This is a genomic window from Planctomycetaceae bacterium (assembly GCA_039680605.1).
GTDB lineage: Bacteria > Planctomycetota > Phycisphaerae > SM23-33 > SM23-33 > JAJFUU01.
The window spans coordinates 55,534-111,697 of the sequence record JBDKTA010000054.1; the positions used below are offsets into that span (position 1 = coordinate 55,534).

Consider the following 56,164-nt stretch of genomic DNA (forward strand, 5'->3'; position numbering starts at 1 on the left):
GTCCTGGACGAGCAGGGCAACGTGATCGCCGATCCGGCCGGTGCGGCGGGCCAGTCGATCAGCATCGATCAGTTCGTCGAGCAGTGGGCCGCAAGCCCCGAGGGGCAGATGTTCCTGCCGGCCTCGGGAGACACGGGCTCTGGAGCCCACGGCGGCGGGGCAGGCGCAGGCCAGGAAGGCGCGGCGCTGCTGGCCCGACTGGACGGCGACGCCCAGGCCAAGGCCGCGTTCATTCGAGAGAAGGGTCAGGATGCGTATCTTGACCTGGTACGAATTCACGGAACCAACCGGTACAAGAAATGACCGGTGCAGACGAAGGAGTCTGAGCAATGGCACGAAGCACCAACATGGTGATCCCGGAACTGTACGAGAGCGAGTCGCTGCGGGCGACCGCCGAAATCATGGACGTCTTCAACAGCGCCAGCGGCGGCTGCCTGGTGCTCGACAGCGAGCCGGCCAAGCGCGCCCAGCGAGGCGGCGACTTCACGCAGAACGTCCGCATCAAGCGGCCCAGCGGGCTCGACACCCGCAACGACACCACCAACCCCGGCAACGACGCCGCGACGGTCTCGGTCGAGCAGGCCAAGGGCAAGAGCGTCATCCAGCAGCGCCGCCTGGGTCCGGCCAAGGTCACGCGCGACGAGGTCATGTCGGGCTTCAAGACCCCGGCCGATTACACCGAAGCGCTGGCCCGGATGTTCGCCGAGGAGCGCGTCGTGTCCATCCGCAACCAGGTGATCGCGGCCCTGGTGGCGGCGGTCGACTCGGCCGACACCACCGACGGCAGCACGGCCTCGGCCGACATCCACGTGCTGGATGTGGCCCGCGGAAAGACCGCCGGTGCCAAGGTCGCCGCGACGATGTCGTACATCAACCAGCTGCTGGCCAAGATGGGCGACGCCCGCGAGCGCATCCGCCTGCTGGTCATGCCCAGCGAGATCTTCACCGATCTCGTCGGCGACACCATCAGCAACTACAAGCTCGAGAACGTCGCCGGCGTCACGATCTACCGTGACGTGGTGCAGGCCTTCGGCCGCTCGGTGATGGTCATGGACGTCGCGGCCCTGTCCAGCGTCCAGACCTCCAGCTACTACACCGAGCACTGCATCCTGGGCCTGGGGCAGGCGGCCGCCAAGGCGACCATCGTCTCCGAGACCGGCACGGTGATCACGGACTACACCGACAAGGAAGTCCTCTACCACACCGTGCGGCAGGATTACGACGTCGAGTACCGCATCCACGGGATGAAATGGAACTCGGCGACGGCCAACCCCACCGACGTGCAGCTGGCCACGGCCGGCAACTGGGACGAGGACTACGAAGACCACCGCGACCTGCTGGTCGTCAAGGGCATCTTCAACGCCACCGTCTAAGCGACTGGCTGGCGAGTCATAAGGCAGATCCATGAAGCGTCCAACGTCATGCCTCCGAGCGGTCGTCATCGGCAACGGATCCTCCGTCGATGCTCTGCCGCCGGAGGCATGGCGTGTTCTTGACGTGCGCGGGCCGCTGTGGCGGATCGGCACCAACCGCGCCTTGGTGTTTTCGGCCCTGGCAAACGTTCGGCTGGACGTCCTGGTGCTGCGCGACCGCCCGCGGCGATTCTGGCTCGACCAGCGATGGGGCAGCCTCTACGAGCAGCAGTTCGTCATCCCCTTCAGCCGCTCAGGCGGATGGGTCGTGGGGCACGACCGCACGGCGTACGCCGATGAACACGTGTGCTTTGCCAAGGACTGGCAGAGCAGTTGCCCTGAGAGCCCGGACGGTCTGTGGGTGATGCACAACTCGTCGGCGGTTCTGATGGCCGTCAACTGGGCCTGGCTGTGCGGCTGCCGCGACATCGCCATGATCGGGGTTGACTATTGCGGCCCTCACGCCGCCATGATCGAGCGATGGAGCGGTGCGGAGATGGCCTATCAGGGGCTCTACGACAAGCCGGTTCCGCCCCACATCGAAAAAGACTTTGCGTTTGCCGCCAACGCGATCACCGATGAAGGCGGCCGACTGGTGAACCTTTCCGCCAAGTCGGCGCTGAAGGCGGTCGAGCCGATGGATTGGCAGGCATGGTCCCGATAGGACTGATCGCATCGGCCCGCCAGTGGCGCGACGGCGGGCGCACTATTGGCTACCCCCATACGCACGTGGCCGAAGGCCTCCGCGCCGCCGGCTACGAGCCGCTGGTCGTTTGCGACGGACGTCTGCCCCTGTGGGACCGCAATGTCTCGGCGGCGGTCCTGTGGAACGGCGGCCACGGACGATGGGGCGAATATGCCCGCACGCTGCGGCGGCAGGGATGCCCCGTGCTGGTGATGGAACACGGATGGTTCGACCGTCGCCGGCATGTGCAGATGGACTGGGACGGCTTCAACGCCCGCGCCTCCTGGGCGCCGGACCTGATGAGCGGCGTCTGGGAGCAGATCCGCCCCAGGCTCTCAAGCGCAGAGCGTTTCGAGACGGCCTTTGGCCGCTACGCTCATCCGGTCTGCCACCGCAACAGCGGCTACGTGCTGGTGCTGCTGCAGGTGCCCGGCGATTACCAGCTCCAGGGCGAGATCATCACCACCCCCGGCCCGCTCGTCCGTGCCGTGGAGGCGGCCTGCCCCAAGGGCATCGAGATCCGCGTGCGGGCCCACCCGCTGCATGACTGGCAGTGCGGCACCCAAGGCCGCAGCCGCATGATCGGCGGCACGCTCGAGCAGGCTGTTGCGGGCGCGCGGTTCTGCGTGACGGTCAATTCCTCATCGGCCAACGAGGCGATGGCGTGGGGCTGTCCGGTGCTGGCCCTGGGCGCTGCGGTCTACACCGTCTGCGGCCTGGTGCCGCAGGTGGATCCGTCAGACTTGCCGTGGGCCATGGAAAAGTACATCGACGGCGGCTTGGCGCGGGGCGAATTGTCGGTGGAGTATCTCCACCGCCTGGCCCATCGCCAGTGGAGCTTCGACGAGATCGCCCGCGGAGACGTTCTGGGCGAAATGATGGAAGGCCTGTCCAAACATGCTCCCCTTTGAAGACGTCTGTGCATTCGTGATCGGCAGCGGCAGGACCGCCCCGGCGGCCATCGAGACCTGCATGGCCCGCCGTCAGGGCCGACTGGTCGTCACGGTCAACCGCTCCCACCGGGTCCACGACGTCACCGGCGATGTCCACGTGTTCATCGACGGCGACATTGACGACGGGTCGAGCTACTTTGACGAAGTCCCCTGCATCTGCGACGCGTCGGTCTGGAGCAACGCCGACCACATCGCCTTGCCGGGCGTCGGCGGGCCGCTTGGGCGGTACCTCAACCCCGGGCGTCTGATCCTGAGGCCCAACACGGCCGTCACCGCGGCGCTGTGGGCGCTGTCGGTGGGGTGCAGGCCGGTGATCATGCTCGGCTGCCGCTGCCTCGACGAGGGACGTCACGCGACGCATCAGCTCGAGGCCATGCGCAACGCCCGGGTCGAACTGATGGAACATTCTTCCGACGTCTTCGACGGCGACGACGCGCGATCGCTGAGAGCCGCCCTGACGGCAGAGACCATCGAGCACGCCCGCTGCCGCGCGTGGGCTCATGCCGACGACGCGGGGCAGCGGCTGCGGGAGTTCTACCGATGAGCTTCGACTACCCCATCGTGTACGAAGACCGAAACGCCTTGCGCACCAGCCGCTGGAGCCTGACCGGGCTCAACAGCAAGGACGCGGGGAACACCGCCGCAGGCTGGCTGTGGGTGCGGTTCGTTACCGTTGGGGCGACGATGACGGTGAGTCTGTACAAGGACGCGGCCCTGGCCTCGAAGGTGGCCGAGGGTTCGGCCTCGATCGCATCGGTCGACGGCGCGGCGGTCAAGATCGCCCTGGCGGCCTCCAACTCCAGCGGCATAGGCGGCGAACTGTGGCTGGAGGAATATATCCAGGACCCCGCGGCGGCCGCGCCCATGCTGGCCTCGCTGTGCGTCGACGCCGATCTGGCCGAGGAGTTCCAGGACCTCACGTCGTTGCCTGCGACAATCTACGACGCTACCGGCGGCATGGCGCGCTTCTGCTGGGCGGCCAGCCGAAAGGTGCTGCTGCTGGTGGGTCAGATGTTCACGGGCCAACTGGGCGGCTCCGGAGCGCCGGAGCATCGTCACCAGGCCGGGGCCGACCGCAGCCTGCCGGACTTTCGCCGCCTGGCCGCGCCCGACCAGCTCAAGGACGCGGCCGTGCACTGGGCGCTGATGCTGGCCTTTGCCTCGTGCGTCGAGCGGGCAACGGAAACTCTCTACAGCGCCAGGCGGGACTATCACGACGCGATGCGCCGCGAGTGCATCTCGGCGTGGAACCTGGCCTTCAACTCCGACCCCGACGACGACTCCGACGCCGATCGGCGGCAAGGGGTGGGCTCGGTAACCCCCACGCGGATGTAGGCGGGCGATTTGGGGGCGATTTTCGACCCCCTGAGACGGTTGAAACCCGCCCTTTCAGGCACGATCAGGCTTGCCGGCGGTATCTGGACGTCCGGAGCGCCTGCAGCCTTCCAGGAGCGAATATGCCCGGCGGCTGTCGCTGGCCCCGGCGTCGACGAGGCGATGGGCCATGAGGGGCCTGAGCTTTTCGTCCGACCAGCCCGCCAGCATCGGCTCGCCGCAGATCTCGCAGGGCGATGTCGCCGCGCCTGCGGCCGCACCGTTCATCACGACGCCGCGCAGCACCAGGTTATCGGTGATCAGGCAGCCGTGGGCCTCGAAGCGGCCGGCCGAGTAGACCAGCCGATGGACGCAGAGAATCGTTCCGTCGTCGGCGGACCATTCGAACTGAAATCCCATGCGGCAGACCGGGCATAATGGCGGCATGGTGGAATTGTAGCGTGGAGCTGAGCCCATGGCCACAACTCTGGGCCCGAACTACCGCCGCGACGTCGACCGCCTGACCGCCAAGCTCAAGGCGATGCTCGACAGCGGCGCCGTCCTGGAGGAGTTTGTCAAAGGCTCTGGTGAGACCGTCACTAAGGTCGTCATCGGTTCGGCCAAGGCGGGCATCGGCCCCGACAACCAGCCGTACGCCCCGTACTCCCAGAGCTACCAGAAGAAGCTCCAGCTATCCTCCTCCGGCGGCGACTTCAAGCGCTACAGCCGCCGCGCAAAATCCGGCCCGGCATACCCGGCGGCCCTGGCCAAGCTGTGGCTGACCCTCAGCGGGGACATGCTCTCGCCCAAACGCTTCACCTGGCAGGTCCAGGACAAGCATTTGTTTCTGGTGTGGAAGGGTCCGCTGTGGGGGCCGGTCCACCAGGGCAGCGCCCATGGCGGCGCCAGCGACACCCGCGGCCGGATCCCGCCGCGTCCGTGGCTGCACTTTGCCAACAGCCGAAACGCCAACGCCGTCATCACGGGCCTTCGCAAGGCATTTAAGGCCGTGGCCGCCAAAGCGGTCGCGGGTTGACCATGCCCACCACCATCACCGTCACCAACCCAGACGCGACGATTCTCGACAGCCTTGTCGCCGCGTTGCTTGCAGCCCGGATCTCCGGGGCGGCAGCGTTTCAATCGGCCGAGGCCTGCATCAGCGAGCAGCAAGCCGTCGAGAGCGCCTGCACCGGGTCGGCCCCCCGCGCGGCGATGTGGTACATGGGCACCGAAGAGACCACCGGCGTCGACAACCAGCGCAACTGCGTCCTGTCGGCGCGGCTGTACCTCTACGGCCGCGGCACCGCCGCCCTGGACAAGACCTCCGCTGTGCGCGAGGCCTTGCGTCTGGTCAACGCCGCCAAGAACGCCATCGAGGCCGCCCCGCCGGCTCTGGCCGTTGGCTGCGGCGACAACGAGGTCTATCACGAACCGTTGCGCTGGGGCAAGCCAGTCCTGTCCAATGCCGACGACAACGGCGCTCACTGGGTCAGCGCCCAGGTGGACCTGTCCGTCGGCTACGTCCTGGCCTCGCCGACCTCACACTGAACAGCGCTTCAGGCCTCAGGCTTCAGACTACAGGAGTTCGAAGCCCGGGACTGAAGCCTGAAGCCTGACATTAACCGCAAAGGAGCCCACACATGGGAACGTACAAGAATCCGCAGTCTGTGGCCATTGGAAGCGTCGCGTTTACCGACGTGCTGGAGATCTCGAGCAGTTGCCAGCGGCCGGAGGTCGTCGACCCTATCGCCGACGCCGAGACGTACGTCAAGGGCGCCAGCTATGGCGGCGGCCTGCGGCGCGGCACCATCACGTTCCGCAACCCCGCGGCGGCCAAGGCGGCTGCTGGCCTGATCGGCACGCTGACGGCCACCCTCAAGGGCAATGGAGGGGCGGCCGACAAGACGCTGACGATCGCCAACATTCGTCTCGGAGGCGACGACTGGAACGCAGGCCACGACCGCACCAGCACCGCCACCGTGCCGTGGATGGCCCAGAGTGCCGACGGCACGACGGACCCTGAGACGATCGCGTAATCATGGCCGGCGACCTGCACCATTGGAAAGAGGTCGAGGCCACGTGCCGGCGGGCCGGCGCGCGGCCCCATCCCGACCAGTGCCCCAAGATCAAAATCAAAGGGGTGCTGTGGGCCGTGCCGCCCCGGTCGCCGTCCCTGCGGCCGGTATTCGACCCCTCGGGCGCGGCCGTCCTGGAATGCCGCAGCGGCGAACCGTGGCCTCAGGCGGCAACGTGGGCCTCGTCGCGCCCCCGCGGCCACGACCACGTCTGCCCGGCCTGCAGGCGGCCTATCGGCCAGCAGATTGAGATCGACCTGCGCGACGCGCAGGCGCTATCCTGGCTGTCGGAGGGCATCGCCCTGATGGGCCGGATGCTCGACGAGCAGTACACCCTCGACGCGGCGGCCAAGGGGGACCTTCTGGCCTTCGAGGCCGGGATGTTCCCGGAGTACCTCATGCCGTTGCTGCGATGGTGCGTCGGCCTGGAACCCTACGGCCAGTTCGACGACATCGACTGGACCGCCCTTGCGGCATCCGACCAGGACGCCCTGGCCGCCGAGTTGTCTTCCCCAGCGCCGGTCAGGCGCGGCGGCGTCATTGCTCGAATCCTGAGAGGGCTGGTCTATGGCCGATGAAGTCATTCGAGCGCGGGTGGACCTTGAGACGCTGGAGGCTGAGCGCAACGCCAGCCGGCTCGGCCAGGCGATGAACAAGGCCGGCCAGAGCGGCGCCGCCGGCATCAAGCCCACGCAAGGGGCGGTGGAAGCTTTAACCGGTTCGTTGAAGAACGCATTTCATGGCGTGGTAGCACTGGGAGCTTCGTACCTGTCCCTGCAGGCGTTGATGGCCGCAATTCAGAAGATCAACGCTTCCTACGAGCGGTCGATCAAGCTTCGAGACGAGGCTACGCGCGGCGTGTCGGGCGCATGGAAGCAAGTCGCTCCTGCGGCCGCTCAATTCGGTGTCAGCGAGGACGCCATGCGCCAGTACGTGATGGCCCTTGCCAAGCGGGCCGGCGCGGCTCCATCCGATATCGGCTCGATCGCGAACCTGATCACGCAGGCCAGTTCCTCTGGCATCATCGGCAACATCACCGAGAACGCCCAGGGTCAAGTGGTGGCCAGCGCCACCGACACGAACAAGCTGTCGATGATGGCCACCTTTGCCCAGTTCACCGCAGAGCCCGAGGTCGGCCCGGATCTGGCCAAGCTGCTCAGAAAGGGCATGGGTACAGACAACTCAACCGAGGGGCTGGCCAAATCGATAGGCCAGACCATGCAGGCCTTCCGGGGCAGCCAGATGAGCAGGTGGAGCGAGTTCATCTCCGGTGCGGTCTCCGGCGGCTCAACCCTTCTCGAACAAGGCGTCAGTTACCAAACGGTGCTTTCAGCCTATTCCGGCGCTGCCAAGATGACTCGAAGCGGCAATGCCGCCGGCGAACTGCTGCGAATCATCGGAGGTCGTTTCTTCGCCTCTGACGATCCGAAAGTCCGCGAGTTTATCGACCAGAAATACGGCCAGGGCGCTTACTGGCGGATGAAGGAGAAGGAGCCGGATAAGCTCTTCCGCTCCGTTCTGGACACGCTGACAACCGGTACGCCCGAGCAGCGGGCCGAACTCTACGATGCCCTCGAGATTCCGACCGAGCAGCGTGAGCAGCTGGCCCGCATGGCCGGCGGCCGAGCAGAAATGGCCAAGGTCGAAGCGATGGTGGGTCAGGGCACCGGCGAGGCGGCCCAGGCTGAATTGGCCCGGTGGCGCCGTGGCGGCCGGGCCGTCCTTCAGGCGGGCGAACTGGAGGGAGCCAACATCTCGCAGACCGCCGGAGCCGATCCAGGCGAAACGCTGTCGGCCTCTCTAAGGTCGATTTCCCAGGAGGAAATGAAGCTCTGGAATATGCAAGAGCCCGGCACCTTTGCGGCCGAGGACATGGTCACGCTCGACCGTGACATGGTCAACAAAGCCATGACGCGATACGTCAAGCGTAAGCTTAAGGGCAAGGTGGCCGGCTCAGAAAATATAGCCGTCGACGTCACCGGAAGCGGCGTGACGCTCAGTTATGAAACTCCGTTGGAAGACCGTGGGTATCCAAGCGAGGACAAGAGCCGTAAGGAAGAGGGGATAGTCCGCTCTTACGGCCCGGCCGTCGGGGAGGTCCTGGGCGAGGCCCTGGGCGTTCCGGTCGAGTCGCAGTTTAAAGCGGGCGACACATGGAACAAGCCTTCGGTGGTCGTTAACGTGGGGGTGGTATATCCCGTCACTCCCACCGACGCCGCCAACACCGACCAGACCCGCGCCAGCGGAGCGAAATAGCCCATGGCAATCCCCAAGTTCAATAACGTCGAGCTGGTGACTCACGGGGCGCAGGAACTGCTGGGCGCGGCAGAGCCCCGCTTGGTGCTCGAGCACATGCCAGGCCTCGACGGGCAGTTCGTCCAGCCCCACGGCCGCAGCGGGCGCGACATCATCGTCACCGGCGTGGTCGCCGGAGGGGTCAACATCGATGTCGATATTGCCATGGCGATGTTCCGCACCAGCATGGAGACCCTCAACGATCTGGCCGACGGCAGGACAGTGGCCGGGTACCACTCTGCCAATAACACGCCGTTCACAAACTGCGTCGTCAAGCGGGTCGAGCCTATCAGTCGCCTGATCATGGACAGGACCGCCGAAAGGGCCTACAGCTTCCGCCAGCACGTCCGATGGACCATACGGCAACTGTCGATCTAATCGCAGTGGCGGGAGTATTGTCATGGGCTACGACCTGACCGGCCTGACCGTCGTCGAGTGCCGCCGCTACGACCAGGGAAGGCTCTTGCGCGTGGCGTCGGCCCACGGCGACGGCAGCGCCGTCCAGTTGTACGTCAGCGGCCGACTGGCGGCCTGGCAGCATCCCGTGGCCGGCGTGGTCGAGTTCGTGCTGTCAGACTCGGGCGAGGCTGACGTGTTCTTTCTACTGGCCGTCGACGCCGATAGCGCGGCGACCGATTACTGGGAGCAGGCCTTTCCCGAGGCCGCCGCCCACGGCAACCGCATCCGCGTCCGGGTGCCGCTGTACTTCACGTACGCCCCGGGCGACGTGCTGGAGATCTACCGCGGCGCCGCCGGAGAGGCCCTGGCCGACATCCTGGAGTACCGCACCGAGATCTTCCCCGGCGGCCGCGGCGCGTGTGGGCGGGGCATGGGCCGTCGAGGCTACGGCGGGAGGGGCTGGCATGTCGACAGCGCCGCCGGCCGGGGCATGGGCGGCCGCGGCTACGGCCCGCGCGGCTTCTACGCCTCGCTGCTGACGTGGCGCTCCGAGCCGCTGCCTCCGGGCACCTATAAGATTGCCGTACAGGTCACAGACGCCGCCGGCAACGTCTCGACGCAGTTCAGCGGCCTGGTGGTCCTGGACACGTACGCCCGGCCGGCCTCGGGCCTGACGGTCGAGTCTTACGACAAGGCTACCGACACGCTGAGCCTGTCCTGGACCCACAGCCCCGACGTCTATTGAGCCATCACAGAGAAGGTGAGCCATGACCATCCCGACAGAACTGTTCCCAGACGACAGCGAGCTCAATGCCCTGGCCCAGACCCAGGACGCCGACACGGGCTTTACGTTCCTGGAGATCGCCGAAGCGCCAAGCTACACCAGCGAGCTTCGCGAGCAGTGGCACCTGCAGCGGATGGTCGCCCTGTCCAACTCCCTCCGCGTGGTCAAGGACGGGGCGCTGACCTTCGGAGTGATGCCCGGGGCCTTCATGTACCGCGGCGCTTCCGTCGCGTACGCCGGTTCGCGGCTGCAGGCCCTTGTCGACGACAACACCAATTACATCTACCTCACCAGCGCCGGTGCGCTGACGGTCAACCAGACGGGATTCCCGGCCGCCGCCCACGTGCCATTGGCGACGATCGTCACCGCCTCCGGCGACTACGACAACGACGACATCACCGACCAGCGCGGAGGGGCAGTCTTTGCCGCCGTCGGCCAGCAGGAACTGACGAGCCTGCAGGTGGACCTGGTCTCCGGCGTGATCGACCCCGACGGCACGGTGATGGACGCCACCGGCGGGGCCGGCCTGTTCAAGCGCGTCCTGGGCGGCTGGGGATCGGGCACCTTTGTGCTCCAGGGCGAGGACGCCCAGGGCAACACCAAGACCGACACGCTGGCCGCCGTGGTGCAGCTTCCGGCGGATTATATCGCCGACGCCGACGTGAAGATCAACGTGCGGGCCAAGTACGCCGGGGCCGGCACAGCCGGGGCGAGCAAGACGATTGACGCGGAGGTCTACGAGCTGTCCGTCGACGGGGCGGTCGGGGCGGATCTGTGCGCCACCGCCGCGATCACGCTGACGGGCAGTTTCGCCGACTGCACGTTCACGATCACCGACGCGGGCCTGGTCGCCGGCGACCGCCTGATGGTGCTGATCCGCACCGTCCTGCAGGAGACCGGCGGGGCATCCGCGCTGGCCGCCCAGATCGGCAGCATTGCCCTGCAGTACGACCGGGCGGTAGGGGCATAGGCAATTTCCAATTTGCAATTTCCAATTGGGAATTAAAAAACAATGGCCAAGAAGAAACAACCTGTGATCGCGGTGGTCGCCCTGGAGGGCGACGACAAGGGGCGCAGGCCCGGCGACGTGATCCGCACTTTTGACGGCGGCGTCCCTGCAGGGACGCTCCTGCCGGCGGGCAATTCCCTGCTGGTCGATCCCGACGCTACGGACACTCCCGCCAAGCGGCGGGACCTGGTGCTGGCCGTGCTGACCAGGCGGGCCGACGCCGCCCGGGCGCAGGCCCAAGGCATGAAGCGACTGACCAGCAAACTCACGGTCGAAGCCATGAGCTCCGACCCGCTGGACCCGGCGACGGCTGGCAAACACGCCAAGGCCCGCGCGCAGGTGAAAGAGTCGCTGGCGGCGGAAGATTTTGCGACAGCCGCCCAGGCCCGTCTTGACGCCGCGCGAGGTGCCAAATGACCCGCGTATATTACGTCGTCGACGCCCGCCCGGTCGAAAAGCAGCACGGTCTGCGGTTCCGTGGCAACATCGTCGCGGCCTGTCTGCTGCCGGTCGATCTGGGCTGCAAGGCGTTTCAATCCCACGCCCTGACCGTGACGGAACTGGCCGACGATGATCCGCTGGTGCTGAAGCTCCAGGCCGTCGCCGCCACGGGCGAGCAGCCCATCGTGCCCTGGCCGTATCAGACCTTTAAAACCGTTGCCGGCCCGGATGGCCCGATGGAAGTCACCGACGAACTCTGCCCTGTAGGCAGGAGGGTGGACCTTGGCAACTAGCATTGTTGGAACAGGCGGCGACTACGCCACGCTGGCACTGTGGGAGAGTGCGGGCGAAATCGAAACAGGCACCTGGATTGCCTCTTGCCTCTCTGGCAGCGACCTACAGTGGTTCACTATTATCGGGGCGGGCTGGGCTGGCCGGCCGCCCATTTTCGAGAACGCCATTGGACATCGGCATGATGGGCAGACTGGGGGGGCATATTGTACGGCTGGCGCTTCCGCCCATTGCATCTGGAACAACATTACTGGACCAGTGATAGTCAGCGGCATTCATTTTTCAATCGCTGGGACCAAGGTTGGATACCGGTTAGATGACAATTCGGGAGGGCATACTGGAGTAGTGATTGAGGACTGCCTGTTTGTTGTCACTTCATCTGGAACCAATACCCAAAGCATCTTTCTTCAGGAGAGCGGAAACAAGGCGCTAGGGGATGTCACCGTACGAAATTGCCTGTTCTACGGGGTGAACTCTCCGTCGGTGAACTACGGTATCCGGGTGAGCGTGTACCTGGCTTCATCAACGATAACCCTGAACGTCTATAACTGCTCGCTCTCCCGGATCAGCACCAACGCCGGCGGGCGTGGAATATCGCTTGTCAACGGCGCTGGCGCCATTACGTACGACATCAAGAACACCATCGCCGTCGGTACCACAACGGACTTCGCAATCAGTGGAGCCGGAACAAGGATCGACGCCGGCAGCAGCCACAACCTATCGAGCGATGCAACCGCCCCCGGAACGTCAGGCCTGATTAACCAGACCGCCGCCGATGTGTTCGTCAACGCCGCCAGCGATCTGCACCTCAAGGCGGGCAGCCCGGCCATCGGGGCAGGCAACAAGGTGCTGGACTTCGACGCCCTGGGCAACCCTCGCGGCACTCCCGACGATATGGGAGCTCTGACGACGTACACGATCGTTGTCGTCGTGGACGGATACCGCCTCTATCGCGGCAGGGGAGGGCTTGCCAATGTCGACTTCTCGACGCCGATCGGCACTGCCGGCGTCGATGCCGGCGGCGTCACCTTGACGGCATTGGGTCATGACCCCGCGGCGCGATACACGTACGTCGTGCGGGCGGTCCGCAGAAACGCCCTTCAGCAATGGGTCGAGACGCCGGACTTCTCCTGCACAGCCCAGATCGAGACCGACGATCAGGGGCAATGGGTTGCCGATCGTCCCTGGGGATTGGGCAAGGTCTGGGCTCAACCAGCGGCGGCGGGAGAACTGCACGTGGGGTGGGAGTTTCAGACGCCCTACGGCGCGGCGGCGCCCGCCGGATTCGCGGTCTACAGCGGACCGGCCAGCGGGGCGGTATCGACGCGGCGGCTCTGGCAGCCGTACACGCGCGACGGGCTGTACCTCGCCGCACTCGATCTGCCCGACGGGACGCACTGGATTACCGTTACCGTCTGCAGCGGCGGCGGGGTGGAATCATGGCCGTCGCCGCCGGCGGGGCCTTTTGTGGTCGCCGGCACACCTGTGGTGCAACTGGCCATCCGTGTGGAGGAAACGCAATGACAGCCGTTCAACTGTATAAACCCGCGTCGCGAGGCTGCATGCTACGGCCGCCGCTGATGCGGGTCTACCATACCCCGGTTGTCGCGGGCCCGTCGCCGCGGTGGCGCACGGAGAGGCTTCGCCCGTACTGGACGCCGATTCACCTGCAGTGGCAGGCCGACGGCGCGCCGGCGGGGTTGGAGGTGTCCGTTGTGCTGGGCGCCGGTTCAAGCAAGTCCCGCCAACATTCCGAGGACGAGCATTGCCACGCCGGCGACCGCATCCGGCTGGTCCAGGTACACTCAGGCAGCGGCGGGGGGGGGCCTTGAGCTCGAATGGTTCTGCGGCGTTGTCGCCCGCCAGACGCTGGCGATCCAGTCCGGCCCGGATGTGGAGTCGTTCACGCTGACGGCGTGCGGGCCCGAGTTGCTGCTGAGCCAGAAGGTGATCGCCGGCCAATGGTGGCCGCGAGCTGACCTGGACGCCCTGGAAGTGCAGGGTGCCCTGACGAGCAGCGCCGCCTCACGCGAGGGCGTCTGGGAGTCGCGCCTGCCAGTGGTGCTCAACGGCGGCGGGATCGGCAATGCGTCAGGCAGCGACTGGCAGCTTGTCTGCCCGCCCGGCCAGACCGGCGCGACGCTGATCAACAAGTGCAAAGTCTTCGCCGCGCCCGGCCGGGCTGCCGGGCAAGCCCGCAGCGTTTACTGGACCCCGTATTCGGCCCTGCGGTCGGTGGTGGAATGGGTCGACGCCGGCGAGACGATCTCGACCCAGGCGACGAACTGGTCCGCCATCGAAGCGCTGCTGGGCCAGACGCCGCTGGCGACGCTGGACCTGACGGGCATGAACCTGGTCCAGGCCATGCGGGCGATCCTGGAGCCGCTGGGATACGGTTTCGCCATCGAGCCCTGGCGGGCCGACACGCATGGCGGGCATCGCCTGCTGGTCTTCCCCCGCAACGATCCGGCCAGGCAGGCGCAGGTGTACATGGCCGCCGCGGCAGCGGGGGTCTCGATCGCGTCCCCGCAGGGCCAGCGGGCGCAGGTGCAGTCGGTGCGGATCGTTCGCGACGCCCAGCAGGTGCGCAACCGCATTCTGGTCTGCGGCGGTCTCAAACGGACGCAGCGCACGCTGGCGTTTCATCACGACGGCGACACGCGCGACCTGCACCCGTTCTGGGACGCGGCTGTTCACGATCTGGCAGACTACGCCCAGGACAATCTCATCGGGATGAGCAACCTCGCCGGCACCAGCGGCCTGGCGACCTGGCAGCAGCGGTACAGCGGAACCGACGAGCAATACGGCCACGTCTTTCGCACGTTCGCGTGGAACGAGGACGGCGCCCTTTCGGCGCTCGTCGCCGACGGCCAGGGCGCGCCGCGGATGCCGGACCTGTCGGCGCTGGGGCGCGACGGCGAAGCCGCCCGCCGGCCCAGGCCCATCGGTCCGCGATTCGAGTTCGCCGACGCCGGCGCGGCGGGGGCGCTCAAGGCCCCGCTGGTGGAACTGGGGCTGGCCAGCTATCAGGGCGGGCAGCACGTCGAGGACGCCGATGCGTGGATCGCCCTGGCGCCCAGCCAGGTGCTGGTGCGAAAGGATCGTGCCGCCGTGACGATTCTCGTGCCGGACCTGCTGGCGTGGCGGCCTTGGATGGCGAACCGAAAAATCTCGCAAGGTCAGTCGCTGCATTACCGCTACGGCCATCTCAATTACGCCACGCTGCTGCACAACGCGTTGCGAGCGGCCGAGGATGGCAGCGTCATGCTGCGCCTGCGAGTGACCGGCTCGATCGAGATGGATGATTGCGTCGGTCACGAGGCCGCCCGCTTGAGCGAGTCGGCATGGCCGTTCGACGCGGCGGCGCTGGTGCGCGCCGGTGAGCGGTTCAAGTATCGCGCGGTGGGCGAGACGGTCAGTCCGTCGCTGAGCGCCACGGTGGATGATACGCCGGCGCTTGAGGCACTGGCCCAGCGCGTGCGAGCGGCCGGTCAGGACGCCGCCACGCAGGGGTCGGTCCTGCTGCGGGGCCTGCAGCGGGCGTACGCGCCTGGGATGGCGCTGGCGAGCCTGCAGGGACGCGGCATCGACCTGGCGCCGCGACGCAGCGTCGAGGGCGCCTTACAGCGCGGCGTGCCGGCGATCGTCGCGGTGCGATGGAGCTTCCAGAACGGCGGCGCAGGCAAGACGGAACTGAACGTGGCCTCTCACTGAGGGAAGAACATGTGCGATCGCGATTCCACACTTGTAGCCGAGGTCTCAGCCTGCGCCGCCGAGGCGATGATCGTCCGCCAGGGCTATGCCCGCATCACCGCCAACGACGGCGGCGGGGCGTACCGCCTGACGGAACTGTCGTGGACGGGAACCGCCGACGCGGACGGGCAGGCGCCGGGACAATTGAGCGCCGCCGCTGCGCGGGACTTCCAGAACCGCGCCAGCGGGCAGATCGGCGAGGCGGTGATCTGGTGGCAGCAGTATCGCCGCGACGGGGCGCTCGAGACGCTCATCGACGTCGGCAGCGCTCACGCCTTGCCGCAGCCGGCGGGCAGCGGGGGCAGCCTGGTCGTCATCAACTCCGGCGGCACCGGATACACCACGCTGCCCGGGGCGGTGGGGCAGGTGCCCTACTTCAGCGGCGGGGCGTGGTCAGCCGCCCCGCTGGCGAGCCTGGCCGGCGAGATGTGCGTCACGCGGCGGTTGAAGCTCACACCCGGCAGCGCCGACGGCACGTGTCTGTTTGACGGCCGTGACTGGCGCGGGCGGTTGCTGCTGCCGGTGTTCTACGTGGTCTGGCAGAACGAGCCCAATGACTTCGCCGGCTCCGGCAATGTGCAGAGCATCGTGCAGACGCCGCCGGCGTTCGAGGGTCTTCTCGGCGGACCGGGCTGGGACGTGCTGGCCGGCGACTCCAGCGGCGGCGCCTACGTCAAGGTGGAGATGGAACTCGACAGCGGCAACTTGCGATGGAACTGGAGCGGCCTGGGGAACATCGCGGCCTACTCGATCGCGGCATTCGGCATGCTCTCGCTTGGCCGCGTGGCCGCCAACGACGACGTGACCCCGTAGCCGGCAGCCCGTAGCACGGGCATCTTGCCCGCCAGTAGCATGGGCGTCCCGCCCATGCTCCCCGCGTGGCATGGGCGTCCCGCCCATGCTCCCCGACCTTGCATCAGGAAGAACCATATGACTGACCAATGCACCGAACCGATGCGCGCCGACTGTGCCCGTGAACTTGGCCAACTCGGCAGCGAACTGTCGAACCTCAAGAACGCACAGGATTGCCAAAGCCGCAAGCTGAATGAGATCCACCAAGCCCTCGTCGGCAACGGCAGAATCGGCTTGGTCACGCGAGTGACGCTGCTGGAGCAGTCCGCCGTCGCGGCCGAGAAACGCGGCGACAAGTTCTGGAAGATCTTCGCCGTCATCGTGGCGCTGACCTCCGTCCTGGTAGCCGTCGCGAAATGAACAACCTCGCCACAGAGAACACAGAGATCACGAAAGCAGAGGACAAAAGCAGTTTCCTCTCTTTGTGATCTCTGTGGCGCAATCATCTTTGAACCCTAATCAGGAGAAATCCATGCAAAAGAGTACAGCAATAATCCTCGTGTGCGCGTTGGCTGCCGGTTGCAGCGGGGCGGCCGCAACCAACAGCCTCAAGAACGTCTCGCCCAAGGTCAAGTCCTACGAGGGGCCCATGAGCGGCGAGATCGTCGCCTACATCTCGGGCGAGCGCCCGGCGGCCTCGACCCAGCCGAGTCTCGCCCTGGGCATGGGGCGGTTCACGATCTACGACGGCGGGCTGACGGAAGGCCGCAAGGAGTTCGCGGGCTTTCGCGGGCTGAGCCCCTTCGACGATTCGCCCAACGACGTCGTCAGCCACGCCAAGGGCAGCGTCTTTGAGATCGACGGCAAGAGCAAGATCGACGTGGCGCCCGAGGGCGTCAAGAGCAAGACCGCCGTCGACGCCCAGGCCGCCGACAAGGGCGGGCGGCTGGGCTGGATCGACGAGATGCTCAACACGGCCTTCAAGATCGCCGGCGTGTCGGTCCTGGTCGTGGTCGTGCTGCTGATCTTTCCCGGCACGCGTGAGTTCCTGATCACCTGGCTGGGTCGTGCGGCCATCGCCAAGGTGGCGGTGGACGTTGTCAAGACAGCCACGGACAAACCGGATGATGCCAATGTAGTGAAACCCCTAACGCAGGAGACACAGCAATGAAGAGTATTCTGGAATGGTTTGAAGGCAAGAAGACGTACATCACAGCCGCAGTGACGTTTGTCCTGGGCGGCCTGCAGGCCTTGGGCGTGGAAGTGCCCGCATGGCTCTACGCCGTGCTGGCGTCGCTGGGCATCACGTTCCTCCGCAGCGGCGTGGAGAAGACGGGCTCGTAAAAGAATAGTGTCGCGGGCGTCTCGCCCGCGGAACTCGCGGACAAGATGTCCGCGACACGGTCATTAAAAACGACCAGCCCGCCAATCGTGGCGGGCTGGTCGGCCGATGACCCCAAGGGGAATCGAACCCCTGTTACCGGGATGAAAACCCGGTGTCCTAGGCCTCTAGACGATGGGGCCGCTGGGTCCCATCCGGAATCGCTCCGGAAAGTCATCGGGGTGACACATCATACAGATTCTACCACGTCCGTCAATGCCACAGTTGGGAATCTGCCTGACCTTGAGCCACTGAGGGGGCTATGGAACTCGGTTGCAGTGACTATAGTAAGAGATATGCACAATCACCAGAATCAGGCCAGGACCACAAAGGGACACATAGGATGTCTGCCGCGATGGAGACAAGAATGCCTCCATATGCACTAATTCTCTAGCTCAATGAGTCAGCGTTCATTTCTTCACCCTCCAAAGCATTGCTGATAAGTCCGCCAATGTAGTTGACTGGAACAGCGGCAATAACACGGCTAGGTCTGTGCCATGAACTCTGCAGCCCAGCGACCCAGTAGCGACAGGTGCCATCATCGCAACGCTTGATTCCCAAGATCGGGCCGCCACTCATGCCCACGATGCTATCGAGGATATTCCCATCTCTGCCTCTAATCCTATCGGGGAGTCTCGCGTAAAGCCTCGGCGCCCTTTTGCGGATCTCATCCGGCGGATCGGAAATGGGTTGCGCGGCAAGTTGTATGCATTGTCTATCAACTTGGAAGTGGTCCCCACAATTTCTTGACGAAACCAAGGCGTTAGAGCATCTAGCGATCATCTGTAGCGTATCCGCAGCTACGGAAGTAGCCTTGGCACTCCTCCGCGCTCACGGCCCTGAGAGCTTGGCCGATCACACCAATGAGTTCCTCCAACGTACGCCCGGCGGCCCGACGCAACCACGCCTTGACCTTGCTCCAGAGTTTCTCGATGGGATTCATGTCCGGCGAGTAAGGGGGCAGATACCACAGATCCGCCCCGGCCGCTTCGATCGCCTCGCGAACGCCCGTGGCCTTATGGCTGGACAGATTGTCCATCACCACGATGTCTCCAGGTCGTAACGCCGGCGCCAGGCACTGCTCCACGTACCCACGGAAGGTCACCGCGTTGGTGGGACCGTCGAAGACGATGCTCGCCTGGCGGATGACTTGGTCGCTGCGAATCGCGCTGATCATCGTTGTGGTCTTCCAGTGCCCATGTGGCACGGCATCCAGACAGCGTTGCCCGATCAACGCGCGGCCGTACCGACGGGTCATATTCGTTTTGGCACCGGATTCATCAAGGAAGATGAATCGTTGGGCTTCGGCGAATCGCGCGGCGATCTGGAAGTTGCGGCGATGGGCCGCAATGTCGGGCCGATCCTGCTCGCTGGCTCTCAGCGTTTTTTTTTAAGTGACAGACCCAGCTTTCTGCAGGCCCGCCAGACGGCCATCACGCTGCAGTGAATGCCCAGTTCCTGCCCACATCGCTCCTGCAGTTGCGGCAATGTCGCGCCGGGCTGCTCTTGGACAAACTCGTGAAGTCGAGTCAGAGCCTGGCCGCATATCTTGCTGACCCGGTCGCCCCCGCAGGCCCGCGGAGCAATTGTGCCATCCTCGCGACGACGTTGTTTGAGCCGGCGTACCCAGGCCGAGCTAACGTTCAGCACTCGCGCAACATCCGCCGTGCCATGCCCCGCGTCGCACATTGCCAACACACGCTTACGTAAATCCATTGAGTATGCTTTCATTTCAAGCCTCCATGCTTGACCCAAGCATACACAACTTCTTCAGAGGGCGCTAGATGTGTTCGTGACTTGCTCTAGAAGGTTTACCACGTCGGGAATGTCGACATGGTGGAAAGGGGACGGAGGCGACGGCGGCCTCCAGAATCGGGCACCTCCCAAGGTGACAAAGGCGTAAGTAGTCGGTTCGTCGCCATGCGGACCCGCTATCCAGCCATCATGGAAAGCCTGACACTGCCTATCGTGGTTCCCTGTTCCCTCGACTTTGTATTCGCACAGAATCCAGTGCGTTTGGCCCGTCCGCTTGTGATGGAAACGGATCCGAAGATCGATCACAGATCCTTTTGCGATCCTATATTCCCGTTCGGCCGTCGGCTGTTCCATGTCATCAACGACGATTTTTGCAGCGGGATTGAGCAAGTTCCAAATTGCGGCAGCCAGTTCCCGGCCATGTTCCCCATTCACAAGATGTGCCATCACACCACTATGCACCTTTTCCAATGCATATCCGACAGCATATACAAAACTGGGGGACTTCACGTGGGTCCGAAGCAATGAAACAGTCTGCTCCAGGCATTCCGCAGTCATAATGTTTGGCATTGTTAACGCATTCTCTTTTAAGACAGACGCTGTGTTGTCCCAGCCGAAAGAGCTGACACGATGATTCGACTCTTTCATTCTCCGCCCGCTGGTGGAAAAGTCAATGCTCCAGTTCCTTGCAGAAGTTCTTGCAGGCCTTCTTTGTCGCCCAGTAATTGCACATCACGCTGGCCGCTTCGGCGGCGATGGTTTTCTTCAGGGCTTGGGGGGAGAGGACCTTGGCCTGGCGGCCCCAGGAGAGGATCCAGGGGAGGATGTCGTCGAGGTGGGAGATGTCCACTTCGAACTTCAGGCGGCCGCGGGGCTGGGGGGTGAGCTTTTGCGAACTGTGCCAGCGGCGCTCCTGCACGAGTTTGGCGGCGGTGCCGGTGAACTCGACGGCCACGTGGTGGACGTCCTTAGTCTCGAACGCCCCGAACGTGTTCTTGAAATAGTCGGCGGGATTGAATCCTGACTTCTGGTAGTCGAATGTCTGGCCGGTGGTGCCGAAAGAGCCGATGCGCATCAGGTTGAACAGCGGTACGTGGCCGCTGCGGTGGTCGCGGGCGGCCAGGTACCACGCGCCTCGCATTCGCCGCAGCACGTAGGGGTCGACGGTGTACTCGCGCGGGCGCGGGGCGCCGAGGGGCCGGTATTTCATCCGGATGGTCTGGTTGTGGCTGATGATCTTGGCGAGGCTGTCCAGCAGGACCGGGCTGACTTCGGCGGCCCCGTTGGGGTCGAACTCGACCCTGGCCAGCAGGTCCTGCGGGGCGATCTCGATGCGGTCGGGCAGCGAGGCGATCATGCGGCCGAACACGCGGCCGAGCATGTTGGCCCACATCGTTCCGTCGTAGGCGGCCAGGGCCTTTTCGGCGACGAGCAGGGCGAAAAGCTCGCCCTCGCTGATTCGGACGTTGGCATGATCCAGTTGGGCTCGCCGTAGACGTATCCGCGCCGGGCGGCGTCGTAATCCAGCGGGGCGCCCAGGTCGTACTTCATGAAGTCGATGTCGCGCAGGATGGTGCGGCGGCTGACCTCCAGTTCGCCGGCCAGTTGCATGCAGTTGGGGGCGTCGTTGTCGCGGATTCGCTGGTCGATGTGCAGCACGTGCCGCCAGCGGGTGCGGAACTTGGAATAGGCGTCTTCGGTGCGCGGCGGCCGGGTTTTGTCAGATCGTTTCATGGTTTCTTCCCGCAAGGGTAGCGAACTGGTATGCCAGATGATGGCACACCTGAGCCGACTCCGCAAAATATTTTCTGCCGGCGGCGGGGCGTGTCGCGGACGTCTCGTCCGCGTGTACCGCGGGCGTCTCGCCCGCGAGGTGGCATGGATGTGTGGGCTTGCGTCGGGGAGCATGGGCGAGACGCCCATGCCACACGGGGAGCGAGGGCGGAATGCCCATGCCACACGGGGAGCGAGGGCAGGATGCCCTCGGCACGCGCGGGCGAGACGCCCATGCTACTCACGGGCAAGATGCCCGTGCTACTCATGGGCGAGACGCCCATGCTACTGGTGGGACGCCCATGCTACTGGCGGGACGGCTGCGCTACTGGGCGGCGGATTCGAATCTGGTGAACTCCTCGCGGAAGATCAGCGGGACGGTGCCGGTGGGGCCGTTGCGCTGCTTGGCCAGGATCAGTTCGGTGATGCCGGACTCCATGTAGCCCTCCTCGCCGGCATGGAAGTAATCCTCCCGGTGCAGCAGGGCAATCACATCGGCGTCCTGCTCAATGGATCCGCTCTCGCGCAGGTCGCTCATCTGTGGGCGGTGGCTGGGGCGGTCGGCTGGTTTGCGGTTCAACTGGGCGGCCGTGATTACCGGAATCTTCAGTTCACGAGCGAGGCTCTTGAGCCCGCGAGACATTTCGGCAACCTCGGTCTGGCGGTTTTCGCTGCGGCCGTAGAACCGCACGAGTTGCAGATAGTCCACGAAGATGCAGTCGATGCGGTGTTGCGCCCAGAGGCGCCGCGCGCGGCCACGAATCTGCGTGATCGACAAGTCGGCAGAATCGTCAATGATGATCCTGGCCGTGGACAGGTCGCCGGCGGCCAGTTGAAGCTGCGTCCAATCCTCGGCCGAGATCACGCCGCGGCGCATCTTCTGGAGCGACACGCGGGCATAGGAAGCGAGGAATCGCTGCATGAGCTGCTCGGTGGACATTTCCAGCGAGAACAGGGCCACCGTCTTGCCCTCGACCACGCCCATGTGCTCGGCCATGTTCAGCAGGAGGCTGGTCTTGCCCATGCTCGGCCGCGCCGCCAGGATGATCAGGTCGCCATTCTGGAACCCGCTGGTGAGGCCGTCCAACTGCGGGTAGCCCGACGGCTGGCCCAGAAGGCAGCGGCCATTGTGGCTTTCGAGCTTCTCGAACGTTTGCTGGAGCATGGTGCCCAGGAACACGCCTTGGGCGGTGATGTTGTCCGATGAGATGGCGAAGATGCGCTTCTCAGCTTCCTCGACGACGCCCTCGGCGGCAGCATCAGGTGTGAAAGCGTGAGCAGCCATGTCGCCGCCAGCTCGGATGATCTGCCGCAAGATCGCCTTGTCGCGGACGATCTTGGCATAGTACTCGGCGTTGGCGGCGCTGGGCAAGCCTTCGATCATCGCCACGAGGTACTCGGTGCCGCCGACGTGTTCGAGCTGGTTGCGTCTGGTCAGTTCATCCTTAAGCAGCACCAGATCGACCGCTTTGCCGGCGTCGCGCATCTCAACCAGCGTCTGAAACACCACCGCGTGGGCCGGGCGGAAGAAGTGGTCGGCCTTGTTGATCTGGACGACCAGGTCGATCGTCGCCGCGTCGAGCATCATCGAACCCAGAACGCAGACCTCGGCTTCGATCGACTGCGGCGGGACTCTCAGGGGCGTCATGCCTTTGGCTGTCATGGCTGGTCTCCTTTGTACCATGCCAGGACTGTAAGCAACTGCTGTGACAGATGGTGTCATAGCGGGAGGGGTCTCGCAAAATGAATCCGCAGTGGAGTTCCTTCGTGTCGCGGACATCTTGTCCGCGCGTGCTGCGGGCGTCCCGCCCGCGGAATCCGGGGAGCGAGGGCAGGATGCCCTCGGCACGCGCGGGCGGGACGCCCGCGACACGACGGGGGAGTATGGGCGAGACGCCCATGCCACTCACGGGCGAGACGCCCGTGCTACTCATGGGCAAGATGCCCATGCTACGGTCGGGGTGGCCGTGATATGATGCGGGCATGGCCGAACGGTTTGTCATTCTGGAGCACAGCGGGCATGGGGCGGTGCATTGGGACTTCATGCTCGAAAGCGGGGCGGCGCTGGCGACTTGGCAGGTCGGGTGCGATCCGTGTGGGTTGGCGGTGGGGGAGGAGGCGGCTGCGCGGCGGCTGGCGGATCATCGGTTGGCGTATCTGACGTATGAAGGAGCGGTCAGCGGCGGGCGGGGCAGCGTGCGGCGGGTGGCCTCAGGTCAGTACGAGTTGGTTGAGCGGCAACTCGACCGTTGGCAGGTAACATTGCAGAGTGGACGTGGCGGCGAGGTCGCGGAGTTCGCCATCACTTTGACGTCGCCGGGCGGGACTGACTGGACGCTGGTGCGCTTGTCATAGGGGGCGCCGGTTCGTGCTGCGATTCCTCGCGCGACACGGGCGAAAAGTGCAGCGTGATTTTGCCTTCTTCCACGTCGATGGCCGTGATGCGGATGCGGCTGCCCTTGCTGGTCAAGCCCGCCGATGAAATGGGTTTCTCGTCGATGGCGGTGATGGCCGCGGCGATGGCTGTGCCGATCTCGGCGGTGCTGAAGCCGATCATCCCCACGCCGCGGTTTTTGGTCGGCTGCGACGTCGCCGACTCGATCTTCTGCAGTTCTTTCTGCAGCAGCGGCTTGAGGGCCATCAGGCGGTCGCGCACGAACCAGTCAGGCACGCGGAGGCGTCCGACGTACGCGCCGGACATGCCGACGTGCAGTTGGCGGTTCTCGTCGAAGTTGAACGTGATCGCGGCCGAGAGCATCTTGTCGAACTGCTGGCTGCGGATCATGACCGTCAGGACGCCGGGGGCGAAGTTTACCGCCGGGTCGGCCAGGCCCGCGCGGGCGAGCAGGGCGTACACGCTGCCGTACTGGGTCTTGACGTTGGCCTTGTTGGGCCTGGCGCCGACGATGGCGTCGATCGACGCGAGGTACTGGTTGACTTCCTTCTGGGTGTAGGTGACGGAGAACGGCTCGCGGCTGCGGGAATGGTTGGCGAAGGTTTCGATGACGTTGTTGTAGAACGCCATGGTGACCTGGTGCTTGTCGTATTCGCAGAGGCGTTCGGGCTGGTAGTTCTTGGGCAGGAGGCTGGCCAGCACATACGCCCCTGCCGCCAGAATGAGCAGCAGCCCCAGCAGGCCCAGCGGGGTCCAGAGGATGATTTTCCATCGTGTCTTCAAGAGCGACTCCATTCGTGCATCAGGGCAATCCGGATCGGATTGTAACGCTGGGCGTTGTCAGCGAGGGGAGAAAAACTCCTGAATCATGCGGCGGTAGTGTGGGGGCAGTTCGTCCAGGTTGGTGCGACCGCGGTCGCTCGCCTGTGCCTGTGCGGCCTGCCATGCGGTCTGCAGCGGCACGTAGGGCGAAGGGGCCTGCGACGCCGCGGCGGCGCCTCGGCGGGCCGCTTCGGCCAGGGCCGGATCGTAGACCATCACGTAGTCCGGCGCCGGCGGCAGGGCAGGGCGCGTCTGAGCGGGCGGCGGAAGCGACGGTCCGCTCAGGCCGGCGCCGCGGCCGCCGGTCATGCCCGCCGCTCCGGCCAGTTGGAGACCCATGAGGGCGTCGACATCGATCCCGGCTTCCTTGAGCCTGGCCATCAGGTCCGCCAGCTTTCGCGCGTCGCCGGCCAGCAGCAGTTGACGGGCCTCGAGGAGCATCTGCTCGATCTGGGCGTCGGACTTGGCCGAGGCGTTCTGCAGGCGCGAGGCGGCCTGGTCTTTTTCGAGCGGGGCCAACTGCTCCATCGCCCGGGCCAGCGCCTCGACGCGAGCCATTTCGGCGGCGCTCATGGCCGTGGGGACAGCCGCCAGGGCGGCGCAGAGAACCACTCCAGTGGCCAAGGCGGCGACTGCGGCGGCGGCGGGGCGCGCGGGCCAGGCGCGGTCGGCGCCGCTGGATCTCCAGGCGGCCAGCGCCTGGGCGGAGACGAAGTCGGCCAGGGGCGTCTGCGCCCGCAGCGAGTTGGCCAGTTCGACGGCCGTGCTGAGGCGTTCGCGCAGGGCGTGCCGGGCATCGAGCAGCGCCGCGGCCGTCTCGGGCGCAACGCCGCGCGACGCTTCGATGATCGCCGCGACGGCCGCTGTCAGCAGCGGCACGACGATCGCCAGCGGGCGGGACAGGTGAAGGAACCACTGGCCCTGCACGCTCCAGACGGCCGCGGCGGCAGTTACAAGGCCGATGACGGCGATAAGGACCCAGATCGGGCGTCTTCGGGCTGAGCGTCGCAGCAGCACGATCATCGCGAGGGCGGGCAAGGCGGCGGCCAGCGTGGCGGCCAGGAGAAAGCGGGGGGCAATCGTCCATGCCGCTTCGACGGCGGCGGCGAAGAAGAACGCCGCGGCGGCGGCCAGAACGGCCGACTGCGTCATGCGTGCCAGGAGCAGTCGCCGCGCGGCGGCCGTCATCGCGGTCAGGATGTTCTGGCGGTCGTTCACGACTGGCCGGAGAATAAGACGCTCGCGAGGGCGGAAAGTTCCGTCAGTCAGCGGGCGAACCTCTTGTAAATTCTCTTGAAGCGTCCCTGATAGTACTCTTCGATGCGTTCCCGAAAGCCGGGCTGTTTCCAGGCCGACCGGATCATCTGCACCATTTGGCGCCGCTTGGGTTCTGGATCGTCAGCCTTGAAAGGATAATCTAACCCCAACACTTTTCGCATGGCCTGGTGGGCGGCTTCGCGCACGGCAGGGCTGGCGTCTTCCATCCCGTCGAGGATCGTATCCATCGTCTCGTACGCGCGGGCGTGCCCGAGCGTGGTGATGGCCGAAGAACGGACGCCCTCGTCCGGATCGGTTTTGGCCGCCTCCACCAGGGCCTGCTGGGCATCCTTCTGTTCAATCACGCCTTTGGAGATGGTTTGATTGAGCGTGACCGCGGCCTTCGATCGCACCATGGGGCGCGAGTCTTTCATGGCGACGATCAAGGCGGGTGTGGCCTTTTCGCCCAGAGGCCCCAGGGCGCCGACGGCCTTGCGGGCGATATCCGTATCCTGCTTGCGGGTCATCTCGACGAGCCCGCCGACATCGCCGGATTGCTGAAGCTGGCGGATGCGGGCCAGATCGGGGTTGGCGTCCTGATCGTTCTGCCAGGTCATGGCCAGCGTCACCAGCGCGCCGGCGATAAGAACGCCGGCAATAATGAGCGTGACAATCGACCATGTGCTGAATCGTGCTGCCATGGAACCTCACATCTAGTCCGGCTGCCAGTAGTTCTGCCGGATGAACGCTTCCTTGGGATTGATCTCGTCGGGATCCATGCCGCGGACTCTGCCGTCGACGAACAGGACGTTGACCTTGCCGCGATGGCGGGCGAAGTCCAGCACGTTGTCGTTGTTGGAGTCGTAGGTGGCCTGGGTGTCCCAGTCGTCCAGCGCCGGGTCGATCTTGACGCTGGGCGCCACATAGTCGATGGCGAAAATCTGGTTGGGATTTTTGAGCGTCTCGGCCAGTTCATTCATCCCGTAGTTGGTGCGCAGATCCTCGTCCGGCTCGGCGGATGGGGTGCCGCCACCGCCTTCTTCGCTGGATGCCCCCGGGGGCAGGATGACGTAATCTTCATAGCCGGCGGTGGTGCAGCACAGCAGGGAACCGGGCACGACGTTCAGGTCGCCTTTGGGCACGCCCGGCTGCGGATTGAAGCAGCTCAGAGCCCATTGGCTGATGGCGAACTGGCGGTCCGGCATCAGAATGAGCGGCCCCTTGTTGCTGGCGGCGGTGGCGGAGGTCTTACCGACGATCGAAAAGTCGGTGCTGTTGCTACCGTAGTAGCCGCTGCCCACAACCACCGTATCACCCGGATATACCGGCACCCGCGGACTGACCCAGACCTTCACGCCGCTGCCAAAGGGCTCGACCTTGATGAACGGCTTGGTAAAGCGGTAATGGTTGGCGCCGGTTCCGTAGTACCCGCCGCCGCCCCAGGAGTAGATCTCCACCGCCCAGAAGTGTGTGCCTGAACCGTCGCCGCCATCGTACACCGTGTCTCTGAGCTTGAGGTAGTCCGCTCCCCACCACTGCACCTGGTCCCCAGGATTACCCGCCTGGCAACTGCCCACCACCCGGTTGCCGAAATTGGAGTTCGTCATCCCATTGCGCTGCGTCTGGGACATGTGGATGCTCCAGGGCGTGTCGTCGTTGAAGGAGTACATGCCCCCGTTGAGCCCGCCCCGCGTCTCGTTATTGTACCCGTTGAGGGCCCAGGCCTGAATGAACTGGGAGATGTCCACGGCGTTGGGGCTTGTCCCTTCGCCGCCGCTCTTGCCGGCACTGGCCGTGGCGTAGTAATCGTCCGATTCCGGACAGCGGAAGACGCTGGCCGTGCCGTCGACGTGCGGGCGAAGCGTTGCCACCCACGCCGCCGGGGTAATCTTTCGCTTCCCGTCCGATTCCACCCAGACCGCCTGGCCGATGCTCTTGAGATTGTTGGCGCAGATAAAATTGTTGGCCGCTGACGTGAGGTTCGACACCGAGGGAATGAGCAGGGTGACCAGGATCGCCAGCACGGCGATGACCACAAGCAGTTCGGTTAAGGTGAATGCCTGCAGACGCGGGTGGCTCGACCTAATCATGGCATGTCTCCGTGAATTACCGGGGAGGCTGTCCCGCAATACCGCTACCGCGCCCCGGGTATAGTATATTATGACTTCGGACGGGGCCCATGTCCACCTTTGGCTCAAAGGAATCTTTTGTTTGGTTGATTTGTCGCCGCCGCTGCGGTATATTGCTGCTCCCATGGTTCCTTCATCCGGGTATGACGTGATGAACGTGACGGCCTTGCACCGGTGCAAGACCCTGCGTGCGATGCGCGCGGCCAATTGGCCGCTGAGCTAGCGGGACTCGACGAAGCCATACACCACCGGCCTCTTTTTCTGGGAACGCCCCATGCCTCGACAGAACATTCGCAACATTGCCATTATCGCTCACGTGGACCACGGCAAGACGTCGCTGGTCGATCAGCTCCTGCGCCAGTGCGGACAGTTCCGCAAGGGCGAGATGATGGGGCAGTTCATCCTCGACTCCAACCCCCTCGAGCGCGAGCGCGGGATCACCATCCTGGCCAAGAACTGCGCCATCGAGTACACCGACCGCGCGGGGCAGCACTACCACATCAACATCGTCGACACGCCCGGACACGCCGACTTCTCCGGCGAGGTCGAACGCGTGCTCAAGATGGCCGACGGCGTGCTGCTGCTGGTCGACGCCTTCGACGGCGTCATGCCCCAGACGCGCTACGTGCTGAGCAAGGCCCTCGAGGTCGGGCTCGAGCCCATCGTCGTCGTCAACAAGATGGACCGCCCCGACGCCCGCCCCAAGCAGGTGATCGACCAGGTCTTCGACCTGCTGGTGGACCTGGGGGCCGAAGAGCACGCCATGAACTTCCCGCTGGTGTTCGCCTCGGCCAAGGAAGGCTGGGCGGCCATCGACATCGACAACCTGCCCCCCCCCGGCACTGGAGACATCCACCCGCTGTTCGAGGCGATCATCCGCCACGTGCCGGCCCCGACGTTCGACCCCGAGGCCCCCCTGCAGGCGCTGGTGACGACGCTGGACTACAGCGACTACGTCGGGCGCATCGGGATCGGGCGAGTCTTCGCCGGGCGGCTCAAGAAGGGCGCCAATATCATGGTGATCAATCGCGCGGGCGAGCACACGCCGCGCACCGTCTCGCAGGTCATGCAGTTCGAGGGCCTCGGCCGGCACGAGGTCGACGTGATCGAGGCGGGGGACCTGTTCGCCGTCGTCGGCCTCGAGGCCATCGACATCGGCGACACGCTGGCGTGCCCGGACTTCCCCAAGGCCCTGCCCACGCTGCCGGTGGATGAGCCGACGCTGCACATGACCTTCCGCATCAACGACGGACCCTTCGCCGGGCAGGACGGAAAGTACGTCACCAACCGCCAGCTCCGCGAGCGGCTGATGAAGGAGCTGCAGTCTAACGTCGCCCTGCGAGTGGAAGACCTCGGCGACGAGTACACCGTCAGCGGCCGCGGGCTGCTGCACCTGGGCATCCTGCTGGAGAACATGCGTCGCGAGGGGTACGAGCTGACCGTCGGCAAGCCCGAGGTGATCTACCACATCGAGGACGGCAAGAAGCAAGAGCCCATCGAGCGGCTGGTCGTCGACGTGGCCAGCGAGGCCGTCGGCTCGATGATGCAGCTCATGGGCGACCGCCGCGCCGAGATGCTCAACATGGAGACGCAGGGCTCGCGCACGCTGGCCGAGTTCACCATCCCCGCCCGCGGGCTCATCGGCCTGCGAAACCGCATGCTCACCGCCACGCAGGGCGAGGCGATCATGCACCACCGATTCTGGCGCTACGAGCCGGTCCGCGGCGACATCCCCGGCCGCGCCAACGGCGTCATGATCGCCACCGATTCCGGACCGGTGACGGGCTACGCCCTGGAAGGCCTGGCCGACCGCGGCGTGATGTTCGTCACCCCCGGCGACGAAGTGTACGAGGGGCAGATCGTCGGCGAGCACTGCAAAGACACCGACATCCCCGTCAACGCCGTGCGGGCCAAGAAGCTCACCAACATGCGCGTCTCGAACAAGGAACAGACCGTCACCCTCAAGGCCGCCCGCAGCATGTCGCTGGAGTCGGCCCTGGAGTACATCGAGTCCGACGAGCTGGTCGAGCTGACCCCCAAGACCATCCGCATCCGCAAGCGCTACCTGAAAGAAACCGACCGCAAGCGCCACGCGCGGCAGTAGAGAAGCAGTGGTGAGTTGTGGGCCTGCCCGCCGTAGCCTTGGCAAAGGCGGGAGGTCAGTGGTGAGAAAGAGCAGTGGGTCGCCGTCGTTAGCGGCGGAGCTTGCTCCGCGCGTTCGCCGCAGATCGTCCGGTCGCGAAGTCTGCGCGAAAGCGGTATGCGCTATACCACAATTCCACTTCCTTGCACTTTGTTGTACTTTTCACAGCACTTTCGCGGGAACCCGCCCCATCCGCTCTCTCGCACCCAGAAGCCGGGGAATATGCGACACAGAGACGCAGAGAAAACAGAGAAAAGCAACAGCATTAAGAGGAAGTCTTAAAGAAGCCTATCCCGTCACTGTTTTCTCTGCGTCTCTGTGTCGAAAGGTTTTTGCCACCTGAAAGCGGTACGCGCTATACCACAATTCCACTTCCTTGCACTTTGTTGTACTTTTCACAGCGGTTTCGGGGAAGTGCAACGAATTAATATTGACAGAGTCCGCAAAGATCAGTGTAGACCAGTAGGCGGCACCCCCGGATAAGCGGATAACCGCAAAGATCGCAGCAAGCCCCCTAAAGTTCGACGGCGGCGCTCGCCACGCCGAAGCCTTGGCGAAGGTGGGACGCCGCCCTGGCTGTTGTTCTCTTCCGATCCCCCGAACCAACGGGGATAACCACAAAGGACACAAAGGGCGCAAAGGGCCGCTGTGTTACAGAGAAAGCAAAAACATTCCCGCCGACCGCGATTTGAATTGAGGTATCTGTCCCACTCTGCCCACTCTGCCCAGGTTTCAACTATGGCAGCGGGGGTAATCCGAGCTCTTTCAAGTATCCGTTGTGCTTTGTCTTCGCGGCCTGGATGGCTTTCTCGATTTCTACCAACTCGTCATGAGTCGCCGCCAGATCGATTTCCTGTTCCTGTTGGGCAGTGCTGACGTAACGCGATATGTTCAGATTGTAGTCGTTGGCAACGATTTCCTTCATCCCGACGCGCCGGGAATACCGTTTCTCTTTCTTGCGGAACTGGTATGTCTCGATGATCTTATTGATATCCTCTTCCGTCAGTTGGTTCTGGCGCTTGCCTTTCTGGAAGTGTTCGCTGGCATTGATGAAGAGCACGTCGTCGGGCTTTTTGCACTTCTTGAGCACGAGAATGCAGACCGGGATGCCAGTCGAATAGAACAAGTTGGCCGGGAGGCCGATCACCGTATCAATGTGTCCGTCATCAAGCAGTTTTGTGCGGATGCGTTCCTCCGCACCGCCCCGGAACAGAACACCGTGCGGCAGGATGATCGCCATCACACCTTCGTCCTTGAGGTAGTGAAACCCGTGCAGGAGAAATGCAAAGTCGGCCGCGCTCTTGGGGGCAAGCCCATGGTTCTTGAACCGTACATCCTGGCCCATCGCCTCGCTCGGGTCCCAGCGGTAGCTGAAGGGAGGATTGGCCACCACTGCGTCGAACTTGGGCATCTTCGCCGGGTTGCTTTCCCGGAGCATATCCCAGTCGTTGGTCAGCGTATCACCGTGGTAGATTTCGAACTCTGAATCTTTCACTCCGTGCAGCAGCATGTTCATGCGGGCCAGGTTGTAGGTGGTGATATTCTTTTCCTGACCAAAGATCTTACCAATCCCATGCGAGGGCATCATATTCCGCACGTTCAGCAGGAGTGAGCCCGATCCGCAGGCGAAGTCGAGGACGCGTTCTAATCGCGGCTTCTTCCCCGTGGCCGGCTCCTGGCTGTCCAACGTGACGATTGCGGAGAGGATGCTCGAAATCTGCTGCGGCGTGTAAAACTCGCCCGCTTTCTTGCCTGACCCTGCGGCAAACTGGCCGATCAGGTATTCGTAGGCGTCCCCCAGCGCGTCGATGTTCGTGGAGAACTCGGCCAGTCCCTCGGCGATTTTCTGGATGATCGTGCAGAGTTTGGCGTTACGGTCACTGTAGGTTTTGCCAAGTTTATCGGAGCCAAGATTGATTTCGGAGAACAAGCCCTGAAAGGTGCTCTCAAAGGATTCATTCTCGATGTACTTGAAACCAGCCTGGAGGGTGTTAAGCAGATCGGTACTCTGCGTGCGGGCCATGTTGGCGATACTGGCCCAAAGGTGGTCAGGCTTGATTACGTAGTGTACCTTGCGGCGCATCTGTTTTTCAAACTCCACCACGTCATCGGGGTTGTTGGCATACCACACGGCCAGCGAAACGCAGCGCTGGTCGTCGGCAACCTTCGGGTAGTCTGACCCCAGTTCCCTCCTGGCGGCGGCGTCATAGTTGTCAGATAGATACCGCAGGAACAGGAACGCCAGCATGTAGTCGCGGAAATCATCCGCATTCATCGCGCCCCGTAGTTGGTCGGCGATGCTCCAAAGTGTTTGCCCCAGTTGTCTTTGGTCACGGTCGTTCATTGTGCGGGTCCTGGTGAGGCCGATGCTGCTTGCGCAGATGCGGCTGCCGGCGCTACTGCCACTGTGGCTGCTTGTGCAGGTATGGCTGCCGGCGCTACTGCTACTATAGCTGCTTGCGCGGGTGTGGCTGCTGTCTTCTCCAGAAGATCCGGCAGTGCGAAGCTGTAACGAGTGAAGAAGGCGGTAAGGATGTCCTGAAAGAGGGATTTATTATCGTCACCCATTTCCCGTGGTTCGTAGAGGGAGTACGCGCCGTGACTCAGAACGTTCAGCGCCCTTGAGTAGAAGGCCTGATCCTTTTCCCCATCCAAGCAGTCTGCAAAGGAGTGATACCCGAAGAAGACCGCCGTCTTCTCCAAAACACTTCGAAGCATGTTGAAGTGATAAGTGTAGAGGATTCCCGATTCTGCTGCGGATTGAAGCTCGCTCAACATCGCGACATGGTGAAAGAAGGGAGTATCGTCTGTGGCACGCAGCGTAAGTTCATCTCCATTACGTGGCCGATCCAGGAAGTACTTCTTGTGAGGAATCTTCTTGAACTCGTTGGCAATAACGTTGAAAAAGAGCGCGTGATGCGACGAGATAACGGCCTTGCACCGGCCCCTTCCCTTCTTAAGCAACTTCGCCAAATCGCTCGCCACTGCGATGGCGTTGTTATCATCAAGTGAGGAAATGGGATCATCAATGTAGAAGTACTTCACCCACGAATAGGATTCCTGGCCGTCGATTACCCTTTCGCAAATAGCCATGAAGAGGCACCAGATGAAGATATTTTCTTCCCCCCGCGAAATCTTGATGTTGGAGTTATCTCCCTTGCGAAAACTGACGGTCCAAGCGGTATAGTCGATGTCAAAGTCGAAGTCGGCGTACCTGCCCAGATATGCTTGTATGCTTTCCTCCAAGGCCAAATCCCTCAGGCCAGCGAAGAACTTGGATTCCGAGTTAATTCTCAGCTTCCGGTCACTGTCATCCTCAAAATCATTGTCCCACGTAAAAAGATCTTCGGTATAGGCATTGAAGTAGAGCGTATCAGGAGTACCCTTGTTCTGTCGCTTCCCGGCCTCCTTGAACTCCATAGAAAGTCTGGTCTTGCCTACGCGGTTATAGGCGTAGACGAACACAAAGTCGGAGTTGGCAAGGTCCCTCCGCACTCGCGACCCAAGCGTCTGCATCGTTCTATATCGATGGATTGTTGGAATACTGCTCATGCTTCACTCTCCTGAGGGGAGGGGAAAAGTTGCTGCATTAGGCCTCTCTTGTGGACCCTGAGGGCAACGACCTTCGTGGCTTGACTGAGCATTACCGTATCAAGGGAAGCGAGGCAACCGGCAACTCGTTGCTGCTCACCCTTTGTAGGGGGACGTGGAATCAGAAAAGACCGAATCTGCCCGAAGTTCAAACCTTGCCTGTTGCCGCCGGCTTGAAAGTTGTCGATTTGCTTTTGGCCTCGGTCCGAGATCAGGTATTGATTGAGCAACACCGGATAAAGCTCGTTCTGCTTCAGTCGGATAATACAGACGTGCTGATTGACGTTGCCGCCGACAATTCTCGAATCTGCGACCGCACTTCTACCGATTGACGCTCCGGTAATGTTCAGAAGGACGTCAGAAGGCTGAATTTCGGACGCAACGAATGACTTGTGCGTTTCCTCGTCTATGTACGCAACGTCTTCCAATATTAGCTCTCCCCAACCTACGTTTTGGCTACGGATAAATGGCCGACCGCTCGACTTGTAGTTCTTGTCGCCCCCGAGGGGAGTAATTCCGCTGCCGATCCTACTGGTCATTGGCCCGAGTTCGTACATTTCCCACGCCGGAGCGCTGCAAAACTCGGGAAAACGGAGGCGCGAGCGAGTTTCGCCTTCTCGCGGAAAGAGAAGCTGCATCAGTCCTTGTTTGTGGGCCCGCATCGCCTCCAACTTCCGGACCTCGGCGGCAATTAGCTCGTCCAGCGAAGTCAGACAGTCGGCGATCTTCTGCTGCTCAGCGGAGGAGGAACTCCCGCTCGGGACGGGGACGGGCAACCTCATCAGATCGTCGTCGTTCACACTCAGGGAGCCGTGAGCGCGCGCACCGATGGTGATGTATTTCTTCAGCCACCTGCCATGCAGATTGCCTGCGAAAACATAGTCAAGATATGCCGGATCAATTTGTAACTCGTCCGGTCGAAAGCAGGTGAAGATGCTGTTGGGAACTGCGGCTTGGTCCTTGCCCAGGTATCGTGCGATGTAACCTTGGGGGAAGGCTTTCGTGGCACTCTTGTTGTACGCAAAGTCGTTCTTCTTCAGCCGGAGATAGTTCTTGAGTGAGTCGCCCGCAATTGTGCGGCCAAATTTGTTCTCCTGGCTCACCAGCCCAACTCCGGTCGTGACTGTGTAGGGCGTGCATTGGGTTGTGCCGACTCGGTCATCAATCAATGTTGCGATTTGTGCAAGGGGCTTTTGAATCCAGCTATCCCTGAACTCGGGAAACCGCAGCTTCGGAATTAGCGTGTGTTTGGTATCGCCCTTCATCGTTTCACTGCTCGTATGCGCTTAGTCCCGAAATATCCCGGCCGGCGGCGCGCTTCTTCAGCAGCGGCACCAGGTCGGCCATGAGTGCCAGTTCTTTTTCCCTGCGTTGTCGCCAGTTCAGGCCCAGCGGTTCCATCAGGACGGTAAGCTGTTCGCCGTCGAAGATCATACGGCCGAGGATGGTGTCGATGAATTCCTGCAGGGCGCCGGGCGACAGGCCGTGCTTACTGGCCTGTTGGGCAAGCTCGGCGGCGTTCCTCTGGGCCTTGAAGAGATGGTACCCCTCGCGAACGCCTTTCTCGTCCAGCCTCTTACCCGCTTCGAGAGAGCGGACATAGTCGGTGATGATCTCGCGCTCGTCCATGAACTTGGCATCGGACGCGATAAGGCCGATCAGCCTTTCGCGGCTCATCTCCCACTTGGCCGGGGTCTGCTGCGAATACCGGGCGATCAGGGCCATGATGTAGTCGTAATCGATCAGGGCCGAGGCGAAGAGGACAAACTCAAAGTCAAGTTGATCTGCCCCAGTTGCGTCGCCACTCTTGCCGCGCTGCTCCCTGAGCCGCTGGGCCGTTTCGAGGTAGACGCCGCGGAAGCCCTTGAGATGTTCCTCGGGCAGAATCTGCTCGATAGTCTTCTTCTGTTCTTCGGAAAGATCGGTGTACTGGTCGAGTTGGGTCTGGAGGCGCTGCACTTCCTTGAAGCGGAGGATGAACTGAGCGCGGGCGTCGTCCCCCTTGAGATTCGGCACGTCTTCCGGTCTGGGCTGGAGGCCCTGCGACTTCATAAACTCGCCCAGGTCGCCGACGGCGGTCTTGAGCTTTTCGATGACGACGGGGGCCTTGTCCACAAGCCAGATTTCTCGGGCCTTCTCCATCTCGGCCCCGGAGAAGAGAATCACGGCGGCATCGACGGCGGCCTGCTGCTGGCGGAAGTCGAGGATGTTTCCGTAGGGCTTGGTGGCATTGAGGATGCGGTTTGTGCGGGAAAGAGCTTGGATCAGCCCGTGGTGCTTGAGGTTCTTGTCCACGTAAAGCGTGTTGAGATACTTTGAGTCGAAACCGGTCAGGAGCATATCGACAACGATGGTGATGTCGATCTTCTCCCGGCCTTTCTTGGGCAGGTCGGCGTTGGGGAACTGCTGGTCTTTGATGCGCTTCTGGACATCCTGATAGTAAAGATCGAACTCGAAAAGGGAGTGATTGGTGTCGAAGCGGGCGTTGTAATCGGCGATGATGGCCTTGAGGGCTTTCTTCTTCTTTTCGGGCTCCTGCTCGTTGTCGGCCTTTTCCTGCGGCAGGTCCTCCTGAATCTGTTTCACGTCCGGGTTATCATCGGCGGGTGGGGAGAAGACGGCGGCGATGTTGAGGGGGACAAATTCAGGATCGGCCTGCTGCTTCTCCGCCTGCACGGTCTGGAAGAGGTCAAAGTACTCGATGGCCTGGTTGATGGAGGCGGTGGCCAGAAGAGCGTTGAACCTGCGCCCGCCGGTGGCCGCGTCGTGTTTGGCGAGAATGGCCTCAACGACAGCGCGCTTGGTCAGGGTTTCGCCGGGCTTTACGGCTTGGCCGTCGGGCTTGTAGTAATCCACGTGAAAACGCAGGACGTTCTGGTCCTCGATGGCGTGGGTGATGGTGTAGGCATGGAGTTCTTTCTCGAAGAGGTCCTGCGTGGTTCTATAGGTGGCCTGATCGCCTTCGATCTTCTGGTAGGTGGCGTTCTCTTCAAAGATGGGCGTGCCGGTGAACCCGAAGAGCTGCGCGTTGGGGAAGAACTCCTTTATGGCCTGATGGTTGTCGCCGAACTGGGAGCGGTGGCACTCGTCGAAGATGAAGACCATGCGCTTCTTGCGGAGCGATTCGAGGCGCTGCTTGTAGTTGCGCCGGTTCGTGCCATCCAGCGCCAGGCCGAGCTTCTGGATGGTGGTGACGATCACTTTGTCGGCGTAGTCCTCGGATAGGAGCCGGCGGACGAGCGTTTCGGTGTTGGTGTTTTCCTCGACGCAGCCTTCCTGAAACTTATTGAACTCCTCCCGCGTCTGGCGGTCCAGGTCCTTGCGGTCCACGACAAAGAGGCACTTTTCGATGTCGGGGTTGTCCTTGAGGAGCGTGGAAGCCTTGAAGGAGGTGAGCGTTTTTCCGCTGCCGGTGGTGTGCCAGATGTAACCGTTACCGCAGTTTCGGTGGATGCAGTCCACAATGGCCTTGACCGCGTAGATCTGGTACGGCCGCATCATCAGCAGCTTCTGTTCGCTAGCGATGAGAACCATATAGCGGCTGATCATCTGGCCCAGGGAACACTTGAGAAGGAACTTCTCCGCGAAAGTGTCAAGGTGGGTGATCTTGGTGTTGTCTTCGGCCGCGAACTGGTAGACGGGAAGGAATCGCTCCTCGGCGTTGAAGCTGAAGTGGCGGGCGTTGTTGTTGGCGAAGTACCAGGTGTCAGTGCGATTGCTGACGATGAACAATTGGATGAAGCACAGGAGGGTGCGAGTGTAGCCGTTTCCCGTATCGTTCTTGTAGTCGACGATCTGCTCCATGGCCCGGCGAGGGCTGATGCCGAGGGTTTTCAGTTCAATCTGGACGGCCGGCACGCCGTTGATGAGCAAAATGACATCGTAGCGGTGGTGGCTGTAGTCGGTATTGATGCGGAGTTGATTGACCACCTCAAAGGTGTTCTTGCACCAGTCCTTAATGTTGACCAGCGTGTAATTCAGAGGCGTGCCATCGTCACGGATGAAGCTGTTAATGTCGCGAAGCCTACGGGCAGCGGTGAATACATCCGGCGTGATGATTTCATCCAGCAGTCGCTGGAATTCGCCGTCGGTCAGTTGGACGCGGTTGAGCGCGTCGAACTTCTGTCGGAAATTGTTCTCCAGCGTGTCGCGGTCTCGGATGTCCGATCGGTATTCGTATTTCAGGCTGCGGAGCTTCTCGATAAGCTGTTCTTCAAGATGGCGTTCGGGTGAACTCATGGCGGCCTTTAGATAGAACAATCTGAATCCTACCGCGCGAAGGCGGGGCTCCGCTCGGGGTCTTTCGCCGGATTCTACGATGCGCCCAAGGCAAAGTCACGTGGCAAAAGACCAGGGCTTGCTTGGCGGGTCGTGTCGGGTTTTGCGTAAAACTTTTGCAGCCTTTGACGTAGGTCAAGGTTCGGTCTCTGGGATCGTCTTACTATACGGCACGGCAAGAAGCATGCTGCAGGCCGCACCGGAGATTGACGTGAATGAGACCGAACTTAGTGTCGAGCAGTTTGACGCCGCTCTGGCGGCCCTGGGGACGCGGTATCGGCTGTACGCCCCGGTGCGATTTGCCGGCCAGGGGCGACTCGCCGACACCGACGTCGTCCGATATGCCGAGGTGACGGCCTTCGCCCAGATCGAGTTCGATCGCAAGTCCGACTTCTCGCCCAAGGAGGTCCTCCTGCCGGTCAGTCAGCCGATGCTGGAGTACACGGCCGCCGGCGGTTGGGTCGACGCGGCGGCCGACGACGGCAAGGGAATCCTGATCTTCCTGCGGGCGTGCGACATCCACGCGATGCAGCGGCTGGACACGATCTACCTTCACAACGGTCCGGCCGACCCGTGGTACCAGCGGCTGCGTGGGCGGACGAAGTTCATCCTGATCGAATGCCGCCAGAGCTTCGAGAACTGTTTCTGCGTGTCCATGGGCTGCAATCGCACCGACGATTACGCCATGGCCGTGCGGGCGGCCGAGGGCGCGGTGCTGGTGCAACTGCGCGACGAGCAGCTCCGCTACGCGATACCCCCCGGCGCCAGGCCCGCGGCGTTTACCCCGCATTTCGTGGACGCCGACACGACGGCCGTGGAACTGCCCGATGAGGCCCGCCTGGCGGCGGCGGTGCCGGCCGGGCTGTTCGAGCATGACTTCTGGAAGGAGTACTCGCAGCGGTGCATCGCGTGCGGACGGTGCACGGTTGTCTGCGGCGATTGCACGTGCTTCACGACCGTCGACGCCCCCAAGGACGGCCACGCCGGCGTCATCGAGCGGCGCCGCGTGTGGGCGTCGTGCCATCTCGACCGCTTCACCGACATGGCCGGCGGGCACGAGTTCCGCAAAGACTACGGGTCGCGCATGCGGTTCCGGGTGATGCACAAGATCTACGATTACCCGCGCCGCTTCGGCCAGCCGATGTGTACCGGCTGCGGCCGCTGCGACAGCATCTGCCCGGAGTACATCTCGCTGTCGAGCTGCATCAACAAGCTCTCGGCGCTGGTGAAGGAGGAGTTCTAGCGTGTGCCGGAATCCGTACGTACCGCAGATTTCGCAGGTGCTGGACATCCATCGCGAGACGGCTGTGGATTGGACCTTCCGCCTGGCGTGGGACGCCGAACCGGCGGCGGGGCAGTTCTTCGAGGTATCGCTGCCGGGCCTGGGCGAGGCGCCGATCTCGGTGAGCGACTTTGGCCCGGGGTACATCGAGATGACGATCCGCAAGGTCGGGCGCGTGACGGGCGGGCTCTTCGCCCTGGCGCCGGGGGAGCGGTTGTTCCTTCGCGGACCGTACGGGTGCGGATTTCCTCTGGAGCGTTTTGCCGGGCGGCACCTGGTGATTGCGGCCGGCGGAACGGGCGTGGCGCCGGTCAAGCCGGTGATCAAGCACTTCCTCTCGCACGGCGAGGGTCTGGCGGGGCTGGATGTTCTGATCGGGTTCAAGTCGCCGCACGATATCCTGTTTCGCCAGGAGGTGCTGGCGTGGCAGTCGCGAGCGGGCGTGGTGCTGACGGTCGATCACGCCGAGGCGGGCTGGACCGGGCCGGTGGGGCTGGTGACGCAGACGATCCCGGACCTGCCCCTGCCCGACAAGGCCAACGTGGCGGCCATCGTCGTGGGCCCGCCGGCGATGATGAAGCACACGATCGCGGCCCTGCAGGCTCGCGGCCTGCAAGGCGATCAGATCTGGGTTTCGTACGAGCGGCGGATGTCGTGCGGGCTGGGTAAGTGCGGGCACTGCAAGATCAACGACAAGTACGTATGCCTCGAGGGCCCCGTGTTCAGCTTCGCCCAGGCCCAAGGGCTGAAGGACTGAGGAAATCGTGAGCCTGGACCTCAATACAAAGTCGGTGATCCGCAACGCCTGGCGCATCACCTCGCAGCGCGGCCGGACCTGCCTGCGCATCCGTGTTCCCGGCGGGCATCTGCCGGCCGAGCTGATGACCGACATCCAGCAGATCGCCCAGCAGTACGGCAACGGCAGCGTCCATATCACCACGCGGCAGGGCTTTGAAGTGCCGGGAATCCGCTTCGAGGACATGGCGGCTGTCAACCGCCGCATGCAGCCGATCCTCGACGCCCTGGAGGTCGCCATCGGCGTGCCGATGGGGCAGCGCGGTTCGGGCTATCCTGCCGCGGGCACGCGGAACGTGGCGGCGTGCATCGGCAGCCGCGTGTGCCCGTTCGCCAACTACGACACGACGGCGCTGGCGGCGCGGATCGAGCGGCAGGTGTATCCCAATCACCGCCACCTCAAGATCGCATGCACCGGCTGCCCCAATGACTGCATCAAGGCGCACCTGCAGGATTTCGGCATCCTGGGCCAGACCGACGTGCAACTGGACGCCGCCCGCTGCATCGGCTGCGAGGCCTGCCAGAAGAACTGCAAGGCGCGCGTGACCGACGCGCTGGAAATGCGGCACGGTCGGCCGGTGCGCGACGCGGACCAGTGCATCGGCTGCGGCGAGTGCGTGCTCAAGTGTCCCACCGGCGCCTGGCGGCGCAGCGCCACGAAGTACTACCGCATGATCATCCTGGGACGCACCGGCAAAAAGAACCCGCGCCTGGCCGCGACGTTCCTCGAGTGGGCGACCGAAGAAGTGATCCTGGCCGTGCTGCGCAACGTCTACCCGTTTATCGAGACGCACATCGACAACCGCCTGCCCAAGGAACACCTGGGCTACATCGTCGACCGCGTCGGCTACGAAACGTTCAAGAACGCCCTGCTCAAGGGCGTGACCCTCAACGACAAGGCCGTGGTGGCCGGCGAACTGCACTTCGCCGGATATCGCCATCGGCCGCAGACCCACGAGCCCAGGCATGAACCAAGCGGTAGATAATCTGGCGGAACTGGCAGTGACGAAGATCCGGACCCTGGACAGCAGCCCGGCGCGGGTGTTCGTCTCGGCCATGTTGGCCGGAGTGTACGTGGGGTTCGGGATCGTGCTGATCTTTTCGATCGGCGCGCCGCTGCAGGCGGCCGGCTCGCCCGCGGTGCGACTGGCGATGGGGGCTTCGTTCGGCGTGGCGCTGACGCTGGTGATCTTCGCCGGGTCGGAACTGTTCACCGGCAACAATATGATCATGACGATCGGCTGCCTGAGGCGCCGGATCGGGTGGGGGCAGATGATGCGGGCCTGGACGGTCTGCTACGCCGGGAACCTGGCCGGTTCGCTGGCGCTGGCGGCCCTGATGGCGATGTCCGGACTGTCGCGCGGGGCGGTGGGGGAGTTCGTCACCGCGACGGCGGCCGCCAAGATGAGCGCCCCGGCCGCGGAATTGTTCGCCCGCGGCGTGCTGTGCAACATGCTGGTGTGCCTGGCGATCTGGACGGCCAGCCGCACCAAAAGCGACGCGGCCAAGCTGGGTCTGATCTTCTGGTGCCTCTTTGCGTTTATCGGTTCGGGGTTCGAGCACAGCATCGCCAACATGACGCTGCTGGGCTGGAGCCTGCTGATCCCGCACGGCCCCGCCGTCTCCTGGGCAGGCCTGGCCGCCAACTTGATCCCCGTGACAGCCGGCAACATCCTGGGCGGCGCATTCTTCGTCGGGGCCGCCTACGCGTACATTGGATCAAGCAAGAAGGCTGAAGCCAAAGCCGCCCCCCAGCAATCGCCCGACCATCCATGCGCCGCAGGTTGTATCGAGAACCCCTGAACCCCTGCCGCGTGCCATGCCCGTGTGGCATGGGCGTCTCGCCCATGCTCCCGCCGTGTGGCATGGGCGTCTCGCCCATGCTCTTGCCGTGTGGCATGGGCGTCTCGCCCATGCTCCCCCGGGGACCGGTGCGATGCACAACTTCCGTTGTGCGTGTCCCCGCCCGCAGTTCCCCCGTCGCCGCAAGGCGACCCTGGAGTGCGGCGGCCGTGACGCCGCCCTGGATGTCTTTCGCACAAGTCAAACCGTCATCATGCAGGGAGGCCGGAACCGGAGAATGCCAAGGCATCGATCGTCTTCTGCCAGAGTCTATATGCCTTTGAGGTGGTGATTTCCAAGCCAACAACAGCCAAGGCGGCGTCGCTGCCGCCGCACTCCAGGGGGCTCTCTCAGCCCCGTCAGAGGCGACCGATAATACCGACCGACCGCAGCCGCAAGCGCCGAGCAGAGTACGGAGCCGCCCAATTTCCTGGAGCACTAATAGGGGGCTGTTCACCGTTTCCCGGCGCCGCCGTAGTCGATGCTGCCGTGGGGGGCCAGCTTATAGCCCCATCTGGCAATGTACTGCTGGCGCGGCTTGAAGTCGTCGCCGGCCTTCTTGAGTTGTGCGTGAAGCTGATCGTCGAGCTGTTTCTGCAGCGCGGCGTGCTCGGGTTTGTTCGCCAGGTTGCTCATCTGCCAGGGGTCGGCCTGATTGTCGTACATCAGCCACGGGGCTTCTTCGCTTCGCACGTAGGTATATCGCGAGGTGCGGATCGCGCGGTAAGCATGCCGCAAGGCTCCGGAGAAGGGCGAGACCGACATATACAACGCCGCGCGGCCGGCGTTCTCGCGCCCGCCCGCCGCCAGGGCCGACACGTCCTCGCCCTCGACGCTTTTGGGTACAGCCACGCCCGCCAGACCCAGCAGCGTCGGCAAAATGTCCGGCGTGTTGATCGGCGTTGCGACGGTGCGGCCGCCGGCGATCTTCCGCGCGGGGTAGCGCATCAGGAACGGCACGCGGCAGGACTCGTCCCAGGGCACCTGCTTGGTGCACGGGGCTATGCCCTGAGCGCCCATCATCTCGCCATGGTCGGAGGTGAAGATCAGGATCGTGTTGTCGGCCACGCCCGCATCGGCCAGCGTCTGCACCACCTGGCCTACGCACTCGTCCACGGCCGAGCAGTGCCCGTAGTAGCCGGGCAGTTCCCCCAGCACGCGCTGCCGCATGGCCGTCGGTACGTTGGGGTTGAGCTTGAGCTTCTCCGGCGGGTACAGATCCTTGTACCGCTTCGGCGCCGTGCCGTGCGGGAAGTGCGGCGACCCGTACGAGACCACCAGCAGGAAAGGTTTCTTGGAGGCCGCGCGGCCACGGATGTACTGCCGCGCGTCGGCCGTCTGAGCGAAGGCGTCGTAGCCGTCCCAGAACTTCTTCTCCTGCGACTGGCCGGTGTAATAGTGCGAGTGCGGATAGTTGTGGTCGCACTCAGCCGCCTTCCAGTACTCGAACCCCTGCCGCCGAGCTGGCGGAATATACGCCCCGCGCCCGTGGCCGTCGAGGTGCCACTTGCCGATGTACGCCGTGTCGTACCCCGCCGCCGCGAAAATCTCGCCCATGCACACTTCCCGATCGGGCAGGTGCAGGTCGTTGAGGAACATGCCCGTCGAGGTGGGATATCGCCCGGTCATCAAGGCCGCCCGGTACGGCGTGCAGACCGGGCAGACCGAGACGGCCGTGGAAAAATTGACGCTCTGCCCCGCCAGCCGATCAAGACAAGGCGTCTTGACGTTAGGGTCGCCCGCGTACCCGGTGGCGCAGCCCCGCCACTGATCTGCCAGCAGAAAAACGATGTTAGGCCTCTTCGCCCCCGGCAAGTCCGCCCCCGCGGCAACCCGCCCAAGAATTGCGGCCGCCGCAGCAGCGCCAGAAACCTGCAGAAATGTGCGGCGCGAAATGGACTGCGATGCGTGCATGTCAGACTCAATACGATATCAGGGAACGGGGTTGGTGGGAACCGAGAAACCGGGTGTCCCCCATACGGCGTTTCCAGTTTTACCTATTGACGATTCCGGAGTCCGTGGTATGATCCCTTTTGCTTCAATCGGCCACGATTGCCCCGTTTAACATCCCAGGAGAGGCTGCCCGTCATGGGCGGCCGGGAAGAAGGACGGAGGCGGGCATTTCAGCCGGGATATACAGGTCATATTCTATTGGGAAAGGGAATATCGCATGAGTAGGAACGTTGGCTTGATGATAGCTTTCGCGGCTGTACTTGCTGTTGCGGGTGTGACTGAGGGTGCCCCGATTCCGGTATCCAGCTATGCTCCTGTCGGGAGCACCGTGCTGAACCACACTTTTGCCCCGGACCCTGACAGAGTGAAACTGACCGATGGGGTCTTTCCAACAGGCCTGACCTACAGCTCTGCCGGTTGGGTCGGGTTTGGAACTTCAGTGAAATACGTCACCTTGGATTTCGACCTCGGGTCAGTCAACACGGTCGGCTCGGTGGAGGTCTACTACCTTTGCGCCGATGCCGATCTGGCAAGGCCCAGCCGGATGCGGGTCTATGGCAGCACGGATGGAACCTTCGCCGGGACAGGCTGGGGCAGCAACAGTGACGCGGGCCTGCCGACGACAGCGGCCGACTTCGGCGTGGCCAACTTTCCAGACACATATAAGTTCGGCAATCCCTCCACCCGCAGTGCACAGGATGTCCTGCTGACACTGACAACGCCGCTCAATGCCCGATATGTGCGCGTGGTATTCGATCATTTCACCAACGGGACATTGGACGGCAATAACCTGTGGGTGGGCGAAGTGGGATTCTTCCAGCCCATCCCCGAGCCGGCGACGCTGGCCCTGCTGTCGATGGGCGCCTTGGCGCTGATCCGCCGTCGTCGAGCCTGAGCCAGAACCACCAGAGAACCAACCATAGCGCCCCGCGAGCAATCCCGGGGCGCTGTTATGCGCACGGCCATCTCCACTCACCACCCGCCTTTGAATGTAGTATGGTGTCCCCGGAACCTCCTCCGAACTCCTAGGGATAAGGGATATATATGTCTAAGCCGCTATACCTGATTCGGCTCCGCTGTTTCCTTCGCGCAGGGAAATCAGATCAATATGCCTTTTTCCCAAGCGTAGTATACATCGCAGTCATCTGGCTCAATAGGAATAGGATCCAGCTTCGTCTCCTTGTCTTGGCGAAAGACTTTGTATGCGATGAACTGGTCTAGCTCAAACTTCTTCGTACGCATTCTGTCCAAGAAACCATAGAAGATCTCAGGGCTATGGGTCTCTATGACTATATTTGCTTTGCACCTTTTAACCGTGTCAATGAAAACATCCACTAGTGCCTTAGCGGCAATATGGTGCAGATGCAGTTCCGGCTGCTCGAAAAGCAGTGTGGCATTCTGCGCGCAATAACTACATTGTGCCAGAACGGGCAGCACTTGTGAGCAACCATACCCCAAGTCTGCCAGCGGAATCTTCTCTCCATCATGTAGCCCTAGGGAAACATCAAATAGATCCGTGCTTCCGACGCGACTCAAGCCAATTTGCTTGGCTAGCCCAAGCTGATTCAACCATCCCGCAATCCGTTTAATATGTTCGCGCGATCGCGACTGAACCGTCTCATTTGCCAACATTGGAACAGCTGCTTCTCCTGTAGCCCCAACTTCAGTGGGGTTAGAGCCGTGGGTTCTATATCGTCGAAGAGGCGATTGTCTAAAGGGGCCTAGGTATCTTACAGCAGTAAGTTCCTCTCGGATTGTATTCTGCAGTCCAAATGCCGACATGAATTCCTTCAGGACGTCTAGATCTTGCTTTGGGAACCTCATGAAACTCATTAAGTCGAAGATGAGGGATTGACTCTTCTTTAGCTCCATTGTCGCTCCGCTCTTCTCATTCTTCATCACATAGTCTTTGCCACGATTCTTCAAGGTGAAGGTGACGTCTTCTAAAGTAAAAGTGGCCGACTGAATAAAGGTCTCCTGTGTTCTACGCTTGCATCTGAACTCCCACCTCGCCACGGCACGGACATTCTTCTTCTCTTTGGCAGCCGATGTACCTGAAGAGTCAATGCCAATCCCAAGACAAACTGATTCTTTGTATGATCTTGAGTGCGCAACCTCAGTGAACCGTCCCAGGTGCACGTAAGCAGATTCGCCGTCAAGTGTCATGGGGCTCGGATTACTGGCGTTCTTGACTGTCTGTGCTAGGCAGGCGATGGCATGAATACACGTGCTCTTACCGGATGAATTTGGACCTAAGATAACAGTAATCGGCTTCAGCGGGATAGTGACTTCGCCTTTGATTCCCTTGAAATTGCTTATTGTCACTGAAGTAATTGCCATTGGTGGCTCCTTGATTCAAATGACGCTCATATGGTGCTTCCTTTTACCATGAGAAATTGGCATTTGCCAAAGTAAAATGTCCGTCGCACAGACAATAGATGGTTTCACCCGAACACTTATGATCGGTTATGCCGGCTGGGGGAGAACAAAGGGGCAGGAACCTTTCTTGCTTTCCTGGGCCACCGCTTTCGCCGATCCAAAGCGGCGTCGTTGCCGCTGCACTCCAAGGGGCCTCGCTGCCTCCAAGGCTTCTTATCCCCTAGCCTCAGCGTCCTCTGCGACCTCCCGCCTTCGCCTTCGGCTACGGCGTGGCAAGCTGCGGCTAAGAACTTTGCCGTGTCAGATTCAATCCCGCGCCTTCCGGGTCGAACACGTGGACGCGCTGCATGTCGATGTGGAACTGGGCGGGGGTGTCGGCTTTCAGGTCGCGCTGGGCGTCTACTCGGGCGACGATGTGGCCGTGCTTTTGCGTGGCGGCGAAGAGGTCCATTTTGTCGCCTAGGGGCTCGATCACCAGAAGCGTGACGGGCAGGGTGTTGCCGGGGCCGGCGAAGCGGCCTTGCTGGTGCAGGGCGATCGCCTCGGGGCGAACGCCCAGGACGGCGGGCTTGCCGATCCAGCCGGACAGCTTGGCGGCGTGGGCGTCGGTCAGGCGGAGTTGGGCGGCGCCTTCGTCGAAATAAACGCCGCCGTCTTTGGCGACGAGCTTGCCGTTGAAGAAATTCATGGGCGGGGTGCCGACGAAGCTGGCAACGAACCGGTTCGCCGGCGCTTCGTAGACTTCCAGCGGGGCGCCGACCTGGTGTACGCGGCCGTCCTTCATCACCACGATCCGGTCGCCCAGGGTCATGGCTTCTTCCTGGTCGTGGGTGACGTAGATCGTGGTGGTCTGGAGCTGGCGGTGGAGGCGTTTGAGTTCGGCCCGCATTTCGACGCGCAGCTTGGCGTCGAGGTTGCTCAGCGGCTCGTCGAACAGGAACGCCGCCGGGTGACGGACGATGGCCCGCCCGACGGCGACGCGCTGTCTCTGCCCGCCGGAGAGGGCCTTGGGTTTGCGTTCGAGCAGGTTCTCGATGCCCAGGATCCTGGCGGCTTCGCGCACGCGCGTGTCGATTTCGGCCTTGGGCATGCGACGGAGTTTGAGGGCGAAGCCCATGTTTTTGTACACGCTCATGTGCGGGTACAGGGCGTAGTTCTGGAAGACCATGGCGATGTCGCGGTCTTTGGGCGGCGTGTCGTTGACGACGCGATCGCCGATGCGGATCTCGCCGGCGGTGATCTCCTCGAGCCCGGCCACCATGCGCAGCGTGGTGCTCTTGCCGCAACCGCTGGGTCCGACGAGCACGACAAACTCCGCGTCGGCGATCTCGAGCGAGACGGCGTCGACGGCCGTCACGTCGCCGGGAAAAACCTTCGTCACGTCCTGCAACAGTACCTGTGCCATGTGCTTCTCCAAAAGCAGCATGCCTATCTTACCGGGCGGGCGTGGCATTGCAAGACACACCAGGTGTCAGTTAGGGAAACACTAAATCCTAAACACTAAATTCTAAACAAGAGTCAAAATTCAAAACCCCAATGACAAAAAGTGGCGCCGATCCAAGGGTGAGCTTTGGGCAGCGCGAGCGTTTTGGATTTTGAGTCTTTGAATTTGGCGTTTGTTTAGGATTTAGAAATTAGTATTTAGAATTTCGCCTGCGTCACGGAGTCACGATATACGTCTTTCCCGCCTCGACATTGAACTTCAGGCGGTGGCCGTCGGCGTGCGTTGAGGTTTCCTTGCCGCGCGGTTGGTGCTATTCCACCTTCTGGCGGTACGTGAGCGTGGCGGCGGGCACTTCGTCGGTCACCAGGAACTTTTCCAGGCGGTGGATCTGCCCGGTGATCGGGATCTCTACGCGGACCGGCAGCACGCCCTGGGCCTTGGCGGTCTGGGCCATTTCCTGGGCGGCCCTTAACTGGTCAACCTTTTCCGCCAGGGCTTCCTGCATTTTCATTTGTGCCGCGGCCTGGCGCTGGTATTCCACGTCGCCGAAGTGCTTGAAGGGCAGCGTGAAGGCGGCTACTTCCTTGCAGTTGCTCTCGACATTGACGACGTTGAGGTTCTTGGGCACAAAGGTCGCCCACGCCATTTGTCTGCAGGGGATGTCGCTGCCGGGCAGGGCAAGGGCAATCTGCCCTTGCGCGGCGAGCTTGACAGCCGGGGCGACAAAAACGATCTCGACGTCATAGGGCTTGAGCTCTCCCTGGGCATTGTCCTCGCCCGCCCGTTTTACGAGCGTTTCGCCGTCGACAGAGCGGCGGCGGTCGCGGCGGGCTTTGTAGCTGTCGTGGTCGTACGCGTCGCCCGTCTCGGAACGCTTGAGCGGGATGAGCAACTCGCCCTTGGCGTTGCGCACCGGGGTCACGGGCCGATCGTCAACGAACGCGCTCCAGATCGCCGCCTCTTGCGGAAGGCGCAGCGACATGAACTGCTTGAGATTGTTGCGCACGACGTACATCATCTTGGTGACGACCTTGCCGTCGGGCGTGACGGTGGTAGTGGCTTCGCAGACGTCGCTGATGGCCACCAGCACGTCCACTTCCTTGTGCTGCGTGACGTCCATCGTCAACTGCGCGTGCGGCGTCAGGTATCGATACGCAAACAGCAGCGGCGACCTGGCCTGCTCCCACAGGCCCCGGGGCAGCTCGCGCACGTCCATGCGGTCGGCGCCTTTGGCGGTGACATTGAGTTCGGCCCCGCCTCGCACTTCGACGCCCACGCTGCCGCGATCTTGCGCCGCCTCGACGTGCCACACCAGCGGCACGTCCGCGCCGGCGGCGGGGCGGTCTTTGGGCAGATGCAGGTCGTACGTTACCGTCAGGGCGTAGCTGCCCTGGGCAGGATCTTTGAGGTCTACCGTCAGGATCTCGTGGGCATCAGCCTTCTTGCCCGGGGCCGGCGCGACGGTGGTCTGGCGAATGCCCTCGCCGGTGACGCCCACCAGTTCTGCGCCCTTGGGCAGGGCGATGCGCAGCGAACCCACCGCCGCGTGCAGGATGTCGTATCGGATGTCCGCGCGCCCGCGCACGGCGGCGGCCTCGACGGTGATGAGCGTGTTGGTGGTGGCGAAGATCTTGGCTGGTTGCGGTTTGGGGCGCGCCAGTTCCAGGCTCACCTGGACCGGTTGGCGCACGTAGGCATAGCCAAAGACCATGTGCTGGGGCTCTCTGTCGCCCAGGGCCGGCATCGTCGAGGGCGTGCTTCGGACGCCCACGCGCGGCACGTTGCTCTTGCCCGGATTGACTTCGAACTCGCCGGTGGCCTGGATAGCAATGTTTCCGCGGTCGCGCTTGGAGTCCACGACGGTCACGATCGCCAGCGGCGCCTCGCCCCCGGCGGGCGCCACGTCGTGCTCATACGTCAGATGCACGCGCTGGACGCCTTGCACCGGCGCGCTGAAGGTGGCCAGCACGTACCGCTTGCCGTCGCGCGTCTCTTCGCTCCAGCGGGCGAGGTTGGATGTGTCGTCGCCCTTGGCGGCCTCGACCTTCAGGATGACGGCGCGGGCATCAAGGGCAAATTGCATCTGCGACACGGGCGCCTGGAGAATCTCGGCATGCACGCGGGCCACATAGCGAATCAGGCCGTCTTCGACATCCACCAGCGTATTGGTGTCGGTGTAGATGCGGCTGGCCTGGGCCGCTCCGCGCCAGGCGATCGTCGCCTCAGTGCCCCAGTCGCACGTGGCCGCGAAGACGGTCTTGCCGTCCTTTTCCTCAACTCGCCTGACGGCCTCTTGCAGGGCATCGCCGGCTGTGACGATCAACCCACCGCCGGGCAGGGTCATCGTGACGTTGATGATCGGGGCGGGGACCAGCGGAAACCACAGCCCGCTGAGCCCCTCGGAGGTCCAGACCTGACGCAGGATATGCACATCGATCGTGTGATCGCCTTTGCCTCGCAACAACGCGATCACCTGCCCGTTGACGGTCTGCAGGGCACAGCCCTTGCCGTCGGCGGTGACTTTGCTGAGCCCGCCGGCCTTGCCCAGCACGACGGCCGTCCAGGAGTCCTGCAGCAGCGTCACGTCGCAGGTCCCGACGATGGTCGCGACATCGCCGGCGACGCTGCCCTTGTACGACACGCGCGTGAAGAAATACGGTACGGGCGGCCCGGCCGGCGCAGCGGCGCCGCCGCGCTCCATGACCGTCTTGAGCTGGTCCCAAGGCACGGTAACCGTCGCGCCAGGCATGGACGGAACGGCCGCTTTAGCCTCAGCCACAGCCGGGCGGGCGGGCTCAGCGGCCCCTTCGGCCGCCGGCTGCGATGAAGCAATCTCCAAACCGTCGGCAAGGGTGATTCCGGATAGAAGAAGAAGTGTGCAAACCGAGAAGCGCAGCATAGCCATGGCGTTCTCCTTTTGTCGGGCGCTTCTGCCCGCTCATATAACCCATTGACTGACGATTGTTCCCCAAACAACACGGTCATTCTAAATGGAATGGTGGAAGAATGGAATGGACAGATGGGAGGAAAGCGGATGGGTGGATGATTGCATGATTGGATGGGTGGCATGGCGACACGCGTTTTTGTTTCTTGCGGGTCGCCATGGGGCAGGACGAAACCAACGACGAGGACACGTTAGCGGCGGAGCTTGCTCCGCGCGGTTGTTCGGTCGGGGAAACAACCGCGTCGAGCAAGCTCGACCGCTAACACAACTACGGAGTCATGATATACGTCTTTCCCGCCTCGACATTGAACTTCAGGCGGTGGCCGTCGGTGTGGGTTGAGATTTCCTTGCCGCCCAGATCGGTCACGCGGTAGTTGCCGGCGGCGCAGCGGATGGTGCACTCGCGCGTTGTCAGGGGGCGGATTCTGGCCTCGGTGAGTTTGCCGCCCGACCAGGCGACGTCGACGGCGTACCCGCCGCGGGCGCGCATGCCGGCGATCTTGCCCGTCGGCCACGCCGGCGGCAGGGCCGGCAGGAAGTGCAGCTCTTCGTGGTAGCTCTGCAGGAGCATCTCCATGACGGCGGCGGTTCCGCCGAAATTGCCGTCGATCTGGAAGACCCTTGGCGGGTGCAGGTCCAGCAGCGTGTCGGTGGCCTGCTCGGCGATGAGATTGATCAGGTGCTTCCAGGCTTCGGCGCCATCGCCCATGCGGGCGAAGCAGCAGGCCACCCACGAGCGGCTCCAACCGGTGTGCCCGCCGCCCTTGGACAGGCGCCGCTCGAGCGAGGTGCGGGCGGCCTGGTACAGCTCCGCGCTGCGGTCGGGGTCGAACAGGTCGCCGGGGAACAGCCCGTACAGGTGCGAGATGTGCCTGTGGCCGGGCTCGGCTTCCTCGAACTCCTGGTTCCACTCGAGCAGTTGGCCGGCACTGCCGATCTTGAGCTTGGGCAGCCGCGCCAGCATGTCGCGCCACTGACGGGCCTTGCCGGCGTCGACGCCGAGAATCTCCGCGGCTTCGATGGCGTGCGTCAACACGTCGGTGCAGAGCTGAACGTCCATCGCCGACGAAACGCACAGCGTCACTGGATGCTTGCCGCCGCCGACGAAGCGGTTTTCCGGGCTCTGCGAGGGCACGATCTGCAACGTTCCGTCTTTGTCCTCGATCAGGTACGACTCGTAGAACGCCGCGACCTCCTTGAAGAACGGATACGCCCGCTCGGCGAGGAAGGTCTTGTCCTGTCCGTACTGCCAGTGCCACCACAGGTGCTGGGCCAGCCAGGGAGCCGCCCCGATCCAGACCGCCCATCCGTGGGCCTCCGGCGTGCAGCGCCCCCAGGCGTCGGTCGTGATGGGGATGAACACGCCGTTGCAGCCGTAGAGGTCCATGGCCGCCTTGCGGCCGTGGGGGACCATGCGCTCGATGTGCTGGAACAGCGCCTCGGTGGTGTACTGCAGGTGGCCGTTCTCGGCCGGCCAGAAGTTCATCTGCAGATTGATGTCGTGGTGGTAGTCGGCCTCCCAGGCGGCGAGGATGTGCTCGTTCCACTTGCCCTGGAGGTTGGGCGGCAGTTGGGCGGTGACGGTGCTGGCCATGAGCAGGTATCGCCCGTAGTTGAAGTACAGCAGCGGCAGGGCGGGGTCCTGCTCGCCCTTGCGGGCGGCGGCCATCCGCTGATCGGTCGGCGCGGCGTTTTCGGCTACGTCCACGGTCAGCGTCAGCGTGCCGTAGTAGCGGTCGTAGACGGCCTGGTTCTGCGCCAGCAGCGCCGCCCACGCATCGGCGGGCATGGGTTTGGATCGGCACTCGGCGGCCGGGGCCATGCCCGTGGCGGTCGTGCCGACGTTGAGGCCGATCAGGACTTCGCGCGCGTCGGCGATGATGAGCCGGTCGCCCTCGATGCGGGCCGAGCCGCCGCTGCGGCGCACGTCGCCCTGCACGCGGAAGGACAGGCCCTGGTGAATGTGTCCGTCCATCACCAGTCGCTCGTGCGAGGTGTCCCATCGCAGGAAGCACGCGTCGTCCTTCACTCGGTCCAGCCAGAACTCGCCGCCGAAGGGCTTGTCTGCCGATACGCGCACCAGGATTAAGTCGTGCGCCAGATCCGCCAGGTACTGGCAGAGATAGTGTACGCCATCGGAGTCGTACTCGACGCTCACCAGGCCGCTGGCCAGGTCGAGCTGGCGGCGGTAGTTCCGCACGTCGCCATGGTCGAGCTGGAAGTGGAAGTCGCCGGCGGGCTGGTACGAGTCCACGCGGTTGCGCTGGCCGCCGATCAGCTCGCCGGCCGTACCGAACGCGTCGTCGCCGGCGGCGGTGCCCTCGTCGTACTTGCCCGCCAGCAGCAGTTCGCGCACGTGGGGCAGCAGGTGGGCGCGTTTTTCGACGTCGCGCGTGCGGTTGCACCCGCGCCAGAACCATTCGTGGTTCAGCGCGACGCGCTGCGGGTCGGTCGTGCCCAGGATCATCGCCGCCAGGCGACCCGTGCCGATGGGCAGCCCGCTCATGTATTCGGTCGGGGGCGTCGTGTACCAGAGTTTTGTTGCCGACACTGTTTGGCTCCTTATAGGCTTTACTTGCCGCAGAAGTTTTACGCGGTTGCGAGGAAATTGCCAATTGCCAATTTCCAATTGCCGATTGTCGGATACCCCGGCGCCTTGGGTCGAGGGCCTCGTAATCGTCCTCGTCCTCGTCGTTGACTCGATTGACAGACCGAGTATGGCCGGGTATGAGGTGGCCATGGCTACGACAGAACTTTACCGCGAGTTTCATCGGCCGGGGTTTCATTTCACGCCGGCCCAGGGATGGATGAACGACCCCAACGGCCTGGTGTTTTACCAGGGCCAGTACCACCTGTTCTTTCAGCACAATCCTTTCGGCACGAGCTGGGGGAACATGACCTGGGGCCATGCCGTCAGCGAAGACCTCGTACGCTGGCGGCAGATCGACAACGCCATCTGCCCCGACGAACTGGGCCACATCTTCTCCGGATCGGCCGTGATCGACTGGCGAGACTCGGCGGGCTTTGGCGGTGGGCGCGAGACGATGGTCGCGTTCTACACCTCGGCGGGCTCGATGGTCAGCCCGCCCAGGCCCTTCACGCAGTCGCTGGCCTGGAGCAGCGACCGCGGGCGCACGTGGACCAAGTATCCCGGAAACCCGATCGTGCCGGAGTTCCGTGGCGGCAACCGCGACCCCAAGGTGATCTGGCACGAAGCCGCCGGCCGGTGGCTCATGGCGCTGTACCTGGACGCCAACGACTACCTCCTGCTGAGTTCCAGCGACCTGAAGCACTGGGCGAAGCTGTGCGAGGTGACCGTCAGCGGCGCCAGCGAGTGTCCGGATATCTTCGAGCTGCCGGTGCTCGAAGGCGAAGAATCGGGGAGCATGGGCGAGATGCCCGTGCCACTCCAGGAGAAGCGCTGGGTCTTCTGGGGCGCGTCGGGCTTGTATCTGCTGGGCGACCTGACGGCCGACGGCTTTGTACCGCGCGGCGCGGCGCAGAAATCGGAACTGGGCTCCACCGGATATGCGGCACAGACCTTCAGCGACATCCCGGCCTCGGACGGGCGGCGCATCCAGATCTCATGGATGGCCGGGACGAAGTTCCCGCGCATGCCCTTCAACGGCCAGATGTCCTTCCCCGTCGAGCTAACGCTGCGGCGATTCAGCGACGGCGTGTTCCTCTGCCGCACGCCCGTGCGCGAGATCGAGCGTCTCTACGGCCGCTGCGTTGAGGTGATCGAGACCGACTTGACCGCCGGCGGGCAATTCGTGCCCGAGACGCGCCACGACCTGCTGGACGTGTCGATGGACATCGAGGCCCCCGCGTCGGCGGCCGTTGTCGTGCTGGTCTACGGCAATGCGCTGCACCTCACGCCGGACCAGGGTAAGTTCAACTTTCTCGGCCGCGACGTGCCCCTGACGCCGCCGCATGATGGGCGCGTAACGCTGCGGCTGCTGATCGACCGCACGAGCGTCGAGATCTTCGACGCCAGCGGGCGCCTGTCTGCCGGGTTCGCCATGCTGCCCGAGGCGGGCGATATCCCGCTGGTCTTGCAGGCCCATGTTAAGCACGTCCACCTGCACCGGCTGACGGTTCATGAACTGCGCACGATCTGGTGAGGCGGGCATCGAGATAGGGGACAATCCTAAAACATATTACTGCGCTAGCCCGAAACGGGGGCGTGACCTATCCATCATAGAATGTCTCTGGAGTTACGGAAGCACTCCCACAGGAGGCAGCGATGACTGAAAATTCAGTACATGACGTACCCAACACTCTAGATCAATCTCAAGAAGAGGGGATCATGGCTAGACAAGAAGCAGTTGACGAACTTCGCGACGACGTCAAGCGGCTCAAAGAAGACCTCAAAGCTATTCTTGAAAGCGTCAGCGAGACGGGCAGTGCAAAGTGGGAACACATCAGCGGTCGGATGAAAGACCAGGCGGCCGCGAAGTACGACCAATTGAAGGACGCCGCGGAGTATGCGCGTCAGCGAGGCAGCCAGGCGACGCATGCGGCACGGGAGACGGTGGCGTCTCATCCGCTGAGCTGGGTGCTGGGAGCGATGGGCCTGGGCATCGTCCTGGGCAAGCTCATGGGGAGAAAATGATGAAGGTGATCCTCGACTTGATCATGCTGGCGCGCCACTGGATCCGCTATGAAGCGGTGCGGGCGAAACGGACGGCCGTGGAGGCTGTGATGTCCGTAGCAATGATCCTGCTGGCTTTCGTGCTGGTGCTGGGGGCGGTGGGATTGTTGCTGACGTCGGCGTTCATAGCGATATCGGTGCATCTGGGGGCGGCGCTGGCGGCGCTGTTAACCGGCGGGGGGTTGCTGATGCTGGCGCTGGTGCTGCTCCTGCTGGCCCGTTCGATGTCGAGGTAGTCCGCCGCCCGCGAGACGCCAGATTCCACGGCGCCGGAATTATTGCCGTGTGAGGGATATAATACGTTCGGTCTTGTCGGACGATCCCGATCTGTCGCCTCGTGGCGGGTGCGCAACGTATGGAAAAGAACAACGCGAATAAGGGTTCCGGTAAATGGTCAGTCCTTCTGGTTGACGATCATCCCGTCGTGCGCCAGGGTCTGAGGTCCCTGATCGAAGGCGAGAATGACATCTGCGTCTGCGCCGAGGCGGACTCGCCGTCGGAGGCTTTGCGCCGGATCGACAAGCACCACCCGGACGCGGCTGTGATCGATCTGAGCCTCCAGGAAGGCAGCGGTCTGGAACTGATCAAGGACATCCGCATCCGCTACCCGAAGATGCTGCTGCTGGTCTGGTCGATGCGGGACGAGTTTTTCTATGCCGAGCGCGTGCTGCGTGCGGGCGCGCGAGGCTACGTCATCAAGACCGAACCGGGCGAGAAGGTGGTCGAAGGCCTGCGGCGCATCCGCGAGGGGCAGATATACCTCAGCGATCGCATGACATCCCGCATGATCAACCGCCTGGCGAACAATCGGGTGGCGCCGGGGCAGCCCTCGGTGCAGGACCTGACCGACCGCGAGATGGAAGTGTTCGAGTTGATCGGCAGCGGGTTGCCCACGCGCGAGATCGCCGACCGCCTCCACCTGAGTGTCAAGACGATCGATTCGCACCGCGAGCACATCAAGGACAAGCTCCAGCTCGACAACGCGACCGAACTGCTCAAGCACGCCATCCGGTGGGTTCAGTCCGGCGCGTACGGTTAAGACGCATTTCCAATTTCCAATTTGGAATTTGCCATTGGCCGGGGCGGGTGCCGTGGCGCGCAGGGCCGAAGGCCCGGAGAGCCACGATCCCTGTACGTTGAGCGC

The 56,164-nt window shown here is 63.3% G+C and carries 54 protein-coding genes and 1 tRNA gene (1 of these 55 cut by a window edge); 34 read left to right on the forward strand and 21 right to left on the reverse strand.

The window, feature by feature from the left end:
- The 6 genes in view from ABFD92_16805 to ABFD92_16830 are tightly spaced (at most 31 nt apart) and all read left to right on the forward strand, a layout consistent with a single transcriptional unit that may run on beyond the window.
- Window positions 1-303, forward strand: partial view of a hypothetical protein gene (locus tag ABFD92_16805; protein MEN6506197.1) — the 3' portion only. Its footprint begins 621 nt before the window's first position; the window shows 303 of its 924 coding nt (coding positions 622-924); its start codon lies off the left edge, out of view; the stop codon is at window positions 301-303.
- Between the two features lie 26 nt (window positions 304-329).
- Complete coding sequence (locus tag ABFD92_16810; protein MEN6506198.1) at window positions 330-1,373, forward strand: major capsid protein; 1,044 nt, start codon at window positions 330-332, stop codon at window positions 1,371-1,373.
- A 31-nt stretch (window positions 1,374-1,404) separates the two neighbouring features.
- Window positions 1,405-2,076 (forward strand): hypothetical protein, encoded by a 672-nt coding sequence (locus tag ABFD92_16815; GenBank protein ID MEN6506199.1) that lies wholly within the window; start codon window positions 1,405-1,407, stop codon window positions 2,074-2,076.
- Window positions 2,064-3,008 carry a hypothetical protein gene (locus ABFD92_16820; GenBank protein ID MEN6506200.1) on the forward strand — a complete coding sequence of 315 codons (945 nt, stop codon included), beginning with the start codon at window positions 2,064-2,066 and terminating at the stop codon, window positions 3,006-3,008. The genes ABFD92_16815 and ABFD92_16820 overlap by 13 nt, the downstream gene beginning before the upstream one ends.
- Window positions 2,995-3,594, forward strand: a complete 600-nt coding sequence (locus tag ABFD92_16825) for a hypothetical protein (GenBank protein ID MEN6506201.1) — start codon at window positions 2,995-2,997, stop codon at window positions 3,592-3,594. The genes ABFD92_16820 and ABFD92_16825 overlap by 14 nt, the downstream gene beginning before the upstream one ends.
- Window positions 3,591-4,385 carry a hypothetical protein gene (locus ABFD92_16830; GenBank protein ID MEN6506202.1) on the forward strand — a complete coding sequence of 265 codons (795 nt, stop codon included), beginning with the start codon at window positions 3,591-3,593 and terminating at the stop codon, window positions 4,383-4,385. Before ABFD92_16825 ends, ABFD92_16830 begins: the two co-directional genes overlap by 4 nt.
- 54 nt (window positions 4,386-4,439) lie before the next feature.
- On the opposite strand, the gene ABFD92_16835 is transcribed toward ABFD92_16830, so the two are convergent.
- On the reverse strand, window positions 4,440-4,811 hold the full coding sequence (locus ABFD92_16835; protein ID MEN6506203.1) for a hypothetical protein: 372 nt from the start codon (window positions 4,809-4,811) through the stop codon (window positions 4,440-4,442).
- A 28-nt stretch (window positions 4,812-4,839) separates the two neighbouring features.
- On the opposite strand from ABFD92_16835, the gene ABFD92_16840 reads away from it, so the two are divergent.
- The 17 genes from ABFD92_16840 (at window position 4,840) to ABFD92_16920 (ending at window position 17,547) form a co-directional block, all read left to right on the forward strand.
- Complete coding sequence (locus ABFD92_16840) at window positions 4,840-5,400, forward strand: hypothetical protein (GenBank protein MEN6506204.1); 561 nt, start codon at window positions 4,840-4,842, stop codon at window positions 5,398-5,400.
- Window positions 5,401-5,402: 2 nt separating this feature from the next.
- Window positions 5,403-5,912: a hypothetical protein gene (locus tag ABFD92_16845; protein ID MEN6506205.1), complete on the forward strand. Its 510-nt coding sequence runs from the start codon at window positions 5,403-5,405 to the stop codon at window positions 5,910-5,912.
- Between the two features lie 92 nt (window positions 5,913-6,004).
- Complete coding sequence (locus ABFD92_16850) at window positions 6,005-6,400, forward strand: hypothetical protein (protein MEN6506206.1); 396 nt, start codon at window positions 6,005-6,007, stop codon at window positions 6,398-6,400.
- A 2-nt stretch (window positions 6,401-6,402) separates the two neighbouring features.
- Window positions 6,403-7,017 (forward strand): hypothetical protein, encoded by a 615-nt coding sequence (locus ABFD92_16855; GenBank protein ID MEN6506207.1) that lies wholly within the window; start codon window positions 6,403-6,405, stop codon window positions 7,015-7,017.
- Window positions 7,007-8,695 (forward strand): hypothetical protein, encoded by a 1,689-nt coding sequence (locus ABFD92_16860; GenBank protein ID MEN6506208.1) that lies wholly within the window; start codon window positions 7,007-7,009, stop codon window positions 8,693-8,695. Before ABFD92_16855 ends, ABFD92_16860 begins: the two co-directional genes overlap by 11 nt.
- Before the next feature lie 3 nt (window positions 8,696-8,698).
- Window positions 8,699-9,112 carry a hypothetical protein gene (locus ABFD92_16865; protein ID MEN6506209.1) on the forward strand — a complete coding sequence of 138 codons (414 nt, stop codon included), beginning with the start codon at window positions 8,699-8,701 and terminating at the stop codon, window positions 9,110-9,112.
- A 22-nt stretch (window positions 9,113-9,134) separates the two neighbouring features.
- Window positions 9,135-9,878 (forward strand): hypothetical protein, encoded by a 744-nt coding sequence (locus tag ABFD92_16870; GenBank protein MEN6506210.1) that lies wholly within the window; start codon window positions 9,135-9,137, stop codon window positions 9,876-9,878.
- Between the two features lie 22 nt (window positions 9,879-9,900).
- Complete coding sequence (locus ABFD92_16875) at window positions 9,901-10,887, forward strand: hypothetical protein (protein MEN6506211.1); 987 nt, start codon at window positions 9,901-9,903, stop codon at window positions 10,885-10,887.
- A gap of 42 nt (window positions 10,888-10,929) precedes the next feature.
- On the forward strand, window positions 10,930-11,343 hold the full coding sequence (locus ABFD92_16880; GenBank protein ID MEN6506212.1) for a hypothetical protein: 414 nt from the start codon (window positions 10,930-10,932) through the stop codon (window positions 11,341-11,343).
- Window positions 11,340-11,660 carry a hypothetical protein gene (locus ABFD92_16885; protein ID MEN6506213.1) on the forward strand — a complete coding sequence of 107 codons (321 nt, stop codon included), beginning with the start codon at window positions 11,340-11,342 and terminating at the stop codon, window positions 11,658-11,660. The genes ABFD92_16880 and ABFD92_16885 overlap by 4 nt, the downstream gene beginning before the upstream one ends.
- A gap of 481 nt (window positions 11,661-12,141) precedes the next feature.
- On the forward strand, window positions 12,142-13,182 hold the full coding sequence (locus ABFD92_16890) for a hypothetical protein (GenBank protein ID MEN6506214.1): 1,041 nt from the start codon (window positions 12,142-12,144) through the stop codon (window positions 13,180-13,182).
- On the forward strand, window positions 13,179-13,490 hold the full coding sequence (locus ABFD92_16895) for a hypothetical protein (protein MEN6506215.1): 312 nt from the start codon (window positions 13,179-13,181) through the stop codon (window positions 13,488-13,490). Before ABFD92_16890 ends, ABFD92_16895 begins: the two co-directional genes overlap by 4 nt.
- 61 nt (window positions 13,491-13,551) lie before the next feature.
- The gene (locus ABFD92_16900) at window positions 13,552-15,372 is read left to right on the forward strand and encodes a hypothetical protein (protein MEN6506216.1); all 1,821 of its coding nucleotides are present in this window, start codon (window positions 13,552-13,554) and stop codon (window positions 15,370-15,372) included.
- A gap of 9 nt (window positions 15,373-15,381) precedes the next feature.
- Window positions 15,382-16,224: a hypothetical protein gene (locus ABFD92_16905; protein MEN6506217.1), complete on the forward strand. Its 843-nt coding sequence runs from the start codon at window positions 15,382-15,384 to the stop codon at window positions 16,222-16,224.
- Between the two features lie 117 nt (window positions 16,225-16,341).
- Window positions 16,342-16,623: a hypothetical protein gene (locus ABFD92_16910; GenBank protein MEN6506218.1), complete on the forward strand. Its 282-nt coding sequence runs from the start codon at window positions 16,342-16,344 to the stop codon at window positions 16,621-16,623.
- 112 nt (window positions 16,624-16,735) lie between these two features.
- The gene (locus ABFD92_16915) at window positions 16,736-17,374 is read left to right on the forward strand and encodes a hypothetical protein (GenBank protein ID MEN6506219.1); all 639 of its coding nucleotides are present in this window, start codon (window positions 16,736-16,738) and stop codon (window positions 17,372-17,374) included.
- Window positions 17,371-17,547, forward strand: a complete 177-nt coding sequence (locus tag ABFD92_16920; GenBank protein MEN6506220.1) for a hypothetical protein — start codon at window positions 17,371-17,373, stop codon at window positions 17,545-17,547. The genes ABFD92_16915 and ABFD92_16920 overlap by 4 nt, the downstream gene beginning before the upstream one ends.
- Window positions 17,548-17,654: 107 nt before the next feature.
- On the opposite strand, the gene ABFD92_16925 is transcribed toward ABFD92_16920, so the two are convergent.
- The 7 genes from ABFD92_16925 to dnaB all read right to left on the reverse strand — a co-directional run bounded on the left by ABFD92_16925 (window position 17,655) and on the right by dnaB (window position 22,775).
- A tRNA-Glu gene (locus ABFD92_16925) sits at window positions 17,655-17,727 on the reverse strand.
- A gap of 629 nt (window positions 17,728-18,356) precedes the next feature.
- Window positions 18,357-18,965: an IS630 family transposase gene (locus ABFD92_16930; protein ID MEN6506221.1), complete on the reverse strand. Its 609-nt coding sequence runs from the start codon at window positions 18,963-18,965 to the stop codon at window positions 18,357-18,359.
- Entirely contained in the window at window positions 18,962-19,315 is a 354-nt protein-coding gene (locus tag ABFD92_16935; protein MEN6506222.1) for an IS630 transposase-related protein, read from the reverse strand. Before ABFD92_16935 ends, ABFD92_16930 begins: the two co-directional genes overlap by 4 nt.
- 39 nt (window positions 19,316-19,354) lie before the next feature.
- A complete protein-coding gene (locus ABFD92_16940) occupies window positions 19,355-19,987 on the reverse strand; it encodes a hypothetical protein (GenBank protein MEN6506223.1) in 633 nt (210 codons plus the stop codon).
- 22 nt (window positions 19,988-20,009) lie between these two features.
- Window positions 20,010-20,732 carry a WYL domain-containing protein gene (locus ABFD92_16945; protein ID MEN6506224.1) on the reverse strand — a complete coding sequence of 241 codons (723 nt, stop codon included), beginning with the start codon at window positions 20,730-20,732 and terminating at the stop codon, window positions 20,010-20,012.
- The gene (locus ABFD92_16950) at window positions 20,693-21,073 is read right to left on the reverse strand and encodes an HTH domain-containing protein (GenBank protein ID MEN6506225.1); all 381 of its coding nucleotides are present in this window, start codon (window positions 21,071-21,073) and stop codon (window positions 20,693-20,695) included. Before ABFD92_16950 ends, ABFD92_16945 begins: the two co-directional genes overlap by 40 nt.
- Before the next feature lie 364 nt (window positions 21,074-21,437).
- The gene (gene dnaB, locus ABFD92_16955; GenBank protein MEN6506226.1) at window positions 21,438-22,775 is read right to left on the reverse strand and encodes a replicative DNA helicase; all 1,338 of its coding nucleotides are present in this window, start codon (window positions 22,773-22,775) and stop codon (window positions 21,438-21,440) included.
- 320 nt (window positions 22,776-23,095) lie between these two features.
- On the opposite strand from dnaB, the gene ABFD92_16960 reads away from it, so the two are divergent.
- The gene (locus ABFD92_16960; GenBank protein ID MEN6506227.1) at window positions 23,096-23,467 is read left to right on the forward strand and encodes a DNA polymerase ligase N-terminal domain-containing protein; all 372 of its coding nucleotides are present in this window, start codon (window positions 23,096-23,098) and stop codon (window positions 23,465-23,467) included.
- On the opposite strand, the gene ABFD92_16965 is transcribed toward ABFD92_16960, so the two are convergent.
- Genes ABFD92_16965 through ABFD92_16980 form a run of 4 tightly spaced genes read right to left on the reverse strand, consistent with a single transcriptional unit; the run spans window position 23,415 to window position 27,676 of the window.
- Complete coding sequence (locus tag ABFD92_16965; protein MEN6506228.1) at window positions 23,415-24,290, reverse strand: hypothetical protein; 876 nt, start codon at window positions 24,288-24,290, stop codon at window positions 23,415-23,417. The two genes, ABFD92_16960 and ABFD92_16965, sit on opposite strands and share 53 nt — an antisense overlap.
- Before the next feature lie 57 nt (window positions 24,291-24,347).
- The gene (locus tag ABFD92_16970; protein ID MEN6506229.1) at window positions 24,348-25,547 is read right to left on the reverse strand and encodes a hypothetical protein; all 1,200 of its coding nucleotides are present in this window, start codon (window positions 25,545-25,547) and stop codon (window positions 24,348-24,350) included.
- A 47-nt stretch (window positions 25,548-25,594) separates the two neighbouring features.
- Window positions 25,595-26,287: a HEAT repeat domain-containing protein gene (locus ABFD92_16975; GenBank protein ID MEN6506230.1), complete on the reverse strand. Its 693-nt coding sequence runs from the start codon at window positions 26,285-26,287 to the stop codon at window positions 25,595-25,597.
- Between the two features lie 12 nt (window positions 26,288-26,299).
- Entirely contained in the window at window positions 26,300-27,676 is a 1,377-nt protein-coding gene (locus tag ABFD92_16980; GenBank protein ID MEN6506231.1) for an H-X9-DG-CTERM domain-containing protein, read from the reverse strand.
- A 313-nt stretch (window positions 27,677-27,989) separates the two neighbouring features.
- On the opposite strand from ABFD92_16980, the gene typA reads away from it, so the two are divergent.
- Complete coding sequence (gene typA, locus ABFD92_16985) at window positions 27,990-29,819, forward strand: translational GTPase TypA (GenBank protein MEN6506232.1); 1,830 nt, start codon at window positions 27,990-27,992, stop codon at window positions 29,817-29,819.
- Window positions 29,820-30,594: 775 nt separating this feature from the next.
- Here typA and ABFD92_16990 read toward each other — a convergent pair.
- Genes ABFD92_16990 through ABFD92_17005 form a run of 4 tightly spaced genes read right to left on the reverse strand, consistent with a single transcriptional unit; the run spans window position 30,595 to window position 37,688 of the window.
- Entirely contained in the window at window positions 30,595-32,202 is a 1,608-nt protein-coding gene (locus ABFD92_16990) for a type I restriction-modification system subunit M (GenBank protein ID MEN6506233.1), read from the reverse strand.
- Window positions 32,199-33,410 (reverse strand): AAA family ATPase, encoded by a 1,212-nt coding sequence (locus ABFD92_16995; protein MEN6506234.1) that lies wholly within the window; start codon window positions 33,408-33,410, stop codon window positions 32,199-32,201. The genes ABFD92_16990 and ABFD92_16995 overlap by 4 nt, the downstream gene beginning before the upstream one ends.
- Window positions 33,407-34,714, reverse strand: a complete 1,308-nt coding sequence (locus ABFD92_17000; protein ID MEN6506235.1) for a restriction endonuclease subunit S — start codon at window positions 34,712-34,714, stop codon at window positions 33,407-33,409. Before ABFD92_17000 ends, ABFD92_16995 begins: the two co-directional genes overlap by 4 nt.
- 4 nt (window positions 34,715-34,718) lie before the next feature.
- Window positions 34,719-37,688 carry a type I restriction endonuclease subunit R gene (locus tag ABFD92_17005; protein ID MEN6506236.1) on the reverse strand — a complete coding sequence of 990 codons (2,970 nt, stop codon included), beginning with the start codon at window positions 37,686-37,688 and terminating at the stop codon, window positions 34,719-34,721.
- A 250-nt stretch (window positions 37,689-37,938) separates the two neighbouring features.
- Between ABFD92_17005 and asrA the strand changes: the two genes are divergently transcribed.
- Genes asrA through ABFD92_17025 form a run of 4 tightly spaced genes read left to right on the forward strand, consistent with a single transcriptional unit; the run spans window position 37,939 to window position 41,607 of the window.
- Complete coding sequence (gene asrA / locus ABFD92_17010; GenBank protein MEN6506237.1) at window positions 37,939-38,970, forward strand: anaerobic sulfite reductase subunit AsrA; 1,032 nt, start codon at window positions 37,939-37,941, stop codon at window positions 38,968-38,970.
- A gap of 1 nt (window position 38,971) precedes the next feature.
- Complete coding sequence (asrB, locus tag ABFD92_17015; protein ID MEN6506238.1) at window positions 38,972-39,766, forward strand: anaerobic sulfite reductase subunit AsrB; 795 nt, start codon at window positions 38,972-38,974, stop codon at window positions 39,764-39,766.
- A 13-nt stretch (window positions 39,767-39,779) separates the two neighbouring features.
- Window positions 39,780-40,790 (forward strand): sulfite reductase subunit C, encoded by a 1,011-nt coding sequence (gene asrC, locus ABFD92_17020; GenBank protein MEN6506239.1) that lies wholly within the window; start codon window positions 39,780-39,782, stop codon window positions 40,788-40,790.
- The gene (locus tag ABFD92_17025) at window positions 40,771-41,607 is read left to right on the forward strand and encodes a formate/nitrite transporter family protein (GenBank protein MEN6506240.1); all 837 of its coding nucleotides are present in this window, start codon (window positions 40,771-40,773) and stop codon (window positions 41,605-41,607) included. The genes asrC and ABFD92_17025 overlap by 20 nt, the downstream gene beginning before the upstream one ends.
- Before the next feature lie 492 nt (window positions 41,608-42,099).
- Here ABFD92_17025 and ABFD92_17030 read toward each other — a convergent pair whose 3' ends face one another.
- On the reverse strand, window positions 42,100-43,560 hold the full coding sequence (locus tag ABFD92_17030) for a sulfatase (GenBank protein MEN6506241.1): 1,461 nt from the start codon (window positions 43,558-43,560) through the stop codon (window positions 42,100-42,102).
- Window positions 43,561-43,816: 256 nt separating this feature from the next.
- Between ABFD92_17030 and ABFD92_17035 the strand changes: the two genes are divergently transcribed.
- Entirely contained in the window at window positions 43,817-44,494 is a 678-nt protein-coding gene (locus tag ABFD92_17035) for a PEP-CTERM sorting domain-containing protein (GenBank protein ID MEN6506242.1), read from the forward strand.
- 203 nt (window positions 44,495-44,697) lie between these two features.
- Here ABFD92_17035 and ABFD92_17040 read toward each other — a convergent pair whose 3' ends face one another.
- The 4 genes from ABFD92_17040 to ABFD92_17055 form a co-directional block, all read right to left on the reverse strand.
- Window positions 44,698-45,939, reverse strand: coding sequence for an AAA family ATPase (locus ABFD92_17040; protein ID MEN6506243.1), 1,242 nt, complete (start codon window positions 45,937-45,939; stop codon window positions 44,698-44,700).
- Between the two features lie 322 nt (window positions 45,940-46,261).
- On the reverse strand, window positions 46,262-47,383 hold the full coding sequence (ugpC, locus tag ABFD92_17045) for a sn-glycerol-3-phosphate ABC transporter ATP-binding protein UgpC (protein MEN6506244.1): 1,122 nt from the start codon (window positions 47,381-47,383) through the stop codon (window positions 46,262-46,264).
- 349 nt (window positions 47,384-47,732) lie between these two features.
- Window positions 47,733-50,327 carry a hypothetical protein gene (locus tag ABFD92_17050; GenBank protein MEN6506245.1) on the reverse strand — a complete coding sequence of 865 codons (2,595 nt, stop codon included), beginning with the start codon at window positions 50,325-50,327 and terminating at the stop codon, window positions 47,733-47,735.
- A gap of 307 nt (window positions 50,328-50,634) precedes the next feature.
- Window positions 50,635-52,917 (reverse strand): glycoside hydrolase N-terminal domain-containing protein, encoded by a 2,283-nt coding sequence (locus ABFD92_17055; protein ID MEN6506246.1) that lies wholly within the window; start codon window positions 52,915-52,917, stop codon window positions 50,635-50,637.
- Between the two features lie 187 nt (window positions 52,918-53,104).
- On the opposite strand from ABFD92_17055, the gene ABFD92_17060 reads away from it, so the two are divergent.
- The 4 genes from ABFD92_17060 (at window position 53,105) to ABFD92_17075 (ending at window position 56,059) form a co-directional block, all read left to right on the forward strand.
- Window positions 53,105-54,490 (forward strand): glycoside hydrolase family 32 protein, encoded by a 1,386-nt coding sequence (locus tag ABFD92_17060; GenBank protein ID MEN6506247.1) that lies wholly within the window; start codon window positions 53,105-53,107, stop codon window positions 54,488-54,490.
- Window positions 54,491-54,675: 185 nt separating this feature from the next.
- Window positions 54,676-54,981: a hypothetical protein gene (locus ABFD92_17065; protein MEN6506248.1), complete on the forward strand. Its 306-nt coding sequence runs from the start codon at window positions 54,676-54,678 to the stop codon at window positions 54,979-54,981.
- Complete coding sequence (locus ABFD92_17070) at window positions 54,978-55,256, forward strand: hypothetical protein (GenBank protein ID MEN6506249.1); 279 nt, start codon at window positions 54,978-54,980, stop codon at window positions 55,254-55,256. Before ABFD92_17065 ends, ABFD92_17070 begins: the two co-directional genes overlap by 4 nt.
- 119 nt (window positions 55,257-55,375) lie before the next feature.
- On the forward strand, window positions 55,376-56,059 hold the full coding sequence (locus ABFD92_17075) for a response regulator transcription factor (protein ID MEN6506250.1): 684 nt from the start codon (window positions 55,376-55,378) through the stop codon (window positions 56,057-56,059).
- Window positions 56,060-56,164: the final 105 nt, after the last annotated feature.

What these genes read in the sequence shown, in the direction of transcription:
- ABFD92_16810 (MEN6506198.1), top strand. Translation starts at nt 330, where the DNA reads ATGGCACGAAGCACCAACATGGTGATCCCGGAACTGTACGAGAGCGAG.
- ABFD92_16815 (MEN6506199.1), top strand. Translation starts at nt 1,405, where the DNA reads ATGAAGCGTCCAACGTCATGCCTCCGAGCGGTCGTCATCGGCAACGGA.
- ABFD92_16820 (MEN6506200.1), top strand. Translation starts at nt 2,064, where the DNA reads ATGGTCCCGATAGGACTGATCGCATCGGCCCGCCAGTGGCGCGACGGC.
- ABFD92_16825 (MEN6506201.1), top strand. Translation starts at nt 2,995, where the DNA reads ATGCTCCCCTTTGAAGACGTCTGTGCATTCGTGATCGGCAGCGGCAGG.
- ABFD92_16830 (MEN6506202.1), top strand. Translation starts at nt 3,591, where the DNA reads ATGAGCTTCGACTACCCCATCGTGTACGAAGACCGAAACGCCTTGCGC.
- ABFD92_16835 (MEN6506203.1), bottom strand. Translation starts at nt 4,811, where the DNA reads ATGCCGCCATTATGCCCGGTCTGCCGCATGGGATTTCAGTTCGAATGG.
- ABFD92_16840 (MEN6506204.1), top strand. Translation starts at nt 4,840, where the DNA reads ATGGCCACAACTCTGGGCCCGAACTACCGCCGCGACGTCGACCGCCTG.
- ABFD92_16845 (MEN6506205.1), top strand. Translation starts at nt 5,403, where the DNA reads ATGCCCACCACCATCACCGTCACCAACCCAGACGCGACGATTCTCGAC.
- ABFD92_16850 (MEN6506206.1), top strand. Translation starts at nt 6,005, where the DNA reads ATGGGAACGTACAAGAATCCGCAGTCTGTGGCCATTGGAAGCGTCGCG.
- ABFD92_16855 (MEN6506207.1), top strand. Translation starts at nt 6,403, where the DNA reads ATGGCCGGCGACCTGCACCATTGGAAAGAGGTCGAGGCCACGTGCCGG.
- ABFD92_16860 (MEN6506208.1), top strand. Translation starts at nt 7,007, where the DNA reads ATGGCCGATGAAGTCATTCGAGCGCGGGTGGACCTTGAGACGCTGGAG.
- ABFD92_16865 (MEN6506209.1), top strand. Translation starts at nt 8,699, where the DNA reads ATGGCAATCCCCAAGTTCAATAACGTCGAGCTGGTGACTCACGGGGCG.
- ABFD92_16870 (MEN6506210.1), top strand. Translation starts at nt 9,135, where the DNA reads ATGGGCTACGACCTGACCGGCCTGACCGTCGTCGAGTGCCGCCGCTAC.
- ABFD92_16875 (MEN6506211.1), top strand. Translation starts at nt 9,901, where the DNA reads ATGACCATCCCGACAGAACTGTTCCCAGACGACAGCGAGCTCAATGCC.
- ABFD92_16880 (MEN6506212.1), top strand. Translation starts at nt 10,930, where the DNA reads ATGGCCAAGAAGAAACAACCTGTGATCGCGGTGGTCGCCCTGGAGGGC.
- ABFD92_16885 (MEN6506213.1), top strand. Translation starts at nt 11,340, where the DNA reads ATGACCCGCGTATATTACGTCGTCGACGCCCGCCCGGTCGAAAAGCAG.
- ABFD92_16895 (MEN6506215.1), top strand. Translation starts at nt 13,179, where the DNA reads ATGACAGCCGTTCAACTGTATAAACCCGCGTCGCGAGGCTGCATGCTA.
- ABFD92_16905 (MEN6506217.1), top strand. Translation starts at nt 15,382, where the DNA reads ATGTGCGATCGCGATTCCACACTTGTAGCCGAGGTCTCAGCCTGCGCC.
- ABFD92_16910 (MEN6506218.1), top strand. Translation starts at nt 16,342, where the DNA reads ATGACTGACCAATGCACCGAACCGATGCGCGCCGACTGTGCCCGTGAA.
- ABFD92_16915 (MEN6506219.1), top strand. Translation starts at nt 16,736, where the DNA reads ATGCAAAAGAGTACAGCAATAATCCTCGTGTGCGCGTTGGCTGCCGGT.
- ABFD92_16920 (MEN6506220.1), top strand. Translation starts at nt 17,371, where the DNA reads ATGAAGAGTATTCTGGAATGGTTTGAAGGCAAGAAGACGTACATCACA.
- ABFD92_16935 (MEN6506222.1), bottom strand. Translation starts at nt 19,315, where the DNA reads ATGAAAGCATACTCAATGGATTTACGTAAGCGTGTGTTGGCAATGTGC.
- ABFD92_16940 (MEN6506223.1), bottom strand. Translation starts at nt 19,987, where the DNA reads ATGAAAGAGTCGAATCATCGTGTCAGCTCTTTCGGCTGGGACAACACA.
- ABFD92_16945 (MEN6506224.1), bottom strand. Translation starts at nt 20,732, where the DNA reads ATGTGGGCCAACATGCTCGGCCGCGTGTTCGGCCGCATGATCGCCTCG.
- ABFD92_16950 (MEN6506225.1), bottom strand. Translation starts at nt 21,073, where the DNA reads ATGAAACGATCTGACAAAACCCGGCCGCCGCGCACCGAAGACGCCTAT.
- dnaB (MEN6506226.1), bottom strand. Translation starts at nt 22,775, where the DNA reads ATGACAGCCAAAGGCATGACGCCCCTGAGAGTCCCGCCGCAGTCGATC.
- ABFD92_16960 (MEN6506227.1), top strand. Translation starts at nt 23,096, where the DNA reads ATGGCCGAACGGTTTGTCATTCTGGAGCACAGCGGGCATGGGGCGGTG.
- ABFD92_16975 (MEN6506230.1), bottom strand. Translation starts at nt 26,287, where the DNA reads ATGGCAGCACGATTCAGCACATGGTCGATTGTCACGCTCATTATTGCC.
- ABFD92_16980 (MEN6506231.1), bottom strand. Translation starts at nt 27,676, where the DNA reads ATGATTAGGTCGAGCCACCCGCGTCTGCAGGCATTCACCTTAACCGAA.
- typA (MEN6506232.1), top strand. Translation starts at nt 27,990, where the DNA reads ATGCCTCGACAGAACATTCGCAACATTGCCATTATCGCTCACGTGGAC.
- ABFD92_16990 (MEN6506233.1), bottom strand. Translation starts at nt 32,202, where the DNA reads ATGAACGACCGTGACCAAAGACAACTGGGGCAAACACTTTGGAGCATC.
- ABFD92_16995 (MEN6506234.1), bottom strand. Translation starts at nt 33,410, where the DNA reads ATGAGCAGTATTCCAACAATCCATCGATATAGAACGATGCAGACGCTT.
- ABFD92_17000 (MEN6506235.1), bottom strand. Translation starts at nt 34,714, where the DNA reads ATGAAGGGCGATACCAAACACACGCTAATTCCGAAGCTGCGGTTTCCC.
- ABFD92_17005 (MEN6506236.1), bottom strand. Translation starts at nt 37,688, where the DNA reads ATGAGTTCACCCGAACGCCATCTTGAAGAACAGCTTATCGAGAAGCTC.
- ABFD92_17025 (MEN6506240.1), top strand. Translation starts at nt 40,771, where the DNA reads ATGAACCAAGCGGTAGATAATCTGGCGGAACTGGCAGTGACGAAGATC.
- ABFD92_17030 (MEN6506241.1), bottom strand. Translation starts at nt 43,560, where the DNA reads ATGCACGCATCGCAGTCCATTTCGCGCCGCACATTTCTGCAGGTTTCT.
- ABFD92_17035 (MEN6506242.1), top strand. Translation starts at nt 43,817, where the DNA reads ATGAGTAGGAACGTTGGCTTGATGATAGCTTTCGCGGCTGTACTTGCT.
- ABFD92_17040 (MEN6506243.1), bottom strand. Translation starts at nt 45,939, where the DNA reads ATGGCAATTACTTCAGTGACAATAAGCAATTTCAAGGGAATCAAAGGC.
- ugpC (MEN6506244.1), bottom strand. Translation starts at nt 47,383, where the DNA reads ATGGCACAGGTACTGTTGCAGGACGTGACGAAGGTTTTTCCCGGCGAC.
- ABFD92_17050 (MEN6506245.1), bottom strand. Translation starts at nt 50,327, where the DNA reads ATGGCTATGCTGCGCTTCTCGGTTTGCACACTTCTTCTTCTATCCGGA.
- ABFD92_17060 (MEN6506247.1), top strand. Translation starts at nt 53,105, where the DNA reads ATGGCTACGACAGAACTTTACCGCGAGTTTCATCGGCCGGGGTTTCAT.
- ABFD92_17065 (MEN6506248.1), top strand. Translation starts at nt 54,676, where the DNA reads ATGGCTAGACAAGAAGCAGTTGACGAACTTCGCGACGACGTCAAGCGG.
- ABFD92_17070 (MEN6506249.1), top strand. Translation starts at nt 54,978, where the DNA reads ATGATGAAGGTGATCCTCGACTTGATCATGCTGGCGCGCCACTGGATC.
- ABFD92_17075 (MEN6506250.1), top strand. Translation starts at nt 55,376, where the DNA reads ATGGAAAAGAACAACGCGAATAAGGGTTCCGGTAAATGGTCAGTCCTT.